The organism is Bradyrhizobium sp. NC92, assembly GCF_025200865.1.
GTDB lineage: Bacteria > Pseudomonadota > Alphaproteobacteria > Rhizobiales > Xanthobacteraceae > Bradyrhizobium.
Genome location: NZ_CP104171.1, coordinates 4,306,130 through 4,362,181 on the forward strand (window position 1 = coordinate 4,306,130; position 56,052 = coordinate 4,362,181).

General features: G+C 65.1%; 51 protein-coding genes and 1 tRNA gene (2 of these 52 only partly in view). 25 read left to right on the forward strand and 27 right to left on the reverse strand.

The window, feature by feature from the left end:
• Together N2602_RS20115 and N2602_RS20120 are read left to right on the forward strand one after the other, a co-directional pair.
• Positions 1-255 carry the final stretch of a biotin-dependent carboxyltransferase family protein gene (locus tag N2602_RS20115; protein WP_260379195.1) on the forward strand. 783 nt of this gene lie to the left of the window's left edge, so only the last 255 of its 1,038 coding nucleotides appear in the window; its start codon lies beyond the left edge, outside the window; it ends in the stop codon at positions 253-255.
• A 32-nt stretch (positions 256-287) separates the two neighbouring features.
• Positions 288-1,058, forward strand: coding sequence for a LamB/YcsF family protein (locus tag N2602_RS20120; protein WP_260379197.1), 771 nt, complete (start codon positions 288-290; stop codon positions 1,056-1,058).
• Between the two features lie 119 nt (positions 1,059-1,177).
• Here N2602_RS20120 and N2602_RS20125 read toward each other — a convergent pair whose 3' ends face one another.
• From N2602_RS20125 to N2602_RS20150, 6 genes are all read right to left on the reverse strand, one after another.
• Entirely contained in the window at positions 1,178-1,330 is a 153-nt protein-coding gene (locus N2602_RS20125; protein WP_260379198.1) for a hypothetical protein, read from the reverse strand.
• Positions 1,331-1,665: 335 nt separating this feature from the next.
• On the reverse strand, positions 1,666-3,270 hold the full coding sequence (locus N2602_RS20130; RefSeq protein WP_260379199.1) for a sulfite reductase subunit alpha: 1,605 nt from the start codon (positions 3,268-3,270) through the stop codon (positions 1,666-1,668).
• Positions 3,267-5,048, reverse strand: coding sequence for a NirA family protein (locus N2602_RS20135; protein ID WP_260379200.1), 1,782 nt, complete (start codon positions 5,046-5,048; stop codon positions 3,267-3,269). The genes N2602_RS20130 and N2602_RS20135 overlap by 4 nt, the downstream gene beginning before the upstream one ends.
• A gap of 333 nt (positions 5,049-5,381) precedes the next feature.
• Positions 5,382-6,545: a CmpA/NrtA family ABC transporter substrate-binding protein gene (locus tag N2602_RS20140; RefSeq protein ID WP_260379201.1), complete on the reverse strand. Its 1,164-nt coding sequence runs from the start codon at positions 6,543-6,545 to the stop codon at positions 5,382-5,384.
• Positions 6,542-7,132: an ANTAR domain-containing response regulator gene (locus tag N2602_RS20145; protein ID WP_036012463.1), complete on the reverse strand. Its 591-nt coding sequence runs from the start codon at positions 7,130-7,132 to the stop codon at positions 6,542-6,544. Before N2602_RS20145 ends, N2602_RS20140 begins: the two co-directional genes overlap by 4 nt.
• A gap of 232 nt (positions 7,133-7,364) precedes the next feature.
• Positions 7,365-7,928 (reverse strand): hypothetical protein, encoded by a 564-nt coding sequence (locus tag N2602_RS20150; protein ID WP_260383688.1) that lies wholly within the window; start codon positions 7,926-7,928, stop codon positions 7,365-7,367.
• Positions 7,929-8,210: 282 nt separating this feature from the next.
• Between N2602_RS20150 and rimO the strand changes: the two genes are divergently transcribed.
• Positions 8,211-9,530, forward strand: coding sequence for a 30S ribosomal protein S12 methylthiotransferase RimO (gene rimO, locus N2602_RS20155; protein WP_260379202.1), 1,320 nt, complete (start codon positions 8,211-8,213; stop codon positions 9,528-9,530).
• 98 nt (positions 9,531-9,628) lie between these two features.
• Here rimO and N2602_RS20160 read toward each other — a convergent pair whose 3' ends face one another.
• The 3 genes from N2602_RS20160 to N2602_RS20170 form a co-directional block, all read right to left on the reverse strand.
• On the reverse strand, positions 9,629-10,024 hold the full coding sequence (locus N2602_RS20160) for a carboxymuconolactone decarboxylase family protein (protein ID WP_260379203.1): 396 nt from the start codon (positions 10,022-10,024) through the stop codon (positions 9,629-9,631).
• Positions 9,957-10,388: a MerR family transcriptional regulator gene (locus tag N2602_RS20165; RefSeq protein ID WP_260379204.1), complete on the reverse strand. Its 432-nt coding sequence runs from the start codon at positions 10,386-10,388 to the stop codon at positions 9,957-9,959. The genes N2602_RS20160 and N2602_RS20165 overlap by 68 nt, the downstream gene beginning before the upstream one ends.
• 169 nt (positions 10,389-10,557) lie before the next feature.
• On the reverse strand, positions 10,558-11,505 hold the full coding sequence (locus tag N2602_RS20170) for a hypothetical protein (protein ID WP_260379205.1): 948 nt from the start codon (positions 11,503-11,505) through the stop codon (positions 10,558-10,560).
• 123 nt (positions 11,506-11,628) lie between these two features.
• Here N2602_RS20170 and N2602_RS20175 point away from each other — a divergent pair, with 123 nt between their 5' ends.
• Entirely contained in the window at positions 11,629-12,786 is a 1,158-nt protein-coding gene (locus N2602_RS20175; protein ID WP_260379206.1) for a tetratricopeptide repeat protein, read from the forward strand.
• 377 nt (positions 12,787-13,163) lie between these two features.
• The gene (locus N2602_RS20180) at positions 13,164-14,354 is read left to right on the forward strand and encodes an acetylornithine transaminase (RefSeq protein WP_260379207.1); all 1,191 of its coding nucleotides are present in this window, start codon (positions 13,164-13,166) and stop codon (positions 14,352-14,354) included.
• A gap of 114 nt (positions 14,355-14,468) precedes the next feature.
• Here the strand turns inward: N2602_RS20180 and N2602_RS20185 are convergent, their stop codons facing one another.
• The 3 genes from N2602_RS20185 to pcsA form a co-directional block, all read right to left on the reverse strand.
• Positions 14,469-15,443, reverse strand: a complete 975-nt coding sequence (locus N2602_RS20185) for a quinone oxidoreductase (RefSeq protein ID WP_172783768.1) — start codon at positions 15,441-15,443, stop codon at positions 14,469-14,471.
• A 75-nt stretch (positions 15,444-15,518) separates the two neighbouring features.
• On the reverse strand, positions 15,519-16,253 hold the full coding sequence (locus tag N2602_RS20190; RefSeq protein WP_260379208.1) for a TerC family protein: 735 nt from the start codon (positions 16,251-16,253) through the stop codon (positions 15,519-15,521).
• Complete coding sequence (gene pcsA / locus N2602_RS20195; RefSeq protein WP_409241837.1) at positions 16,250-17,029, reverse strand: phosphatidylcholine synthase; 780 nt, start codon at positions 17,027-17,029, stop codon at positions 16,250-16,252. The genes N2602_RS20190 and pcsA overlap by 4 nt, the downstream gene beginning before the upstream one ends.
• Positions 17,030-17,116: 87 nt before the next feature.
• On the opposite strand from pcsA, the gene N2602_RS20200 reads away from it, so the two are divergent.
• Entirely contained in the window at positions 17,117-18,301 is a 1,185-nt protein-coding gene (locus N2602_RS20200) for a UbiH/UbiF family hydroxylase (protein WP_260379209.1), read from the forward strand.
• Between the two features lie 22 nt (positions 18,302-18,323).
• Here N2602_RS20200 and N2602_RS20205 read toward each other — a convergent pair whose 3' ends face one another.
• Positions 18,324-19,277, reverse strand: a complete 954-nt coding sequence (locus tag N2602_RS20205) for an AEC family transporter (RefSeq protein ID WP_172783764.1) — start codon at positions 19,275-19,277, stop codon at positions 18,324-18,326.
• Between the two features lie 106 nt (positions 19,278-19,383).
• On the opposite strand from N2602_RS20205, the gene hspQ reads away from it, so the two are divergent.
• Positions 19,384-19,716, forward strand: a complete 333-nt coding sequence (gene hspQ / locus N2602_RS20210) for a heat shock protein HspQ (protein WP_008564941.1) — start codon at positions 19,384-19,386, stop codon at positions 19,714-19,716.
• Positions 19,717-19,789: 73 nt separating this feature from the next.
• Here hspQ and N2602_RS20215 read toward each other — a convergent pair whose 3' ends face one another.
• Positions 19,790-20,617, reverse strand: coding sequence for an invasion associated locus B family protein (locus N2602_RS20215; RefSeq protein ID WP_172783763.1), 828 nt, complete (start codon positions 20,615-20,617; stop codon positions 19,790-19,792).
• A 260-nt stretch (positions 20,618-20,877) separates the two neighbouring features.
• Here N2602_RS20215 and N2602_RS20220 point away from each other — a divergent pair, with 260 nt between their 5' ends.
• From N2602_RS20220 to N2602_RS20230, 3 genes are all read left to right on the forward strand, one after another.
• Positions 20,878-22,722 (forward strand): extracellular solute-binding protein, encoded by a 1,845-nt coding sequence (locus N2602_RS20220; RefSeq protein WP_260383689.1) that lies wholly within the window; start codon positions 20,878-20,880, stop codon positions 22,720-22,722.
• A 4-nt stretch (positions 22,723-22,726) separates the two neighbouring features.
• Positions 22,727-24,229, forward strand: coding sequence for a class I adenylate-forming enzyme family protein (locus N2602_RS20225; RefSeq protein ID WP_260379210.1), 1,503 nt, complete (start codon positions 22,727-22,729; stop codon positions 24,227-24,229).
• A gap of 86 nt (positions 24,230-24,315) precedes the next feature.
• Positions 24,316-25,539, forward strand: a complete 1,224-nt coding sequence (locus N2602_RS20230; protein ID WP_260379211.1) for a GGDEF domain-containing protein — start codon at positions 24,316-24,318, stop codon at positions 25,537-25,539.
• Positions 25,540-25,669: 130 nt separating this feature from the next.
• Here the strand turns inward: N2602_RS20230 and mfd are convergent, their stop codons facing one another.
• A complete protein-coding gene (gene mfd, locus N2602_RS20235) occupies positions 25,670-29,188 on the reverse strand; it encodes a transcription-repair coupling factor (RefSeq protein ID WP_260379212.1) in 3,519 nt (1,172 codons plus the stop codon).
• Entirely contained in the window at positions 29,185-29,475 is a 291-nt protein-coding gene (locus tag N2602_RS20240; RefSeq protein WP_260379213.1) for a succinate dehydrogenase assembly factor 2, read from the reverse strand. The genes mfd and N2602_RS20240 overlap by 4 nt, the downstream gene beginning before the upstream one ends.
• A 396-nt stretch (positions 29,476-29,871) precedes the next feature.
• Here N2602_RS20240 and N2602_RS20245 point away from each other — a divergent pair, with 396 nt between their 5' ends.
• From N2602_RS20245 to recG, 3 genes are all read left to right on the forward strand, one after another.
• Positions 29,872-31,062 (forward strand): RNA ligase RtcB family protein, encoded by a 1,191-nt coding sequence (locus N2602_RS20245; protein WP_260379214.1) that lies wholly within the window; start codon positions 29,872-29,874, stop codon positions 31,060-31,062.
• Complete coding sequence (gene prfH, locus N2602_RS20250; RefSeq protein WP_260379215.1) at positions 31,059-31,682, forward strand: peptide chain release factor H; 624 nt, start codon at positions 31,059-31,061, stop codon at positions 31,680-31,682. Before N2602_RS20245 ends, prfH begins: the two co-directional genes overlap by 4 nt.
• A gap of 129 nt (positions 31,683-31,811) precedes the next feature.
• Positions 31,812-33,920: an ATP-dependent DNA helicase RecG gene (gene recG, locus N2602_RS20255; RefSeq protein WP_260379216.1), complete on the forward strand. Its 2,109-nt coding sequence runs from the start codon at positions 31,812-31,814 to the stop codon at positions 33,918-33,920.
• 70 nt (positions 33,921-33,990) lie between these two features.
• Here the strand turns inward: recG and N2602_RS20260 are convergent, their stop codons facing one another.
• The 5 genes from N2602_RS20260 to glmS all read right to left on the reverse strand — a co-directional run bounded on the left by N2602_RS20260 (position 33,991) and on the right by glmS (position 38,857).
• Positions 33,991-34,362 carry a VOC family protein gene (locus N2602_RS20260; RefSeq protein ID WP_260379217.1) on the reverse strand — a complete coding sequence of 124 codons (372 nt, stop codon included), beginning with the start codon at positions 34,360-34,362 and terminating at the stop codon, positions 33,991-33,993.
• Between the two features lie 95 nt (positions 34,363-34,457).
• Positions 34,458-35,147, reverse strand: a complete 690-nt coding sequence (locus N2602_RS20265; RefSeq protein WP_260379218.1) for a YafY family protein — start codon at positions 35,145-35,147, stop codon at positions 34,458-34,460.
• 64 nt (positions 35,148-35,211) lie between these two features.
• Positions 35,212-36,069 carry an NAD(P)-dependent oxidoreductase gene (locus tag N2602_RS20270; protein WP_260379219.1) on the reverse strand — a complete coding sequence of 286 codons (858 nt, stop codon included), beginning with the start codon at positions 36,067-36,069 and terminating at the stop codon, positions 35,212-35,214.
• Between the two features lie 103 nt (positions 36,070-36,172).
• Entirely contained in the window at positions 36,173-36,946 is a 774-nt protein-coding gene (locus N2602_RS20275) for a DUF502 domain-containing protein (RefSeq protein WP_260379220.1), read from the reverse strand.
• Between the two features lie 84 nt (positions 36,947-37,030).
• Positions 37,031-38,857: a glutamine--fructose-6-phosphate transaminase (isomerizing) gene (gene glmS, locus N2602_RS20280; RefSeq protein WP_172783753.1), complete on the reverse strand. Its 1,827-nt coding sequence runs from the start codon at positions 38,855-38,857 to the stop codon at positions 37,031-37,033.
• 224 nt (positions 38,858-39,081) lie between these two features.
• On the opposite strand from glmS, the gene N2602_RS20285 reads away from it, so the two are divergent.
• Complete coding sequence (locus tag N2602_RS20285; protein ID WP_212257132.1) at positions 39,082-39,300, forward strand: hypothetical protein; 219 nt, start codon at positions 39,082-39,084, stop codon at positions 39,298-39,300.
• A 33-nt stretch (positions 39,301-39,333) separates the two neighbouring features.
• On the opposite strand, the gene N2602_RS20290 is transcribed toward N2602_RS20285, so the two are convergent.
• Positions 39,334-40,347: an NAD(P)-dependent alcohol dehydrogenase gene (locus N2602_RS20290; RefSeq protein ID WP_260379221.1), complete on the reverse strand. Its 1,014-nt coding sequence runs from the start codon at positions 40,345-40,347 to the stop codon at positions 39,334-39,336.
• A gap of 112 nt (positions 40,348-40,459) precedes the next feature.
• Between N2602_RS20290 and N2602_RS20295 the strand changes: the two genes are divergently transcribed.
• The gene (locus N2602_RS20295; protein WP_260379222.1) at positions 40,460-41,383 is read left to right on the forward strand and encodes a LysR family transcriptional regulator; all 924 of its coding nucleotides are present in this window, start codon (positions 40,460-40,462) and stop codon (positions 41,381-41,383) included.
• A 73-nt stretch (positions 41,384-41,456) separates the two neighbouring features.
• Here the strand turns inward: N2602_RS20295 and glmU are convergent, their stop codons facing one another.
• The gene (gene glmU, locus N2602_RS20300) at positions 41,457-42,812 is read right to left on the reverse strand and encodes a bifunctional UDP-N-acetylglucosamine diphosphorylase/glucosamine-1-phosphate N-acetyltransferase GlmU (RefSeq protein WP_260379223.1); all 1,356 of its coding nucleotides are present in this window, start codon (positions 42,810-42,812) and stop codon (positions 41,457-41,459) included.
• A 176-nt stretch (positions 42,813-42,988) separates the two neighbouring features.
• Here glmU and N2602_RS20305 point away from each other — a divergent pair, with 176 nt between their 5' ends.
• The 3 genes from N2602_RS20305 to N2602_RS20315 all read left to right on the forward strand — a co-directional run bounded on the left by N2602_RS20305 (position 42,989) and on the right by N2602_RS20315 (position 45,153).
• Positions 42,989-44,353 carry a hypothetical protein gene (locus tag N2602_RS20305; protein WP_260379224.1) on the forward strand — a complete coding sequence of 455 codons (1,365 nt, stop codon included), beginning with the start codon at positions 42,989-42,991 and terminating at the stop codon, positions 44,351-44,353.
• 112 nt (positions 44,354-44,465) lie between these two features.
• Positions 44,466-44,906: an MgtC/SapB family protein gene (locus N2602_RS20310; RefSeq protein WP_172783747.1), complete on the forward strand. Its 441-nt coding sequence runs from the start codon at positions 44,466-44,468 to the stop codon at positions 44,904-44,906.
• 91 nt (positions 44,907-44,997) lie between these two features.
• On the forward strand, positions 44,998-45,153 hold the full coding sequence (locus N2602_RS20315; protein ID WP_172783746.1) for a hypothetical protein: 156 nt from the start codon (positions 44,998-45,000) through the stop codon (positions 45,151-45,153).
• Between the two features lie 42 nt (positions 45,154-45,195).
• Here N2602_RS20315 and N2602_RS20320 read toward each other — a convergent pair whose 3' ends face one another.
• The gene (locus N2602_RS20320) at positions 45,196-45,342 is read right to left on the reverse strand and encodes a hypothetical protein (protein ID WP_172783745.1); all 147 of its coding nucleotides are present in this window, start codon (positions 45,340-45,342) and stop codon (positions 45,196-45,198) included.
• Between the two features lie 153 nt (positions 45,343-45,495).
• On the opposite strand from N2602_RS20320, the gene N2602_RS20325 reads away from it, so the two are divergent.
• Entirely contained in the window at positions 45,496-45,876 is a 381-nt protein-coding gene (locus tag N2602_RS20325) for a hypothetical protein (protein WP_260379225.1), read from the forward strand.
• Here the strand turns inward: N2602_RS20325 and N2602_RS20330 are convergent.
• The gene (locus N2602_RS20330; RefSeq protein WP_260379226.1) at positions 45,836-47,395 is read right to left on the reverse strand and encodes a beta-(1-6) glucans synthase; all 1,560 of its coding nucleotides are present in this window, start codon (positions 47,393-47,395) and stop codon (positions 45,836-45,838) included. The two genes, N2602_RS20325 and N2602_RS20330, sit on opposite strands and share 41 nt — an antisense overlap.
• Before the next feature lie 330 nt (positions 47,396-47,725).
• Here N2602_RS20330 and N2602_RS20335 point away from each other — a divergent pair, with 330 nt between their 5' ends.
• The 4 genes from N2602_RS20335 to N2602_RS20350 all read left to right on the forward strand — a co-directional run bounded on the left by N2602_RS20335 (position 47,726) and on the right by N2602_RS20350 (position 52,090).
• Positions 47,726-48,313, forward strand: coding sequence for a beta-1-3, beta-1-6-glucan biosynthesis protein (locus tag N2602_RS20335; RefSeq protein WP_260379227.1), 588 nt, complete (start codon positions 47,726-47,728; stop codon positions 48,311-48,313).
• Between the two features lie 232 nt (positions 48,314-48,545).
• A complete protein-coding gene (locus tag N2602_RS20340) occupies positions 48,546-51,215 on the forward strand; it encodes a glycosyltransferase (RefSeq protein ID WP_260379228.1) in 2,670 nt (889 codons plus the stop codon).
• Between the two features lie 319 nt (positions 51,216-51,534).
• A tRNA-Lys gene (locus N2602_RS20345) sits at positions 51,535-51,610 on the forward strand.
• A 324-nt stretch (positions 51,611-51,934) separates the two neighbouring features.
• Complete coding sequence (locus N2602_RS20350; protein WP_172783740.1) at positions 51,935-52,090, forward strand: hypothetical protein; 156 nt, start codon at positions 51,935-51,937, stop codon at positions 52,088-52,090.
• Positions 52,091-53,090: 1,000 nt separating this feature from the next.
• Here the strand turns inward: N2602_RS20350 and N2602_RS20355 are convergent.
• The gene (locus N2602_RS20355; protein ID WP_172783739.1) at positions 53,091-53,303 is read right to left on the reverse strand and encodes a hypothetical protein; all 213 of its coding nucleotides are present in this window, start codon (positions 53,301-53,303) and stop codon (positions 53,091-53,093) included.
• A gap of 357 nt (positions 53,304-53,660) precedes the next feature.
• On the opposite strand from N2602_RS20355, the gene N2602_RS20360 reads away from it, so the two are divergent.
• Positions 53,661-53,855, forward strand: a complete 195-nt coding sequence (locus N2602_RS20360; RefSeq protein ID WP_260379229.1) for a hypothetical protein — start codon at positions 53,661-53,663, stop codon at positions 53,853-53,855.
• A 240-nt stretch (positions 53,856-54,095) separates the two neighbouring features.
• The gene (locus N2602_RS20365; protein ID WP_164936882.1) at positions 54,096-54,254 is read left to right on the forward strand and encodes a hypothetical protein; all 159 of its coding nucleotides are present in this window, start codon (positions 54,096-54,098) and stop codon (positions 54,252-54,254) included.
• A 569-nt stretch (positions 54,255-54,823) separates the two neighbouring features.
• Here N2602_RS20365 and N2602_RS20370 read toward each other — a convergent pair.
• A protein-coding gene (locus tag N2602_RS20370) for a DUF6056 family protein (RefSeq protein WP_260379230.1) crosses the window boundary here: on the reverse strand, positions 54,824-56,052 show its 3' portion. 148 nt of this gene lie beyond the right edge of the window; only the last 1,229 of its 1,377 coding nucleotides appear in the window; the start codon falls outside the window, past its right edge; the stop codon is at positions 54,824-54,826.

The window sequence follows — 56,052 nt, forward strand, 5'->3', positions numbered from 1 at the left end:
ACCGTGATCACGGCCGACATCGGCCGCCTCGCCCAGACCTCGGCAGGAACCGCGTTCCGCTTCAAGGCGGTCAGCATGGCCGAAGCGCAGGACGAGGCGCGCAAATTCGTGCAAGCGATCCGCAGCCTGCCCGATCGCCTGCGCTCCTCCGACACCGTTGCGCTCAACATCGAGGCGCTCAGCGATGCTAACGTGGCCGGCTATGCGGTCAGCGCGGTCGATGCAGGGACGTGGCAGGTCACGGCGGAGCCGTAAGCGACAACAAGACCAGAGGCGGAGAGCAACCCATGAAGACAGTCGATCTGAATTGCGACCTCGGCGAAGGTTTTGGCGCGTGGGAGATGGGCAACGACGCCGCCATGATCGAGCTTGCAAGCTCGGTCAACGTCGCCTGCGGCTTCCACGCCGGCGACCCCGACATCATGCGCCGGACGGTGGAACTGGCGAAGGCGCGCGGCGTCTCGGTCGGCGCGCATCCCGGCTATCGCGACCTGCACGGCTTCGGCCGGCATCCGATCGCAGGGCTCAAGGCCTCCGAGATCGAGAACCTCGTCGCCTACCAGATCGGCGCGCTGCAGGCGATCGCGACCGTGGCCGGCCACAAGGTCACCCACGTGAAGGCGCACGGCGCGCTCTCCAACGTCGCCTGCGAGGACGACATGACGGCGAAGGCGATCGCCGCCGGCATCAAGGCGGTGGATCCCAGCCTGATCTTCGTCGTGCTCGCCAATTCGAAGCTGGTGAAGGCCGGCGAAGAGGCCAACCTGCCGATGGTGCACGAGGTGTTCGCCGATCGCGCCTATGAGGACGACGGCAACCTGGTCTCTCGCAAGAAGCCCGGCGCGGTGCTGCACGACGCCAAGGCGATCGCCGAGCGCGTGGTGCGCATGGTGCAGGACGGCGCGGTGGTGTCGGTGTCCGGCAAGGTCATCAAGATGCGCACGGACACGGTCTGCATCCACGGCGATACGCCCGGCGCGGTCGAGATCGCGCGCGGTGTGCGTCAGGCGTTGAAGGCTGCGGGGATCGAGGTGGCGCCGTTCAAGCGTGGCGCGTGAGGCACGAAAGGTGCCGTAGGTACTGTAGGGTGGGCAAAGCGAAGCGTGCCCACCACCTATCACGATAGGAAGAGATGGTGGGCACGGCGCTACGCGCCTTTGCCCACCCTACGAGACCTTCAAAACGGATGCACCGAGAGCGTCCCGAACACGATCGCCGCGATCACCGCAAACGCGCTGTACATCGCAAGGTGGTGCATGCTCGCCCCGGTCCGGCGCGAGAGCGAGCGCGCGTAGAAGTGCAGCCTGGCTTCCGCCGATAGTTCGCGCATGGTCGATCTCCAACGCCCCATTTGCGGGAGTATGAAGGATCAACCAGGGCGGGAGGCAAGATGGCGGCGGAAATAGCGATGCGGGTCCTCTGGAGGCCCCCCGTCGCAGTTGCAAATTCTGTTCACCGCCGGGTTCGGAGAATCTTATTCGTTAAGATCCGAGCCAGTTGGAACCGGCTGGGTGACGCTGGGATGACAGCTCTCGTAGGGTGGGCAAAGCGAAGCGTGCCCACCACTTAGGGACGGTGGGCACGGCGCGCGAAGGGCGCGCCTTTGCCCACCCTACAGAACCGAGCAAATCGAAACGAATTTCCTCGTCCCGGTCTAGCTGAAGCTCAGTACACGTCGGCCTGGAAGCGGCCGCTCTTCTTGAGCTCGGCGACGAAACTGACGGCCTCATCGGTCGAACGTGCCCCGAACTGGGCGACGATGTCGACCAGCGCGCGCTCGACATCCTTGGCCATGCGCTTGGCATCGCCGCAGATATAGAGATGTGCGCCCTCGGCGAGCCAGGTCCACAATTCGCGACCGACTTCGCGCATGCGGTCCTGGACGTAGAACTTCTTCTCGCCGTCGCGCGACCAGGCCAGCGACAGTCGCGTCAGCAGACCCGAGGTCTTCATGGCGTTGAGCTCGTCCTGGTAGAAGAAGTCGCAATCGCTGCGCTGATGGCCGAAGAACAGCCAGTTCTTGCCGGGCGCGCCGGTCGCCTTGCGGTCGAACAGGAAGGCGCGGAACGGCGCGATGCCGGTGCCGGGACCGACCATGATGATCGGCGTCTTCGGATCCTGCGGCAGGCCGAAATTGTGCGCCTTCTGCACATAGACCTTGAGCTTCTCGCCCTCGTTGATCCGCTCGCCGAGGAAGGTCGAGGCGACGCCGAGCCGCTTGCGCTTGCCGATGACGTAGCGCACCGAGTCCACCGTGAGTGACAGCTTTCCCGGCGTCGCATTGTGCGAGGACGAGATCGAGTAGAGCCGCGGCTGCAGCGGCTCCAGCGCCTCGACGAAGGCCTCGGGATGCGGCCGCGTGCCGGAAAACTTCTGCAGCGCCGCCATCACGTCGAGGGTCGCGGAATCGCCATCGGGATCCTCGCCTTGCGCCAGCGCCCGCGCCTTCTCGCGGGCCGCGCCGCCGGTGATGAAGGAGATCAGCTCGAACAGCGTGTCGGGCGCCGGCGACAGCGAGACGTCGTCGATCAGCACCTCGCGCAGCGTCTTGCCATTGACTTTGGTCGTGTGGGAGGCACCGAGCAGCGCGATGACCTGGTCGACGAGGCCGACGTCGTTGCGCGGGAACACGCCGAAGGAATCACCGACCACATAGTCGAGCTTGCTCTCGGAGAGATCGAACTCGATGTGATAGGTCTCCTTCTCCGACTTGCCCTTGTTGAGAAGACGGCGCGACAGGAAGGTCGCCTGGATCGGATTGTCGCGCGAGCGGCCGGGCTCTGCGATCGTCACGGTCACGGCCGGCGCCGGAGCATCGGGCTTGTCGGCGGTTTTGGCGGCAGGCGCCTTGTCGAGCTCCTCGTACAGCGACTTCAGCATCCGCGCGGTTTCCTTGCCGCCGGGGACGCAGAGATTGAGCCGCGCTTCGCTGCGGCTCGCGATCGCCTCGGAATAATCGTGGCAATTGTAGCCGCACTGGCCGCAATCCTGCTGTGCCATCGCCGCCATCATCTTGCGGCGCAGGGGACGGCCTTCGGCAAGCTTCATCCGCTCGGCGATCGGCATGGTCTGGTCGTGCCACGGCGCTTCGCCGTCGTCGCCGTCGCCGGCCGGCATGACCGCGGCGCCCTGCTCTGCCGACAGCGGCGTCGCGACATCAGGCGAGAGCAGTCCGGCAAAGAAGCCGTTGAGCCAGGAGCGCTGCGCGTCGGAGAACGGCGCGCTGGCGGGAATGATGTCCAGTTTCGGCGGAGGCGTGATCTGGTTCATGCGGACACCTGTGCATCGGCAAGCTTGCGCAGCGTTTCGCCGTCGTGGCGGCGCGCGAAGGCGAGGAAGGTTTCATCGGGCGAGGCGCGATGGGCGAGATAGGCCTTGAGCAACGCCTCGACCGTCTTCGGCGCGTCCTCGGCCTTGAGGTCGTGATAGACCTCCTGCCCGACATCTGCGTCAGGGCCGAACCCGCCGCCGGTGAAGAGGTGATAGCCCTCGACCGTGTCCTCCTCGTTCACGGGCACGCGTGCGCCGATCAGGCCGATGTCGCTGATGTAATGCTGCGCGCAGGAATGATGGCAGCCGGTCAAATGGATGTTGACCGGCTTGTCCATGGCGACCCGCGGCTCGCACCAGTCACCGATCTCGGCGGCATTGCGCTTGGTGTTGGAGGCCGCGAAACGGCAGCCGGCATTGCCGGTGCACGCAATCAGGCCGGCGCGGATGTGCGAGGCCTCGACCGCGAGCCCGATCTGCTTGATGGCGGCAATGGCGAGCTCGACATTTCCGTCGCGCACGCCTGATATCAAGAGGTTCTGCCAGACCGTGAGCCGGATCTCGCCGTCACCGAGATCCTGCGCGACCTTGGCGAGGCCCCGCATCTGATCGGAGGTGAGCTTGCCGAGCGTCAGCGATACGCCGATCCAGTTGAGGCCGTCCTGCTTCTGCTTGTGCACGCCGATATGGGCCATGCGGTCCGCGGCAGGGCGCGGCGCGAAAGCCTCTTCCGGCACGCGCGTGAATGGCGTCTTCAACCGCTCCTCGACCAGTTTGAGGAAGCCGTCATGGCCCATGACGTCGAGCACATATTTCAGCCGTGCCTTGTTGCGGTTGGTGCGGTCGCCATGCTCGATGAACACGCGCACGATGGCGTCGGCAATTGCGGTCGCCTGCTCCGGCCTGACGATGATGCCGGAATATTTCGCAAAATCCTTGTGGCCGGTGATGCCGCCGAGGCCGAGCCGAAACCAGACGCCCGGCTCGACGCCGAAGCCGTCCTTCACCTCATAGGCCGTGAAGGCGATATCGTTGGTCTCTTCCAGCACCGCGATCCTGCCGGCGCCGTCGAAGGCGACGTTGAACTTGCGCGGCAGGCCGTAGAGCGAGCGATCGTTGAGGATGTGGTAGTGCCACTCGCGGGCATAGGACCGCGTGTCGATGATCTCCTGCGGATCGATGCCGGCGGTCGGCGTTCCCGTCACGTTGCGGATGTTGTCGGCGCCGGAGCCGCGCGAGCACAGGCCGAGCTCCTGGATGCCCTCGATCATTCTGATCGCGTGCTTCGGCGGAATCTCGCGCAGCTGGAGATTGGCGCGCGTCGTGACGTGGCTGTAGGGGCCGCAGAGCTCGTCGGCGAGATCGGCAAGGCCCGACAGCTGCCAATGCTTCATGATCCCGTTCGGGATGCGCAGGCGGCACATGTAGGAGTCCTGCGTCGGGGCAACGTAGAAGATGCCGTAATAGCGCCAGCGGAAATTGTCCGCCGGGCTCGGCGGGGTGTTGTCGAGGGCCTGCTGGCGCAGCCGCGGATAGGCATCGAAGGGATGCTCGTCGCGCTTGAACTTCTCCTGGTCGGCGAGCTTCTTGCCCGACGCGATGACCTTGTCCTGCGCCTTGAGGGGCGCGGCATCCGGACCAACAGGCTCGGCATTCGCCTTGCCGCTGCCGCCGCCCAGGCCGCGGCCGACGCGGCTGATTTGCAGGCCGGTCGTGAAGCCTTCGAGATAGCGTTTCTGCTCGTCGGTAAAGTCGACTGAGAGCGTATCGATTTTCATGGTCGGTAACGAAGCTCCTGCGGCCACCCTCGGTGGCTTCGACGGATTGCGCGACCCGCGAGGAACGTCAGGCTGGCTCAGGAGCCGGCTTCGTCACCCACGGTCCGATCAGCTTCGTTGCTGCGGGACTTGGCTCAGCAGGCGCCTATGACAAGCTGGCCGCAGTGCAACATTCAAGTTGCGTGCCAGCTTGGCGGAAATCGAAAATCATGAATTTTCAGATGGTTATAACGAGGGACGGCAAATGCCGGCGCGGGAACTCACCCGAAATTCGAGCACTCAGCTCAAACATTAGCCAACCAACTCACATGCTCAAAACCGAAGCAATTCGAATCAGGCTTTCCAGCGTCCGACCCCGAAGGCCTCGAGATGTCCGCGGATATCGGCCGGGTCGAAAGTCGGCCCGGCGAAGGCGCCGAACGCTGCGGGAGCCTCGGCCGGCGCCTTGTTGCCGAGCGCCGCGTCGTAGAGATCGGGCCTGAACACCGCCATCGCCGTCTTGACGCCGTCGGGGGTGAGCGCCGTCTGGCCCCAGCGCACCATCTGCGCATAGAGCCAGGCGGCCTGGACCGGATCGGGCCGCCCTGCGCCTTCGCGTCCGACAAGCAGGTAGCGGCTGCTTTCGCGGAAGGTGCCATCGGGCGAGATCTTCAGGCGCCCGGTGAGAGTGCGCTGGATGACCTCGGCGTCGACGCCGATCCGTTCCGGCTGCGCCAGGATTTGCGCGGTCTCGGTCCGGTTCTCGGGATGCTCGATGAACTCGGCGGCCTTCACGGCGGCCCGCACCAAGGCTGCAACCACCTCCGGGTTCTTGTCGGCCCAGGTCTGGCGGACCGCCAGCACCTTCTCCGCTGCCCGGACCAGGATGTCGGAGACGAAGTGCAGGATGTGGCCGATGCCGAGATCGACCGCGACCGAGTTCCAGGGCGCGCCGACGCAGAACGCATCGACATGGCCGTTCTTGAGACTGTCGACCATATAGGGCGGCGGCAGCACCACGAGGCGCACATCCTCGTCGGGATCGACGCCCGCCGCAGCCATCCAGAACCGCAATTGATAATTGTGGGTGGAGAACGGGAAGGTCATGCCGAAGGTCAGCGGCTCCGCACCGGCCTTGCGGCGCTTGGCAACGACCTTCGCCAGCGCTTTCGCCGTCGCCATCGGGTCGAAGCGATCGCCGTCGATCTCTTCCATCAGCGCGGCATGAAGCGCAGGCGACACCGTGATGGCGTTGCCGTTGATGCCGAGATTGAAGGGTGCGGCGATCGGCACCTTGACGTGACCGAGCCCGAGCGAGGACGCGATCGCGACCGGCGCCAGCAGATGCGCCGCATCGAACAGGCCGATATTGAGCTTGTCGCGGACGTTCGACCAGGAGACCTCGCGCACCAGCTCGACATCAAGCCCTTCAGTGGCGGCAAAGCCCTTGTCGACGGCGACGATCAGCGCGGCAGCATCGACCAGCGGAATGAACCCGATGCGGAGGGTAGCAGTCATTTCAGCATCTCCGACGCGGTGATGATCGACTGCGCGATCTCGCCGATTTTCTTCTTCTCGCGCATCGCGGTGGAACGCAGCAGCACATAGGCCTCGTCCTCGGTCAGGCCCTTCACCTTCATCAGGATGCCCTTGGCGCGTTCAATGATCTTGCGGTCCTCGAGTTGCGATTTGGTGCGCTCCAGCTCCTCCTGGAGCTTGGCGAAGGCGTTGAAGCGGGACACGCAGAGGTCGAGGATCGGCTTGATGCGCTCCTTCTTCAGCCCGTCGACGATATAGGCCGACACCCCCGCCTCGACCGAGGCCTGGATCGAGGCTGAATCGCTCTGGTCGACGAACATCGCGACCGGCCGCTTCACCGCGCGGCTGACCTGGAACATCGCCTCCAGCACGTCGCGGCTGGGGTTTTCGAGATCGATCACGATGATGTCGGGGTCCGCCGCATAAATACGGGCCAAGAGGCTCTGCATCTCGCTGATATGGACGACCTGGGTGAATCCGGCTTCGCGCAACCCCTCCTCCAGGATCGCGGCGCGGATCGGGCTTTCGTCGACGATCACGATTTTGGGCGACTGTTCGGCGCTCATGGCTCACTCACGGCAGGTGATTCATCCATAGCACGCCCGCGAACCATGCAAAGGGTTGTAATTATGGGCAATTGGAACTAGCACAGGCCGGTCAATCAGGCAGATCAGATAGGATCAGACGGCTGCGCCCAAGGTCAGCTTCGTGTCACTCGGGTGCGCGTGAGGCAACGAATGCAAACTTTCGAGGCCGCCGACTCCCGCCCGACGGCAGCTGCCATCTCCGCTTACGCTCTCACGGAATCTTCGCGCCAGCGATCATCTTTTCGATAAGTGGCACGGCGGCCAGCACCGCCGTCTCGTTGCGGCCGGAGACCGCTAGCCGCACGACGTAGGAATTGCCGTCCTGGTCGAGATCGGCGTAATGCGCGATCACTTCAACCGGCTGGTCCTTCAGGGACGGATTGTCGTAGCGGTTGATGATGACCTTGGGGTTGACCGAGGGAAGCGTGGCGATCTTGGCATTCTTGCCGGATGTCGTCGCCCAATCCTTATCGCTCGTTGCGACCCATTGAACCAATTCGGTCTGCTCCTTGTTGTAGCGGCCTTCGGCATAGATGATCACTTCGGCCTTGCCGAAAGTCTTCCCGTTGGGCACGAACATCGAGGCGCCGTACTTGAGGCTCGCGGCCTCGTCCCTCCTCCACCCATCGGGGACCTTCACGCGTGGCCTGAATTCCGGGCAAAATCGTTCTTGCCGATCGCAGACATGGATGATCTTGTCGACTTCAGCTCGCGCCGGGAACATCGCACAATAGGAAACGGTAACGAATGCCATGCCGAGGATGAAACGACGCATCGCGGTTAAGCTCCGTGAAATCAAGCAAGAAACAGAATAACAACCAAAACGGGCGCGTTCGAGCAATTCACCTCGGATCTACCACTCGCTCGATCCGAATGAGCTTCCAGCCTAGGAACCCTTGGTCAGTCCATACCTTCCCTGGTGACTGGCCGATCACGCCAAATACGCGCGAGGACCTGCTTTAGCAGCGCGCCGCATACGTTAGTTATTGAATTTCGCCATCGGTTCAATTACTTGGATCGCAAATCCAGACAATTCAGATAGGCTCCAGGCGATTACATGGACAGAGCGCCGCGCATTTCATTCACGTCACTCGGCTGCCCCAAGGCCTTGGTGGATTCCGAGCGCATCATTACGCGCCTGCGCGCGGAGGGCTACGAGCTCGCCCGCAAGCATGACGGGGCGGACATCGTCATCGTCAACACCTGCGGCTTCCTCGACAGCGCCAAGCACGAATCCCTCTCGGCGATCGGCGAGGCCATGGCCGAGAACGGCAGGGTGATCGTGACAGGTTGCATGGGCGCGGAACCGGAAGCGATCGAGCAGGCCTATCCGGGGGTGCTCTCCATCACCGGCCCGCAGCAATATGAGAGCGTGCTCGATGCCGTGCACCGCGCGCTGCCGCCGGCGCACAATCCGCATCTGGACCTGGTGCCGCCGCAGGGCATCAAGCTGACGCCGCGCCACTACGCGTACCTGAAGATCTCCGAGGGCTGCAACAACCGCTGCACCTTCTGCATCATCCCGAAGCTGCGCGGCGACCTGGTCTCGCGCCCCGCCAACGACGTGCTGCGCGAGGCCGAGCGGCTGGTCGGCGCCGGCGTCAAGGAGCTGCTGGTGATCTCGCAGGACACCTCGGCCTACGGCGTCGATCTGAAATACGCCGAGAGCCCATGGAAGGACCGCCAGGTCCGCGCCAAATTTCTCGACCTCGCGCGCGAGCTCGGCGAGTTGGGAGCCTGGGTCCGGCTGCAATATGTTTATCCCTACCCGCATGTCGACGAGGTCATCGCGCTGATGAACGAGGGCAAGGTGCTGCCCTATCTCGACATCCCGTTCCAGCATGCGAGCCCCGAGGTGCTGAAGGCGATGAAGCGTCCGGCCGCGCAGGACAAGACGCTGGCGCGGATCAAGCGCTGGCGCGAGGAATGTCCCGATCTCGCCTTGCGCTCGACCTTCATCGTCGGCTTCCCCGGCGAGACCGATGCCGACTTCACCTATCTGCTGGACTGGCTCGATGAGGCCGAGATCGACCGCGTTGGCTGCTTCAAATACGAGCCGGTCGCCGGCGCCACCTCGAACGCGATCGAGAACCCGGTACCGGAAGAGGTCAAGCAGGAGCGCTACAACGCGCTGATGGCCCGGCAGCAGAAGATCTCGGCGCGCCGGCTGAAGCGCAAGGTCGGCACGCGCCAGCAGATCATCATCGACGAGGTTGGTCCGACCGTAGCGAAGGGCCGCTCCAAGGCCGATGCGCCCGAGATCGACGGTGCCGTCTATCTCTCCAGCCGCCGCCCGCTCCGTGTCGGCGAGATCGTCACCGCGAAAATCGAGCGGGCGGATCAGTACGACCTGCACGGCAGCGTCGCGGGGTTCTGACTCTTCCGTCATTGCGAGCGCAGCGAAGCAATCCTGAATCCCTCCGCGGAGACAGTCTGGATTGCTTCGCTACGCTCGCAATGACGATAGGGATGCAGTCAGGCCTCACGCGCGGAAAACACCTCCTTGGCTGCGAACAGCCCGTTCACAGCCGCCGGGAAGCCCGCATAGACGGCCATCTGCATGATGATCTCCACGATCTCGTCGCGAGACAGCCCGACGTTCAGGCCCGCCTCGATGTGCACTTTGAGCTGAGGCGCGGCATTTCCGAGCGTCGTCAGCGCGGCGATCGTTGCGATCTCCCGATCGCGCAGTCCGAGGTCCGGGCGGCTGTAAATGTCGCCGAAGGGAAACTCGATCACGTATCGTGCGAAATCCGGAGCGATGTCGGCGAGTGAGGCGACCACCTTCTCGCCGGCTCTGCCGTCAATGCGCGACAGGGCCCGCTGGCCTCGATCGAAGCGGCTTTCGGCCTGTGTTTGGGCGTGCGTCATTTTGCTTCGTCCTCTGTTCATCGCTGGCATAGCCGGCGATCTTGGTATCAAGGACGAGCAGGCATTCCCTGAGTTCGGCAAGCTGCGTGCGAACCCGTTCCCGGTGGATTTCCAGCATCTGCCGTCGGGCTGCCCCGGTGGCTTCGCCTTCATCACGAAGCGCCGCATAGCGCAACATGTCCCGGATCGGCATTCCCGTGGTCTTGAGCCGACCGATGAATGTGATCCATGTGAGGATCGATGCGTCAAAGTCACGCTGGCCGGAACGATCCCGGTCTGCGTATGGCAGCAGCCCGATGCGCTCGTAATAGCGCAACGTGTGAGCCGACAGGCCGGTTCGCTTTGCGAGATCGCCGATCTTCATGTGTGCCCGTTCTCGTACTGACGCACGTACAAATACCCCTTCGAGCGCACTCTAAGTCAAGGGGATCGCAATCGAGATCGAAAGGTGCCATTCCTGCGAGGTCGGCATGGCACGACAGGAGAAGATTTCGGGGCGCCGGCTGGGCACAATAACACTCGGATCCCGAGCTTCAGGATTCCGTCAGCCATTTCGGCACCCAGCGCTCCGGGCGCGGAGCGCGGGCGAGATCGGCCTGAGCCTCGGACAATTTCGCAGGTTCGCCGGCGACTGTCGGGCGTGCATCGTATTCGAAGCTCGGCATGACGCGACCATCGGCGTAGAGTCCGAACCTCATCGCATACCATAACCCGAGCTCAGGCTGAGCCTTCCACATCTGTTCGCGCAGCTCGCGCAGCAGAGATTCGATCGATGTGGCTTCCTCGAACGGCTGCGCCCCCTGCTTGAGGATTCGCGCCTGGTATTGCTTGCCGACGATCGCGACCTCGAAACGCGTATTATCCCAGGCATTCTTGCCCTTGGGCAGATGGGCAGCCAGCCGCCAGCCGAGTTCGGCCATCATGCGATGGTTAGCCCAATAGTCCTCGCGGTCCCGGCTCCATTTTTCCATGAAGCCGCGGAAGTCGGGCAGCTCCGATGCATCCTCGTCCGGCGCAGCCGCCTCGCCCGTCGGCCGTTCGGCGAGCCATTGCGCCAGCTCGACGGTCTGGCACTCGACCTCGTCGTGCGGCTTGAGATCGCGCCAGGCCTTGTCGAAAGCTTGCGACGTCAGCTTGGCAAGCAGCCCGTCGAGGCTTGGCGCCAGCAATTCGTAATCGCCCTCGGATCCCAGTCCGACGATCGGCGGGTTGTCACGGTCAAGGCCGGCGCCGTACCAGCCGCCGACGGCCGAGCCGTCCGGCAGCCGCATGAACAGCGAAAACCTTTCGCGCAAGGGACTGCCGTCGACGATCGGCGCGGAATCCGAGAATTGGCCCTGCAGCGAGAAGCAGCCGACGCTGCCCCAGGGACGCCCCTTGAGCCAGGCCGCAAAGTCGACCAGCAGCGGCGGCGCCTCGATGCCAGGCGGAAACGCGCCGCGGATGCTGTCGAGGTCGATCGGATAGGGCGTATCGGACAAGGCTTTGAGCTATCTGGTTGGTCCCGCCTTCTTGGTCTGGGCCGTGGTGCATTCGGTTCGAACCAAGTCGCGTCCTTCGATCACAAACACGCTAGAGGCGCAATGGTTTCGACGCAGGAAACAATGAAACACGATGAAACGTCGGGGATTTTCCTCAAGCTGTCCGCAATCGTCCTGACGATGGCCCTGCTCGCGCTGCCGGCCCCCGCCAACGCGCGATCGCCATCGCCCGCGCAGGCCCGCCAGTGGTGCTTCGCCGACGATGGCGGAGGCAGCGACGAGCGGCGCTTCGCCGGCTGCTCGGCCCTGCTCAAGGCCAATCCAGACGATGTGCATGCGCTCGCCAATCGCGGCGAAATGTTTCGGCGACGTGGCGAGGCCGAGCGCGCCGTGGCCGACTTCAGCCGCGCCATCGACCTCGATGCCAGGGATCCCGACCTCCTGTACAATCGCGGCATCGCCTATGACGATCTCGGCGACGCCGACCGCGCCATCGCCGACTATACGCGCGCCATTCGGCTGAACGCCCGCGACCCGCTCTATTTCAACAACCGCGGCAACTCCCACATTCACAAGAAGGCCTACGAGCTCGCGATGGCCGACTACGATCAGGCTATCAAGCTCGATCCGAAATTCGCGCTCGCCTATTTCAATCGCGGCACCGCCTTCAGCAACCACGGCGACGATGCGAGAGCACTTGCGGACTTCGATCTGTCGATCAAGTTCGACCCGAACTACGGGCCAGCCTACGGCAACCGCGCCCGCATCTATCGCGACCGCGGCGACCGCCCCCGAGCGCTGGCCGATTTCGCCAGATCGATCGATCTCAGTCCGAACAACGACCGCGACTTCTATGCGCGCGCGAACATGTATTTCGATACGCACGATTATGCGCTGGCGCTCGACGATTACGACCGCTCCATCAGAGCGAATGCGAACCGTGCGGACGTGTTCAATTCGCGCTGCTTCACCCGCGCGATCGTCGGCCGCCTGCAGGAGGCGCTGGCCGATTGCGAACAGTCGCTGAAGATGGCTCCCAACGATGCCGAGACGCTGGACAGCCGCGCCCTCGCCCATCTCAAGCTCGGCAACATCGACGCGGCGATTGCCGACTACGACGCCGCGCTGAGCATCAAGCCGCGACTCGATGGCTCGCTCTACGGCCGCGGACTGGCGAAGCGCAAGAAGGGTGACAGTGAGGGCGCCGAGCGCGACATCGCGGCCGCAAGGGCAATCAACGCCGGCATCGCCGATGTGTTCTCGCATTACGGCGTCGAGTAAGCGTCACGCAGGAATGTGACACTATAATGCATTCACGCAGGGGCACCGCGATTGCGGACGCGCATTGGGGCGACGACGAGGCCGAGGAAGCCGCGCACCCGACCTGACCGATGCACGCTCGGCGTGCATCCTGCAAAAAGCCTGCTTGACAAGTCCTGCCGTTAGGCTGTACGGACGCGCCCCATGATCAACGCCCGGACCAGCCAGCGCACCGAAATGCTCCGCCGTCGCTCCCGCGACGACGAGAGGGTGCGCCATGTCCGAGGACGCCGCTGAACCACTGAATTCAGCCAGTTTTCGAGAAAGGCCGCACCCGCAAGGTGCGGCCTTTCTGCTTTTTGCGCCCCTTTTTCCACCCGCCTCCAGAGGAGTACGACATGACCACGCATCCGTATGACGCGCTGATGGACATCACCGCACGGCTCAAGGCCGTGTTCGTCCGCGGCGCCGGCTCCTACCTCTGGGACGACGGCCGCAAGCGCTATCTCGATTTCGTGCAGGGCTGGGCCGTGAACTGCCTCGGCCACTCCCCGCCCACGATCGCCGATGCGCTCGCCGCTCAAGCCAAGCGGCTGCTGACGCCGAGCCCGGCCTTCTACAACGAGCCGAGCCTCAAGCTTGCGCAGGCGCTGGTCGAGAACAGTGCCTTCGATCAAGTGTTCTTCGCCAATTCCGGCGCGGAAGCCAATGAGGGTGCGATCAAGCTCGCGCGCAAATATGGCAGCCTGCACAAAGGCGGCGCGTTCGAGATCATCAGCTTCGAAGGCGGCTTCCACGGAAGGACGCTGGCGACGATGTCGGCCTCGGGCAAGAAGGCGTTCGAGCCGCTGTTCGAGCCGAAGGTCGCAGGCTTCAAGAAGGCGAAGCTGAACGACATCGCCTCGGTCGAGAAGCTGATCAACGCCAACACCGTCGCCGTGATGCTCGAGCCGATCCAGGGGGAATCCGGCGTATGGCCCGCGACCGATCGGTTCCTGCAGCAGCTGCGCGCGCTGACCGAGGCGCATGGCCTCTTGCTCATTTTCGACGAGATCCAGACCGGCATGGGCCGGACCGGAAAGCTCTTCCACTACGAGCATACAGGCATCGCGCCCGACATCATGACGCTCGGCAAGGGCATCGGCGGCGGCGTGCCGCTCGCCGCCCTGCTCGCGACCGAACGCGCGTCATGCTTCGAGCATGGCGACCAGGGCGGCACGTTCAACGGCAATCCGATCATGTGCGCGGCGGGGCTTGCAGTGCTCGAGGAGGTCAATAAGCCCCACTTCCTGAAGGCGGTCACCGAGGCCGGCCTCCTGCTCGAAAGCGAGCTGCAGAAGGTCTCGGCCCGGCATGGGCTCGGCGGCGTCCGGGGACGCGGCCTGTTGCTCGCGCTCGATCTCAAGCTGCCGATCGCACCGGGCATCGTCGCGCAGGCGTTCGAGGCCGGCGTGCTGCTCAACGCCCCGCAAGTCGACAGCTTGCGCTTCATGCCGGCGCTGAACGTCACGAGGAGCGAGATCGCCGAGATGATCGAATGTCTCGACGCGATCTTGAACAAGGCCGGCGCGGCAAGACGGGTGGCGTAGGTGCCGTAGGGTGGGCAAAGCGAAGCGTGCCCACCATTTCTCACCGCAAAGAAAAATGGTGGGCACGGCGCTCCGCGCCTTTGCCCACCCTACGAACCGTCGATTCCGAAAGAGCTACGGCTTCAAGATCGACGCGCCCGTGGTCTTGCGGCTTTCGAGATCGACATGCGCCTTGGCGGCGTCCTTGAGCGCGTAGGCGTGGTTGATCGGCACGTGCAGCTTGCCGTTGATGACCGCGGCGAACAGCGTGTCGGCACCTTCGAGCAGTTCCTTGCGCGTGCCGACATAATCGTTGAGCTTCGGCCGCGTCGCGAACAGCGAGCCGTGATTGTTGAGCTCGGCGATCGCGAACGGCGGCACGGGGCCCGAGGCATTGCCGAACGAGACGAACATGCCGCGCGGCTTCAGGCAGGACAGCGAGCCCGGGAACGTCGCCTTGCCAACGCCGTCATAGACGACGTCGCAACCCTCGTTGCGGCTGATCTGCTTCACGCGCGCGACGAAATCCTCCTCGTTGTAGAGGATGACGTGATCGCAGCCATTGGCCTCCGCAAGCTCGGCCTTCTCGCGCGAGCCGACGGTGCCGATGACATGCGCGCCGAGCGCCCTCGCCCATTGGCAGGCGAGCAGGCCGATGCCGCCGGCCGCGGCATGGACCAGCACGCGATGATGCGGCTCGACCTTGAAGGTCTTGTGCAGCAGGTACCAGACCGTCAGCCCCTTCAACATCAGCACGGCGCCCTGCTCGTAGGTGATGTGATCGGGCAGCTTGACCAGCTTCTCCCAGGGCAGGTTGCGCTCGCCGGTATAGGCCCCGAGATTGTGGTAGTAGGCAACGCGGTCGCCGGGATGAAAATGCGTAACGCCAGGCCCGACCGCGACAACCTCGCCCGAAGCCTCGTTGCCGGCGATGAAGGGCAATCCCGGCGCCTTGTAGAGGCCGGTGCGGTAATAGACGTCGATGAAGTTGAGGCCCACCGCATGCTGGCGGATGCGCACCTCGCCCGGCCCGGGCGCCGGCACATCGACGCTCTCATAGACCAGGGCTTCGGGGCCTCCGACCTTGTGCACACGGATGGCTTTGGTCATCACCTGACCTCCTCTTCTTGCGGCTGAGCGAAAGCCATCGCGCCCGCCTTGTCAACTCGACGCCCGCAGGACCCGCTAGACCGACGGCTTGCTCGCCTTCTTGCGGTTGCGCTTGGCCAGCACGTTGAAGAACTCCACCGCCGCCGAGAACGCAATTGCGAAATAGATGTAGCCGCGCGGAATGTGGAAGTGGAATCCGTCCGCGACCAGCGCGACGCCGATCAGCACCAGGAAGGCCAGTGCCAGCATCTTGGTGGTCGGATGCTCCGCGACGAATCGCGACACCGGCCCCGACGAAATGTACATGATCAGGCAGGCGATCACGACTGCCGCGACCATGATCTCGATGTCCTGGGCCATGCCGATCGCGGTGATGATCGAGTCCAGCGAGAACACGATGTCGATGATCACGATCTGGACGATCACCCAGAAGAAGGCGTTGCCCGCGGACTTCTCCTCGCCCTCGCCCTCATCGGCTTCGACCTCGCCGTGAATCTCGTGCGTCGCCTTGGCGATCAGGAACAGTCCACCGCCGATCAGGATCAGGTCGCGCCAGGAGAAGTCGAACCCCGCAAACGAAAACACCGGTGCGGTCAGGCCGATCAGCCAGACCAGCACGCTGAGCAGGATGATGCGGAAGACCAGCGCCAGCGCCAGCCCGATCTGGCGGGCGCGATGCGCCTGCTGCTTGGGGATGCGTGCGACGATCACCGAGATGAAGATGACGTTGTCGATCCCGAGCACGATCTCGAGCGCCGTCAAGGTGAGCAGCGCGGCCCAGGCTTCCGGGCTGGTCAACAGGTGCATCACACCAAGGATCTCGCCAGGGATCTTGCCAGGCGGATCAAGGCGTCGCTGAAGCTGATCCAGAGCGCGATGGCGCAGAGCACGAGGGTCACCCCGGCGCCGACGCGAAAATCCATCTGCAGCGTGTAGAAGGCGAGCACCGCCCAGATCGCGATCAGCGACATCGTCAGCCAGCGCAGCCGTACGACGCGGACCGGATGCAGCACATGGAACGGCACGAACGTCAGCACGACCAGCGCGGCGACCAGCAGCGTCGCCCACAGCGGCGGCCAATGCAGCAGGAACAGATAGAACGCGGCCGCATTCCACAGCGCCGGGAAGCCGCGGAAATGATTGTCGTCGGCCTTCATGCGCTGGTCGGCGAAATACAACGCGCTGGTGACGATGATGGCAATGCCCAGCAAGGGAGCCGCGACCGGCAGCAACATGCCGCTGGCGACGATCGCATAGGCCGGCACGAACACATAGGTGACGAAGTCGACCACGAGATCGAGCACGTCACCCGACCAGTTGGGCTGCACGTTCTTGACGTCGAGCCGGCGCGCGATCGGCCCGTCGACCGCATCGATGATCAGCGCGACGCCCAGCCATTGAAACATCGCCGCCCAGTGCTCGCGCACGGCCTCCAGCATCGCCAGGAGCGCGATCGCCGCGCCGAACGCGGTGAAGATGTGCACGGAGAAGGCCGCGGCGCGGATCGCCGGTCTCGGCTTCAGGGAATCCTGCTGAATATCCATGGCTTCTGCTACCAGAATGCGACCGGTTTGCACATCCGCCATTGCGGCGCACGATCGCACAATTCGCCATAAAATCAGGGAAATATAGGTGGGCTTGAATTTGCCGCCCGGCGTGTCAAATGTCGCTCCATGACAGATGCATCGACACTCCATGACGCGGCCGTGGTCGGCGGCGGACCGGCCGGACTTGCCGCGGCGATCGCCCTGGCGCAGGCGGGTGCCCGGACCGCACTGGTGGCGCGCCGCGTTCCCTATGCCGACAATCGCACCACCGCATTGCTCGGTGCCTCCATCGATCTATTGGAAAGCCTCGACGTCTGGTCGCGCTGCCGGGACAAGGCTGCTGCGCTGGAAGTCATGCGCCTCGTCGACGACACCGGCCGGCTGTTCCGCGCGCCGGAGGTGCGCTTCTCCTGTCATGAAATCGGCCTCGACGCGTTCGGCTACAACATCGACAACCGCGCGCTGATGCTGGCGCTGGAAGCGCGCGCAGCCGAGCTGCCCAATCTGGTCCGCTTCGACGACGAGGCCGAAAGCGTGGTCATCGAAGCCGACGACGTCGCATTGCGCACGGCGTCCGGACAGTTTCTCTCGGCTCGCCTCGTGGTCGGCGCCGACGGCCGGCACTCGCTGTGCCGCGAGGCCGCCGGCATCGAGGTGACGCGGCGCGAGCTGAGCCAGACCGCGCTGACCTTCAACGTCGGTCATAGCAGGCCCCACCGCAACGTCTCGACCGAGTTCCACACGCCGCACGGGCCTTGCGTGTTCGTGCCTCTGCCCGGCGACCGTTCGAGCATCGTCTGGGTCTCGGCGCCAGCAGAGGCCGAACGGCTGCGCGGCCTGAGCGACGAGGAGCTGTCGGCGGCGATCGAGAAGCAGTCGCATTCGATCCTGGGACGCATGAATGTCGAGGCCGGGCGCAACCTGTTCCCGCTCGCGATCGAGCGTCCGAAATCCTTCGGTCGCGACCGTATCGGGCTGGTCGGCGAAGCCGCCCATGTGGTGCCGCCGATCGGCGCGCAGGGCCTCAATCTCGGCCTGCGCGATTCCGCGGACATCGCCCGGCTCGCGGGCGATGCCATCGCCGCGGGACGGGATCCCGGCGCGGACGACGTGCTCAAGCGCTATGATCGCGCCCGCCGGCCGGACATCTTGAGCCGCACCTTTGCGATCGACATCGCCAACCGCTCCTTGCTCAACGACTTCCTGCCGCTCCAGCCCGTCCGCGCAGTCGGCATGCACCTCCTCGGTGCCATCGGCCCGCTCCGGCGCTTTGCGATGCGCGAAGGCCTGACGCCGACCTGGCGGCGGTAGGATTGGCGGCGGCCAAGCCCGCTTACGGAAACGCCAGCCGTCCCGTCTGGATCGCCCACATCACGCTGGTCAGCGTGACCACCGACGCGAAGGTGCCAAGCAGCACTGCGACGGAGGCGGATTCGATCCAGGCATCGTTCTGCCGGGCGATGACGAACACGTTGAGCGCCGGCGGCAGCGAGGCCATCAGCACGGCGGTGGCGGCCCAGGGCTGCGCGAACGGGCCGAACGCCAGCATCAGGGCGAACGCCGCGAGCGGATGGATCAGCAGCTTGACCGCGATCACGCCCGGCACCTCCCACGGCACCCGATCGAACGGACGGAGCGCCACGGTCACGCCGAGCACGAACAGCGCGGTCGGCGCGGCCGCGTTCTGCAGGAATGTGATGGTGCGGTCGAGCGCGACCGGCAGCTCGATATGCAATGCGGCCACCGCCGCGCCGAAGCACGCTGACATGATCAGCGGATTGAGCACGATCTGCTTGAGCACGACGCCGAAGGCGTGGACGAACGAGGGATGGTCGCGGTCGGACAGCTCGATCAAGAGCGGCACGATCGTGAACAGGAAGATGCTGTCGCAGCAGAAGATCAGCGCGGTCGGCGCGGCCGCCTTCGGCCCGAGCACCGCGAGCGCGAGGCCCGGGCCCATATAGCCGATATTGCCGTAGCCGCCGGAGAGGCCCGCAAGCGTCGCTTCGCGCAGCGTCAGCCGTCCGAAGAGCTTGCCGACAACCAGCGCCAGCGTGAATGCCGCAACCGTCGACAGCGTCGTCGCCACCAGGAACGGCGGATTGTTCAATTCCGAAAACGGCGTCTTCGACATGATCGCAAACAGCAGCGCCGGCAGCGACACGTAGAGCAGGAAGAAGTTCATCCAGGCGAGCCCCGATTCCGGGATGGACTTGACCTTGCCGCAGGCGAAACCGACGAAGATCAAGCCGAAATAAGGTAGCGCCAGATTGAGGATATCGACCATTGCTGAAGTTTTTTCTGAAGGCTTGGGGGCTATCCGTCCCGGAAACGAAGGTTAATTCCGGCTAAGGGCACTAGCATCGGCCACAATCCTGGTCTATCGACGGGGAATGATTAAAGCGCGGACCGCCAAATTCCAGATCGGACAGGTCGTTCGCCACCGGATCTTCTCGTTCCGGGGGGTGATCTTCGACATCGATCCGGAATTCAACAACACCGAGGAGTGGTGGCTGTCGATTCCCGAGGAGGTGCGGCCCCACAAGGACCAGCCGTTCTACCATCTGCTCGCGGAGAACGCTGAATCCGAATACGTCGCCTATGTCTCTGAGCAGAACCTGTTGCCGGATGATTCCGGCGAGCCGGTCCGGCATTCCCAGGTTGCGGAGATCTTCATCAAGGACAAGGCCGGCGGCTATCGCCCGCGCAATCCCTCGCTGAACTGATCGTCGCCGATCGGCGGCCAGCAAAAAAGGCGCTCGAACCGAGCGCCTTTTTCACGTCCGGATTTGCTCCCGATTACTTCTGACCAGTCGGAGCCGCGCCGGGCGCGCCACCACCCTGCTGCTCGAGCTTCTTGCGCTGCTCGTCGGCCTTCTTCTGAAGCTCTTCCTGGAGCTTCTTCTGGGTTTCCTCGAACACCTTCGGATCGGTCGGCGGACCGTCATAGGCCTTCTGGAATTCGCCGGTGAGCGGCAGCGGCAAGGTCAGCGGCGCGCCGTTGGCGTTGATCGCCTGGACAACGAGATTCTGGCCCTTCTTCATGTTGTTGATGAGCTCGGGCGTGGCCTCGTAGTCGGACATGCAGCCGTTCTGGAAGCAGATCACATAGGGCTGCTGCAGCGGCGCGTTGCTGTCGACGATGATGCGGGTGCCGTGGACGAGCTGCATGCCGAGCGGCAGCGTCACGCGCAGGATCTTCTTCGGCTCGCCTTCCGGCTCGATGATCACGGCCGCGATGACCGGCTGGCCCGATTCGATGCGGCCGTCCTTGCCGGTGAAGCAGACCTGCTTGGCATTGGCGTCCTGGCCCTTGAGGCAGAACTTGGTCCAGGGCGCATAGATCAGCTGGATCTGCTGATCGGCGGGCTGGGCTGCGCCCTGCTGCGGGGCGCCTTGCTGCGCGGGAGCCTGCGGCGATGCTGCGGGCGCCGGAGCCTTGGGAGCTGCCTTGGGAGCCGCCTTCGGAGCCGGGGCCGGGGAGGCCTTGGGCGCAGCGGGTGCGCCGGGGGCCGGCGCAGGGGTCTGGGCCTCGGCGGCAAACGGAACGGCCAACGCCGTCGCCGTCAACAGGGCGAGAAGTCGCCCGCGCGGCCGGACGGACGCGGCCAAGTAACGGAAATTCATTGCGGAAAACCCTTTCTGAACGGGAAGTGCCCGAACCGCTCCGAAGCGCCGAACCTGGCCGCCTTGGGCGCGGCTCTCTTCCCGTCAATTGAGGCGGATAAGTGACGGGCTCGACGCTCTTGCGCGATTGGGTGCCTTCTTAACGTGGCCGACGAAAAGATCAATGCCGACAAGCGTCTTTGGCCGGTCTGGTGCAAAAGCCCCATCAAATTCCCTGTGATAAGATTCGGGCCCGCCGGTCCTCGAATCACCGTGTGCCGATGTTCATGTTCCAGCGCCTCTTCGAGGGCCCCGGCCTCCGCCTCTGTGCGCTTGCCCTTGCGCTTGGCGGGGTGCTGTCGGCCGGCGCCGCCGCGGCCGAGGAGGCCCATGCGATCGCCATGCACGGCAAGCCGGCGAAGCCTGCCGATTTCAGCCACATGCCCTATGCCAACCCCGATGCCCCCAGGGGCGGCCGCCTGACCTGGGGTATTCTCGGCACCTTCGACAGCCTCAATCCCTTCATCGTTAGGGGATTGGCGGTGCAGCCGGTCCGCAACTACGTGGTCGAGAGCCTGCTGGCGCGCGGGCAGGACGAGCCGTTCACGCTTTACGGCCTGCTCGCCAGAACGGTCGAAACCAATGACGAGCGAAGCTTCGTCACCTTCCGTCTCGATCCCCGCGCCCGCTTCTCCGACGGCAAGCCGGTCACGGCCGAGGACGTGCTGTTCTCGTGGCTGCTGCTGCGCGACCGCGGCCGTCCCAATCACCGGCAGTATTACAGCAAGGTTGCGAAGGCCGAAGCGCCCGATCCTCTCACCGTCCGATTCGACTTAACCGGCGCCAACGACCGCGAGCTGCCGCTGATTCTCGGCCTGATGCCGATCCTGCCCAAGCACGCGATCGACGTTGCGACCTTCGAGGAAACGACGCTGACGGCGCCGCTCGGCTCGGGCCCCTATCGGGTCACGGCGGTGAAGCCGGGCGCCAGCGTGACGCTCACGCGCAATCCCGATTATTGGGGCCGCGACCTCGCCATCAATCGCGGGCTCTACAATTTCGACGAGATCAGGCTCGACTATTTTCGCGAGGCGAACGGCCAGTTCGAGGCATTCAAGCGCGGCCTCTACGATTTCCGCGTCGAGCACGAGCCCTTGCGCTGGCACGACGGCTATGACTTTCCGGCCGCCAGAAGCGGCGAGGTGATCCGCGACACCGTCAAGCCCGGCATGCCGCAGCCGTCCGAATTCCTGGTGTTCAACACCCGCCGTCCGATCTTCGCCGACATCCGCGTGCGGCAGGCCCTGACGCTGCTGTTCGATTTCGAGCTGGTCAACCGCAGCTATTTCTTCGGGCTCTATTCGCGCGTGGCCGGCTATTTCGCCGGCTCGGAGCTGTCGGCCTATGGCAGGCCTGCCGATGCGCGCGAGCGCGAGCTGCTCAAACCGTTCGCCGCGCAGATCCCGCCCGACATCCTCGAGGGCAGCTACCGCCTGCCGGTCACCGACGGATCAGGCCGCGACCGCACCACGCTGCGCGCCGCGCTGAAGCTGCTGTCTGAGGCCGGCTACGATCTCGACGGCACCGCGCTGCGCAACCGCGCGACCAAGGCCCCCTTCACCTTCGAGATCATGGTCACGACGCGCGACCAGGAGCGCATCGCGCTCGCCTTCCAGCGCGACCTCAGGCGCGCCGGCATCGAGGCCAGCGTGCGCTCGGTCGATCCCGTGCAATTTGACCAGCGCCGGCTCGCCTTTGAGTTCGACATGATCCAGAACCGCTGGGACCAGTCGCTGTCGCCCGGCAACGAGCAGTATTTCTATTGGGGCAGCGCGGCCGCGGACAATCCGGGCACGCGCAACTACATGGGCGCCAGGGATCCCGCCGTCGATGCCATGATCGCCGCCCTGCTCGAGGCCCGTGAACATACGGACTTCGTTTCGGCGGTGCGCGCGCTCGACCGCGTCCTGATCGCGGGCGTCTACACAATCCCGCTGTTTAACGTATCGGAGCAATGGATCGCGCGCTGGAATCGGATAGAACGGCCCAAGACCACCTCGCTCTCGGGCTATTTGCCGGAGACTTGGTGGTCGAAGGGGCAGCCGCAAGCTCATCAAGCGAAGTGACGCCGTGAACCAGCCAGCCGTATCGCCGACGCTCGACACATTGTTTCAGCGCACGCTGACGCGGCAGCCGCGGGCGACCGCCCTGCTCGATCCGCTCAACAAGGCGCGCGTCACGGGGCACCAGCCGCGGCGGATGACCTATGCCGAGGCCGATACCGCCATCGAGGCGCTGTCGGCGCATTTCGTCGAATCGGGCCTGCCGGCCAATTCGGTCATCGCGATCCAGTTGCCCAACACGGTCGAGTTCGTGCTGACCGTGCTCGCCGCCCATCGCGCCGGCCTCGTCGTCGCGGTGCTGCCGCTGCTGTGGCGCCATGCGGAACTGACCGCCGCGCTCAACCGCACCGCCGCGCGGGCCATCGTCACCATGAGCACGGTCGATGGCGTCAGCTATGCCGAGCTCGCCATGCACGCCGCGGCCGAGGCGTTCTCGATCCGGCACGTCTACGGCTTCGGAACCGACCTGCCCGAAGGCATGGCTTCGCTCGACGACGTCCTGGCGCGCCCGCCCGGCACCACGCGCGCCGTGATCCAGGACGGCCGCAAGGCGGCCATGATCTCCTTCGATGTCACGGCTGAGGGCTTCCGGCCGGTGCCGCGCCCGCATTTCAGCCTGATCGCGGGCGGCCTTGCGATGTCGCTCGAAGCCGACATCAAGCAGGGCGCGACGGTGATGGCGGCATTCACGCCGATGTCGTTCGCAGGGCTCGCCTCCTCGCTCGCGGTGTGGTTGCTCTCGGGCGGCACCCTGGCGCTGCATCATCCGTTCGAGAACGATGTGCTGGAGCAGCAGATCAACGAGCACGAATGCGAGGTGCTGATCGCGCCGGCGCAGCTCGCGCTGCGGCTCGGCGATGCCGACCTCGCGGCGCGGATGCCCACTTTGCGCAACGTCATCGGCCTGTGGCGCGCGCCCGAGCAGGTGGCGGCGAGCGATGCCTGGATCGCGCCGCACGCGCCGCTGACCGACGTCTATCTGTTCGGCGAGGCCGGTTTGTTCGGCGCCCGCCGCGGCGAGGACGGCATGCCGGTGCCGGTGATGCCGGGGCCGCACGGCGCCCCGCGCGAGCAGTCCGGCTCCTCCATCGCCGGCGAGATCCTGCTGACGCCGAAGGGCACGCTCGGCCTGCGCGGCGCGATGGTGCCGATTGCAGCCTACGCCCCGCCGCAGCCGGTCGGCGAGACGCTGACGGCGCAGCCGCCGCGCGACTATGTCGACACCGGCTATGCCGCGCGGCTCGACCGCCCGAGCGGCGCGATCTGCATCACCGCGCCGCCCTCCGGCATCATGGCCGTCGGCGGCTATCGCTTCCTGTCCAACGACCTGCAGGAATGGGCGCGCCGGCTCGGCCAGGGTGCCCTGCTCACGGCGCTGCCCGACCGGCTCTCGGGCCACCGGCTCGCCGGGCGCGCCCAGGACAATGCCCGTGCCCGCGAGGCGCTCAGCGAGCTCGGGCTTAACCCCCTGATGGTCGAGGCTTTTCGGGACCGCTCCGGGGCGGCCTAGGCGCGGTTTCAGCGCTTGCGTTGACGCAGCATTAAGGCGGCCAAACTAGATTGCGCGGCATCTGTTGCGTGATCTTGAGTGACTCGATGTCCCAGGCGGGCCCGATCCTGTTTGTGTCCGATGCCGAACGTCCCGCCTTCGTGGCGGCGCTGGACGAGGCCCGGCTCTTTCCCGTCGTCGACACCGACTGGACCAGCGCATCGCGCGCGGTCGACGAGGTGCAGCCGGCCGCGGTTCTCGCTGCGGTCCATGCCGGACACGAGCCGCATGTAACGCGGCTTGCTAAGAAGATCGCCGATCAATCGCCTTACCTGCCCTTCGTGGCCCTGGATGCGGCGGGCACGCTGCCGCTCAACGCCCTGCCCTTCTCCTCGCGCGGCGGCAATCCTGACCGGCTGATCGCGCGGCTCCGGGCTGCGCTGCGCGTGCGTACATTGCACGCAACGGTTCTGCGCCGGCTGCCCGAAGTGAAGTTCGCGCTGCCGCAAGGCGATCCCGCACGCGACGCCACCGTGCTCCTGATCGGCCGCGGCGCGGCCTATCCCGCGCTCTCCGTCGCGCTCGGCGAACGCATCGGCGTGGTCGGCGCGCTCTCGATCGAGGCCGCCGCAAAACACCTCAACACCCGCGATCTCGACGGCGTCGTGCTCGCCGAAGGTTTTACCGCGCGCGTGACCGATGCCTTCCTCACGGTGCTTACGGAGGACGCTCGATTTCGCAACCTGCCTGTGGTCGTCACCGCCCACCAGCTCACCCAAAGCTACGACTTGCCCAATCTCGAGCTGATCGCGGGCGAGCCGGCGAGGATCGCGGCTAACGCGCTGCCCCTGATCCACCAGCACGCCATGGAAGCGCAGCTGAGCCGCACCTTGCGCTCGATCGATGCCGGCGGCTGGCTCGATCCGCGCAGCGGCCTGCTCACGGTGGAAGCCTTCGCCCGTGATTTCGCCAAGGCAGTGGAGCAGACGCTCGCCCGCGGCGGCGGCCTCTCCGTCGCCCGCTTCGCCTTCGACCCCAACAATTCCCGCGCCCAGCTCGACGCCGCGCGCATTTTGAGCCGCCTGATGCGGCAGATGGATTTTGGCGCGGCGCAGAAGGACGGCTCGGTGATCGTGGTGTTCGCCGAGACCGACTTCCGCACCGCGCATATGATCGCCCGCCGCCTGTCGGCGGTGATGCGGCACACCTCGAACGGCAAGCACGAGATGCGCAGCGATCCCGTGGTCAGCGTGGACTCGCTGTCGCCGTCCGATACGGCAAGGTCCTTGCTGGCGCGGCTGTCGGCGGACGCGTCACGGGCGGCGTCGTAGTTTTTCGCGAGCTGCCAGCAACAACCACCGTCATTGCGAGCGCAGCGAAGCAATCCAGACTCTCTCCGCGGAGAGACTCTGGATTGCTTCGTCGCAAGGGCTCCTCGCAATGACGTGGTGAGAGCCGGGCCTACGCCGCTTTCTTGCTTTCCGCGAGCTGCGCCAGCTGCCGCATGATCTCCGTCGTGCCGGCGAGGCGCTCTTCCGGCGTTTCCCAGTCCTGCAGGAACACCACCTTCATGTCGGGCCGCACCTTGGCGGCCTGGCCGTGGCTGCGGATGAAGGTGACGAGGCGATCGGGATGGGCGAAGGAATTGTCGCGGAAGACGATGACGGCGCCCTTCGGGCCGGCGTCGATCTTCTCGACATTGGCCCGGCGGCAGAACGCCTTGATCGCGGCGACCTTGAACAGGTAGCGGACTTCGTCCGGCAGCACGCCGAAGCGGTCGCGCATCTCGGCGCCGAAATTCTCGATCTCCTCCTCGGTGTCGAGATCGGCGAGGCGCCGGTACAGCGACAACCGCACCGAGAGGTCGCTGACATAGTCCTCCGGGATGAGCACGGGCATGCCGATGGTGATCGACGGCGACCAGCGGTCGGCGGCGGGCTCGGACACGCCGGCCTTGAGATTGACGATCGCCTCCTCCAGCATCGATTGATAGAGCTCGAAGCCGACCTCCTTGATGTGGCCGGACTGCTCCTCGCCCAAGAGATTGCCGGCGCCGCGAATGTCGAGGTCGTGCGAGGCGAGCTGGAAGCCGGCGCCGAGCGTCTCCAGCGATTGCAGCACGGTGAGCCGGCGCTCGGCCTGCGCCGTGATCTTCTGCTGCGCCGGCAGCGTGAACAGCGCGTAGGCCCTCAGCTTGGAGCGGCCGACGCGGCCGCGCAGCTGGTAGAGCTGGGCAAGGCCGAACATGTCGGCGCGATGCACGATCAGCGTGTTGGCGTTGGGAATGTCGAGGCCGGACTCGACGATCGTGGTCGACAACAGAATGTCGAACTTGCCGTCGTAGAACGCGGTCATGATGTCCTCGATCACGGCGGGCGGCATCTGGCCGTGCGCGACCGCGACCTTCATCTCGGGCACGTTCTTGTCGAGGAAGTCCTTGACCTCGGCGAGATCGTCGATGCGCGGCACCACGTAGAACGCCTGGCCGCCGCGATAACGCTCGCGCAAGAGCGCCTCGCGGATCATCAAGGGATCGTGCGGGGCGACGAAGGTGCGCACCGCCAGGCGATCCACCGGGGGCGAGGCAATGATCGAGAGCTCGCGGACGCCGGTGAGCGCCAATTGCAGCGTGCGCGGGATCGGGGTTGCCGACAGCGTCAGCACGTGGACCTCGGCACGGAGCGCCTTCAACCGCTCCTTGTGGCTGACGCCGAAATGCTGCTCTTCGTCGACGATGAGCAGGCCAAGGTCGCGGAACTTGATCGTCTTGCCGAGCAGCGCATGGGTGCCGACGACGATGTCGACCGAGCCGTCGGCGATACCCTTCTTGACCTCGTTGAGCTGCTTGGTCGGGATCAGGCGCGAGGCTTGCGCGACGTTGACAGGGAAGCCTTTGAAGCGCTCGGTGAAGGTCCGATAGTGCTGGCGCGCCAAGAGCGTGGTCGGCACCACGACCGCGACCTGCTTGCCGTCGAGCGCGACGGCAAAGGCGGCGCGTAGCGCTACCTCGGTCTTGCCGAAGCCGACGTCGCCGCAGATCAGGCGATCCATCGGGCGGCCCTTTTCGAGATCCTTCAGCGTGGACTCGATGGCGCCGAGCTGGTCCTCGGTCTCGTCATAGGGGAAGCGCGCGCAGAACTCGTCGTAGACGCCCTGCTGCACCGGCAGCTTTGGCGCCTCGTGCAGCATGCGTTCGGCCGCGATCTTGATCAGCTCGCCCGCGATCTCGCGGATGCGGTTCTTGAGCTTCGCCTTGCGTGTCTGCCACCCCGAGCCGCCGAGCTTATCCAGCTCGACCGTGGTTTGATCGGAGCCGTAACGCGACAGCAGCTCGATGTTCTCGACCGGAAGGAACAGCTTGGTCTCGGCCGCATAGTGCAGCTCGAGACAGTCATGCGGCGCGCCGGCAACGTCCAGCGTCTGCAGGCCGATGAACCGGCCGATGCCGTGATCGACGTGGACGACGATGTCCCCGGCGGTGAGGCTCGTCACCTCCGAGATGAAATTGTCGAGCTTGCGGCTGGCCTTGCGCGGCCGCACCAGGCGGTCGCCGAGAATATCCTGCTCGCTGATGACGGCGATCTCGTCGGTCTCGAAGCCGCTTTCGAGGCCGAGCACGGCGAGCATGGTCTCGTTGCGCGGCGTCGCCTGCACCGTCCGCCAGGAGTTGACGCTGGTGGTGTGGGTGAGCTTGTGGTCGCGCAGCATCGAATTCATGCGGTCGCGCGAGCCCTCCGTCCACAGCGCGATCACGACCTTCTTGCGCTGCGCCTGCAGCGCCATGACGTGGCTGACCACGGTTTCGAACACGTTGACATTGCTGTCGTTGCGCTCCGGCGCAAAGTCGCGGCCCTTGCGCGCGCCGGCATCGACGACTCCGGTGCCGTCGGTCGGCACCGAGAACGGCGTCAGCCGCGCCAGCGGGATCTCGCCGAGGCGCTTGCCCCATTCCTCCTCGGTCAGATACAGCCGGTCGGGCGGCAGCGGCTTGTAGATGGCGCCGCCGCCGGGATGCTCCATCGCCTCGCGCCTGGCCTCGTAATAATCGAGGATCTGCTTGAAGCGCTCGCGCACGGCGTCCTCGGCCTGCGGCTCGATTGCGACGGATGCGCCTTGCAGGTAGTCGAACAGCGTATCCATCCGGTCCTGGAACAGCGGCAGCCAGTGCTCCATGCCGGGATGGCGACGGCCCTCGCTGACCGCTTCATACAGCGCATCGTCGCGCTCGGGCGCGCCGAACTCGGCGACATAGCCCATGCGGAATCTGCGGATGGTGTCGGTGACGAGCTGGAACTCCGAGACCGGCACGAGGTCGAGCGAGCGCATGTCGAGCAGCGTGCGCTGGGTCTCGGCGTCGAAAGAGCGGATCGATTCCAGGCTGTCGCCGAAAAAGTCGAAACGCACCGGCTGCTCGAGGCCGGCCGGAAACAGATCCAGAATGCCGCCGCGCACGGCGTATTCGCCGGGCTCGCGCACGGTGGAGGAACGGTTGTAGCCGTTGTGCTCGAGCCAGGCCACGACGGTGTCCATCGGCACGACGTTGCCCGGCGCGACCGAGAGCGCCTGCGCCGCGACGAGCTCGCGCGCGGGCACGCGCTGCACCACCGCGTTCACCGTGGTCAGCACGATCAGCGGCTTGTCGCTACCGGTGAGCGAGGCCAGCCGCGCCAGCGTGGTCAGGCGCTGCGCGAGAATGCCGCCATGTGGCGAGACACGGTCATAGGGTTGGCAATCCCAGGCGGGGAAGGTCAGCACCGGCAGATCGGGCGCGAAGAACCGCAGGGCCCGCTCGAGCGACTGCATGCGCCCGCCGTCGCGGCAGATGACCGCAAGGCTGACGGCCGGCTTCTTCGGCCGCGCCGCGATGGCACGGGCGAGATCGGAGACGACGAGGCCTTCGGCGCCCTCGGCGACATTGGCAAGCGTCAGCGCGCGGCCGGGCGCGAGCAGCTCGGCCGGAGATTTCATCCCCTGCTTCATGCGTTGCCGTCCGCGATCGGAAACCCCTTGATGCGGGCAAACAGCGCGCCGGTGACGTCGGTCGGCAGCACCTTGTCGCCGGTGATGGCGGCGTAGAGATCGGGATCGTTGACCTCGAGCAGGCGCTCGAGCTCGCCGAGCTCGGCGTCGGACAAATTGCCGATCTCGGCATCCGCGAAGCGGCCGAGGATCAGGTCCATCTCGCGCGTGCCGCGATGCCAGCAGCGGAACAGAAGCCGCTTGCGGCGGTCATCCAGCCCGCTGCTCGATCGTGTCGTTCCCGTCATGTCTCAAATCCAGTCAAACGCAGAAAGCCCGGACGTGCCGGGCGGGGGTGATATAGGCCCTGCCCCCTGGAAAGTCAGCAGTCTTCCCCGCGAGGATCCGTGCAAAAATGCCGGGTGTGGCCTGCAGGTCCGATCGCCGGACCCACCCGCAACGGGAAGAGCCGCGCCACCGCCACCCAGCAACTGTGACTTGCGGCCTTGCAATTTCGCCGCTATGTCTGTCGCCCGATCCGGCGCCCTTCTGGCGCGATCATCTCTGGGAGAAGGCTCGATGACGATCATGTCTCGCCGCCCCGTCGAGGGCATCGCCTAAACCGCGCGAGCGTTGGCCGCGCCGTTAGGGAAACCACGCGCGCCTCGCGCGTGTCGACGATCCCTATCTCCTGAAAGCTTTCAATGGGCACTTTTCCCAACGTGGACGGCCGCGCGCCGATCCACCTCTTCGCCTCGTCCAAATCGTGGATCGAAGGCAACGCAACACTGCAACTGGAACAGGTCGCGGGTCTCGCCGGAGTGCGCGCGGTCGCGGCTATGCCCGATCTGCATCCCGGCAAGTATGGCCCCGTCGGCTGCGCCATTCTGTCCGAGCGTATCCACCCGCAACTGGTCGGCTCCGACATCGGCTGCGGCATGGGCCTGTTCGAGCTCGACGTCGCAGCGCGCAAACTGCGGCTCGATCATCTTGCCGAGCGCATGCACGCGCTCGACCAGCCCTGGGACGGCGGCGTCGAGACCGCGCTTGCCGACGCTGAGCTCGGCGCCACCGCCTTCGATGCCGCGCTCGGCAGCATCGGCGGCGGCAATCATTTCTGCGAGCTCCAGGCCCTCGATGAGATCCTGGCGCCGGACGCAGCTGCACGCGCCGGCCTCGACCGGAACCTGGCCTATGTCCTGGTTCACTCGGGCTCGCGGGGTCTCGGTTTCTCGATCCTGGAGCGGGCCTTGCAGGGCGGACAGGGGTCGCTGTCCATTGGCAGCGACGCGGCAAATGCCTATCTGGCGGACCACGATCACGCGGTGCGATGGGCGAAGCTCAATCGCCGCATCATTGCAGAGCGGACCGGAGTTGCCGCGCGCGCCGGTCTGCGTCCGGTGAGCGACCTCGCGCACAACATGGTCGAGTGCCGGCATGACGCCGCCGGTGACGTCCTGGCGCTGCATCGCAAGGGAGCGGCGGCCGCCGATCGCGGACTGGTGCCGGTGCCGGGGTCGCGCGGAACGCTGTCGTATCTGGTCGAGCCTTTGGCGGACATGCAGGCCGAGGCGCTTGCATCGCTCGCGCACGGGGCGGGGCGCAAATACGACCGCGCGTCCATGCATGGCCGCGTCCGGGTCAAGAAGTCGGACGTCGCAAAGTTGGAACGCAACCCGTTCGGCGGCATCGTCGTCTGCGGCGATCGCGGCCTGCTCGCGGAGGAAGCGCCGGACGCCTACAAGAGCATCGAGCGCGTCATCGCCGATCTCGTGGAGTTCGGTCTCGTGCGCGTGGTGGCCACGTTCCGGCCGCTGCTGACCTTCAAGAAGAGCCAGTCCACCGCCGCGGCGAGCGGCAAGCGCGACAGGAGCTGGAAGGAGGATCGCCGATGATCCGGCTCCTGTTCACCAGCGGACGCGGTCCGGCGGAATGCCGGATCGCGGTCGCGAACGCCGTTGCAGCGCTCATCACCGAAGCGACCGCGCTCGGCTTCGATACCGACCATCTCGAAGGCCCCCGCCCCGACAAGCACGGTCCGGCATCGGCGGTCGTTGTCGTCCATGGCGATGGCGCGGCTGCCTTTGCGCGGCCGTGGATCGGCGCGATCCAATGGACGGCGCAGAGCCCGCTTAGGCCGCATCACAAGCGCAAGAACTGGTTCATCGGAATTGTCGAGCTTCCCGCGCTGCCGGACGCGCCGAAGGCGATCAGCGCCGGGGACGTTCGCTTTGAAGCTTTCCGTGCCGGCGGCCCGGGCGGCCAGCACCAGAACAAGACCGAAAGCGCCGTGCGGGCCGTCCACCTTCTGAGCGGGCTTGCGGTCGTGGCGCGCGAAGAACGTTCGCAGCATCGGAACAAGGCGCTGGCACTGGACCGGGTGGCGGCCTTGCTCAGGCTGCAAGGCGAGCTGGCCGCGATCGCCGCCCGGACCGAGGCGCACGCGGCACACGACCAGCTCGAGCGCGGCCGGCCGGTCAAGCGGTTCAAAGGCGCGGCGTTTCACGCCGCGTAGCATGATCGCGCCTGGACCGGCAGCATTCCGCCGGTCCAGGCAGGCCCGTCATGGCTAGGCCGGAATAAAGCCGTGGACGTCCCGCACAAAACTGGCCATCACGACAGCGAACGGTTCTGGATTCCACGAATGCGCCCCAGCCTGCTCAATCCGCTGTTTGCTCCCGTGACCAGCCTGCCCGGCGTCGGTCCGAAGCAGGACAAGCTGCTGCAGTACCTGCTCAGCCGCAGCGAGACGCCGCGGCTGGTCGATCTGCTTTTGCATCTGCCGAGCCAGGTCATCGACCGCCGCGCCCGGCCGAAGATCCGAGACGCGGCCGTTGGAACCATGGTGACGCTGGAGGTCACCGTCGATCGCCACCGCCCGCCACCGCCGCGCAACGCGCGCGCGCCGTATCTGGTCTATGCCAGCGACGATACCGGCGACGTGGTGCTGACCTTCTTTCGCGCCAAGCCGGGCTATGTCGAGAAGCTGCTGCCGATGGGCGCGAAGCGCTACGTCTCCGGCACGCTGCAGATGTATGACGGCATCCCGCAGATCGTGCATCCCGACCGCGTGCTCGACGAGGAGGCGATCTCGAAGTTGTCGGGGATCGACCCGGTCTATCCGCTGACGGAAGGGCTCGCGCTGGGCTCGCTCCGCCGCGCGATCGCGCAGGCGCTGCAAAAGCTTCCCGCTTTGCCGGAATGGATCAGCCCGGAGGTGCTGCGCCGCTGCGACTTCCCGCCGATCGCGGAAGCGCTCAATCGCGTGCACCAGCCGGTCGAGCTGACCGACATCTTGCCCGACCGGCCGTTCTGGTCGCGCCTCGCCTTCGACGAGCTGCTGGCCGGCCAGCTCGCGCTTGCCCTGATCCGCGCGCAGCTGCGCCGCCCCGCCGGCGTGCGCAATGCCGGCGACGGGCATCTGCGCAACAAGATCATCGACGCCCTGCCTTACGCGCTGACACCATCCCAGCGCAGCGCTGCGGCGGCGATCGCCGAAGACCTGAAGCAGCCGGTGCGCATGCTGCGCCTGCTGCAGGGTGACGTCGGCTCCGGCAAGACCGTGGTGGCGCTGCTCGCTGCCGCCGCGGTCGCCGAGGTCGGCAAGCAGGCCGCGCTGATGGCCCCGACCGAAATCCTGGCGCGCCAGCACATCAAGACCATCGCCCCGCTTGCGGAGCGCGCGGGATTGCGCGTTGCCATTCTCACCGGCCGCGAGAAGGGCAAGGAACGGCGCGAGATCATCACTGAGCTCGCCGCGGGCGAGATCGACCTGCTCGTCGGCACCCATGCGCTGATCCAGGACGATGTCATCTTCAGGGATCTCGCGCTCGCCATCGTCGACGAGCAGCACCGTTTCGGCGTGCGCGAGCGCCTCGCGCTGACGTCCAAGGGCGAGGCCGTCGACGTGCTGGTGCTGAGCGCCACCCCGATCCCGCGCACGCTGGTGCTGACCTATTTCGGCGACATGGACATCTCCGAGCTGCGTGAAAAGCCGGCCGGCCGCCAGCCGATCGACACCCGCGCCGTGCCGATGAGCCGGATCAGCGAGGTCATGGAGGGTATCGGCCGCGCGCTCGAAGCCGGCAAGCTGGTCTACTGGATCTGCCCGCTGGTCGAGGAATCCGAGGCCGAGGGCACCGAGCATCTCACCAACGCGACCAAGCGGTTCGAGACCTTGCAAAAACGTTTCGGCGACCGCGTCGGCCTCGTCCACGGCCAGATGAAGGGCACCGAGAAGGACCGCGTCATGAGCCAGTTCGCCGCCCACGAGATCGGCCTCCTGGTCGCCACCACCGTGGTCGAGGTCGGCGTCGACGTTCCGGCCGCGACCATCATGGTGATCGAGAACGCCGAACGCTTCGGTCTTGCCCAGCTGCACCAGCTCCGCGGCCGCATCGGACGCGGCTCGGAGGCGTCAACTTGCATCCTGCTCTATGGCGAGCCGCTCGGCGAGATGTCGAAGGCGCGCCTGAAAGTGATCCGCGAGACCACCGACGGCTTCCGCATCGCCGAGGAAGATTTGAAGCTGCGCGGCGAAGGCGACGTGCTGGGCGTGCGCCAGAGCGGCCTGCCCGGCTACCGCATCGCGCGCCCGGAGGTGCACGGCCAGCTGATCGCCCAAGCCAGAGACGAGGCGCTTCGGATCCTCAAAGAGGATCCGAAGCTGAAGGGCGAGCGCGGCGAGGCGCTGCGCTGCCTGTTGTATCTGTACGAACGGGACGAAGCGATCCCGTTGATCGGGGCGGGATAGGCGATGAAGCCTTGAGCCCGGCCGATGCGCACATGCTCGGCCGAGGCGACGGCGATCCAGCTCCGCGGGCTCACGCGGCCTCCGGCGCGAATACGCGCAAGCGGTGACCATCCGGATCGAGCGCGACGAAGGTCGTGCCGAAGTCCATCCGGGTCGGCGCGTGGGCGATCGCAAGTCCGCCCCTTTTCCAGGCCGTGTGTGTTTCCTCCACGGCGGCCGCGTCGCTGACCGTAAACGCCACCTCGCTGCTGCCGGGCTGCCCGGCGGTCTTCGGTTCGACGGTGGCGCGCGACCACAATCCGAGCATCACGCCGTCACGCAACGGCAGCATGGCAAATGTCGGCGACTGCTCGATGATCGGGATACCCAATAGCTCGTTGTAGAACTTGGCGCTTGCCGCCGGGCTTTCGACATGGAGCAGCAGGAAGCTGAAGTCTGGCATGTGAGGTCTCCTCGTTCGGCGCTCGGTGACGTGAGCGCGACGCAGAGACCTATAGCTCGGCATGCTGTCAGTTTATGTCAGCAGCGTCGAGGCCATCACTGCTCCGGCACGCCCTCCAGAGCGCGCCATTCCTTCAACAGCGCGGCGCGCCGTCGTGGATAGCGTTTGGCCGTCGATTTCAGTGCCGTGATGCGGTCCGTTCGGAAGTGCCGGTAGCCGTCACGAAGCTCGCACCAGGCGACGACGACGCGCACGCGATCGAAAAAGGCCAGAGCGAACGGCCAGATCGTGCGCCGCGATGGACTTCCCTTGCCGTCGGCATAGGCGATCTGCATCTTGCGCTCGGCACGGATCGCGTCGCGGATCGATGCGAGTTCGATATCCCCGGCCGCGAGCGCTTCACCCGGGCCGATCAGCAAGCTCGACGCATCGAGGCCAGCGCGCAAGTCGTCCGGAAGCACCGCTCCGATCTTGGCGAGCGCGTTGCGGGCGGCGTCGCCGAGTGGCTGATCGGCGCGTTCCGCCACCCACCGTGAGCCGAGCACCAGCGCCTCGATCTCCTCCTCGCTGAACATCAGTGGCGGCAGCATGAAGCCGGGCCGCAGCACGTAGCCGACCCCGGCCTCGCCGTCGATGTGCGCGCCTTGCGCCTTCAAGGTCTCGATGTCGCGGTAGAGCGTGCGGAGCGACACGCCGACCTCGTCGGCGAGCGCGGCGCCCGCGACCGGCCGTCGATGCCGGCGCAGCACCTGAATCAGATCGAGCAGTCGTTGCGAGCGGGACATGGGCGAGCCTCATGCGAGGCATATTACGTCATGCTGCCAAGACATGGCAGCATGAGAACGCGGCCTAGGTCTTCTTCCGCGCGATGCTCGCCGCGAAGGCCTTCATCAACGCGGCGTCCGCCGCCTCCCCCTTCGCATCCTCGGCGAGATGCTCGAACCATCTCGCAAAACCCTCGTAGATCTGGCTGGCCGGATGATCGGGCCCGAGGAATCCGGAAATCTCCCGCATCTCGGCAACCCAGCGGTAGGCCTTCGGGATCATGTCGGGCAGTGCGACTTCGAGCCGGGCCAAAATGGCGGGCTGGCTCAGCGCGAGTTCGTCGCGCAGCGCATCGGCCGCGCCCGCCTTCGTGGCCGCGATCACCATCGCCGAGCCGATGCCGGCAAGACCCTTGACGATGCCGGCATAGGACATTTTCAACGCCGACGCCGCGCCGACCGGGCCTTCGACGATCCGCACGTCGAGGCCAAGATCCCCAAGCGCGGCGACGTCCTTGGCGTGCTCGCCGGACATGTAGAAGGCCGGGCTCTTGCCCCCTCGCTGCGGCGGAAAGCCGATGATGCCGGCATCGACGAACGGCGCCTGCGCCGAGCCGATGATCTCCTCGATTCTTTGCACGGTATCGACATTGACGGCGTTGCAATCGACCACGATCGGCTTCTTCTCGCGCCTGACGATCAGCGCGGCCAGCCGTTCGGCCAGCGCGACGGCTTCGCCCGGCGGCACGATCGAGAGGATGATGTCGGCGTCCGCGATCGCGTCGTCCTCGGCGCCGATCATGCCGGCATCCGCCGCGCGTTTCAGCGTCGCCTCGCTCCGCCCCTTCAAGGACGTCAGCACGCGCGCACCGTTTTCGCTGAGACGGCGGGCCACGGCGCTTCCCATGGCGCCGGGGGCGAGGATCGCAATGGTTTTGGACATCATGCACTCCAGCTCGAACGCCGAGCGGCACGCCCGGTCGACCTGAGACTAGCAGAGGACGAATGCGCCGACGTGAACGCGACCATCCCGCGGCGGAATGGCCCTACTCCGCCTTCGCAGGCTCGGGCCGGAGCGTGGAGGAGGCATTGGCGATACGCGCGGCATTCGCCATGCCCGCAAGCGCGGCCGCCTTCTTCGGATCGGGCGCCGAGCCCGGCTGCACCACGCCGGCCGACATGATCAGCGTCGCGGCGTCTTCGGCGGTGAGATCGACCTCGATGATCTTGCTCTTGGGGACATAGAAGAAGAAGCCGGTGGTCGGGTTCGGCGAGCACGGCAGGAATACCGAGACATGCTCCTCCTGCCCCGGCAGGCTGCGCGAGATGTCCTCGTTCGGCGATTGCGAGATCAGCACGATCGACCACATGCCCGGCGAAGGAAACTCGACAAGGCCGACTTTCCGGAAGCTCGAGCCCTTGCCCGAGAACAGCGTCTCGAACACCTGCTTCAGGCCGCGATAGATCGCGCGCACCGCCGGGATCCGGCCGAGAAAGGTCTCGCCGACATCGACCAGCGTGCGGCCGATCAGATTGGCCGCGAGGAAGCCGACCAGCGTCAGCGTGAAGAATGCGACAATCAGTCCCCAGCCGGGAACGACGTAAGGGAGATAGGTTTCCGGGCGATAGGCCAGCGGCACGAACGGCCGCACCACGCCGTCGACCCAGGTGACGAACCACCAGACCAGATAGAGGGTGATCGCAATCGGCCCCGTCACCACGAGGCCGGTCAGGAAATAATTGCGGAAGCGGCCCATCAGGCCGGTATGCGGTTCCGGGAGGGGATCAAGAGGCGCAGGCGCGTCGTCGCGGGGGGTCATTCGGGTTCCAGGTCGGTCGCTACCAACAAGCTAGGGTCTTCTAGCAGGTTTTGGAAGACTGCGGCCGACCGATATCCCGATTGCCTATTCGACAGTCACTGATTTGGCGAGATTGCGCGGCTGATCGACATCGGTCCCCATCACGACGGCCGTGTGATAGGCGAGCAGCTGCACCGGGACGGCATAGACCATCGGCGTGAAGGCTGCCGCCATGTCGGGCATGACGATGGTGACGAGCGATTCGACGGTCGCCTCCGCCGCGCCCTTGGCGTCGGTCATCAGGATGATGTTGCCGCCGCGCGCGGCGACCTCCTGCATGTTGGAGACGGTCTTCTCGAACACGCGGTCGTGGGGTGCGATGACGACGACCGGCATGGTCTCGTCGATCAGCGCGATCGGGCCGTGCTTGAGCTCGCCGGCGGCATAGCCCTCGGCGTGGATGTAGGAGATCTCCTTCAGCTTCAGCGCACCTTCGAGCGCCAGCGGGAAGCTGGTGCCGCGGCCGAGATAGAGCACGTCGCGCGACTTGGCGATCCGGTATGCGAGCTTCTCGATCTGGAGTTCGGTGGTGAGCGCGTCCGCCATCAATCGCGGGACCTCGACGAGCCCGTGGACGAGCTTGGTCTCGTCCTCATCCGACAATTCGCCGCGCGCCTTGCCGGCCGCGATCGCAAGGTTTGCCAGCACCATGAGCTGGCACGTGAAGGCCTTGGTCGACGCGACGCCGATCTCCGGTCCCGCCAGCGTCTGCAGCACGGTCTCGCTCTCGCGCGCGATCGTCGAGGTCGGCACGTTGACGACGGCGATCGTGTGCACACCCTCGGCCTTGGCATAGCGCAGCGCCGCCAGCGTGTCGGCAGTCTCGCCGGACTGCGAGATGAAGATGGCGAGATCGCCCTTGCGCAAGGGTGCCTCGCGGTAGCGGAATTCGGAGGCGACATCGACCTCGACCGGCACGCGCGCAAAGCGCTCGAACCAGTATTTTGCGACGAAGCCGGCATAGCTCGCGGTGCCGCAGGCGGTGATATTGATGCGCTGGATATTCTTGAAATCGAACGGCAGCTTGACCGGCAGCGCGACGCGCTCGGTCGCCATATCGACGTAGCGCGCCAGGGTGTGGCCGACCACCTCCGGCTGCTCGTGGATCTCCTTGGCCATGAAGTGGCGGTAATTGGCCTTGTCGACCAGCGAGGTCGAGGCGGCGTGCCTGATCTTGTCGCGCTGGACGGCATGGCCGTCCTTGTCGAAGATCGTCGCACTCTTGCGGGTCAGCACGGCCCAGTCGCCGTCCTCGAGATAGCTGATCGTGTCGGTGAACGGGCCGAGCGCGATGGCGTCCGAGCCGAGATACATCTCGCCGTCGCCATAGCCGATCGCCAGCGGCGGGCCGTTGCGGGCGCCGATCATGAGGTCGTTGTCGCCGGCGAAGATGAAGCCGAGCGCGAAGGCGCCGCGCAGGCGCGCCAGCGTCAGCTTCACCGCTTCCACGGGTTTGTTGCCGCGCGTGAGCAAATCGTCGACGAGATGCAGCACGATCTCGGTGTCGGTCTCGGTGTGGAACACCGTGCCCTTCGCCTCGAGCTCCTCGCGCAGCTCGCGGAAATTCTCGATGATGCCGTTGTGGACCACGGCGACGCGCTCGGTCGCGTGCGGATGGGCGTTGTTGACGGTCGGCTTGCCGTGGGTAGCCCAGCGGGTGTGACCGATGCCGGTGGTGCCCTTGAGCGGCTCGGCCTCCAGCCGCTTCTCCAGGTTCTTCAGCTTGCCCTCGGCGCGGCGGCGCTCGAGGTGCTTGCCTTCGAGCGTGGCGACGCCCGCGGAATCGTAGCCGCGATATTCGAGACGTTTGAGCGAATCCACCAATTGCTCTGCAACCGGCTCGCGCCCGAGAATGCCGACAATCCCGCACATGCGGACCACTATCCCCCAAATCGTCGAAAAATCGCCTAAACGACGCGCTCGGTTTTTAGCGAAAATCCCAGGGAACCAGATACTCAATAATTATTGCTGATTGAGACAGCACTGGCCCGCGACCTCTGCTTTCGCCTGCGTCGAATTGGCCGGCCTTAAACCGCGCAGATTAACCTCTTGTCAACGAATTTGGCCAACGATTTCCGTCCAGGAGAGTAAAAGTCATGAAGGGCTCGTCCGACCGCAAAGGTTTGTCGTCGACGTATCTGCGCGCCAGCGAGACCACGGGCACGCACCTTGCGCATTGGCCGCCGCCGCTGCGCGGCAAAGAGAACAAGCCCCTTTTCATCAAACATCCCGAAGGCGAGCCGGCGAAGCGCGCCAAGCCGCGCGGCTGGCGCCTGACCCGCGCGATCTTCTCCGAATTCGCCGACGACGAATAGCCTCTCGCAGCGTCCCGTGCATCGCCTGCTTGATCACCGTCCAACGGTGATGACGACTTTGCCAAACGGGCCCTGGGCGAAAACATCGAGGGCTGAGAGGAAGTCGGCGAACTCGAACTCGGCTTCGATCACCGGCTTCAGGCCGATCCGGTCAACCGCGCGCACCAAGTCCTGGAGCCCGCGCCGATGTCCCACGTAAATGGCCTGGATCGTCGCCTGCGCCAAGATGGCGGGCACTGAGGGAAAGCTGGAGTTGAAGCTGTCAATCACGCCAATCAAGGAGATGCGGCCTCCCGGCGCGATGGCCCTCACCGAATTTGCGAGGTTGTCGCCGCCAGCCATCTCCAGAATATGGTCGGCGCCCCGTCCGCCTGTGAGCTCCAACACTGCCGCGGCCCAGTCCGGACTCGTGGTTCGGTTTATTCCGTGCCGCGCCCCAAGTGCCTTGGCCCGCGCGAGCTTGGCGTCGCTGCTCGAAGTGACGATCACCTCTGCACCGGCGGCTGCGGCGAGTTGGATCGCGAAGATCGACATGCCACCCGTACCCTGAACCACCACGATCTCGCCAGGCCGTATTCGCCCAAGCTCCACAAGGCTGGTCCATGCGGTGAGCCCGCAGCACGGCAGGGTGCTCGCCTCTGCGTACGACAAGCTCTCGGGCGCCTTGACCAGCCAAGCCTCGGGGACGACCACGTACTCAGCCAGCACACCCGGCACCGGTCCCCCGAAGCTCGCCACCACGCCGGCGATGCGCGGGGGCGGACCGTCCATCCAGTCCGTGTTGAAATTGTTGATCACCCGCTCGCCCATGGTGAAGCGCGACACGCCAGCGCCCAAGGCCTCGATTTCTCCGGCAAGATCGGAGCAAGGCGTGAACGGCAGGCCGTAGCTCGCATAGCCGTTGTTGTCGATCGAGAGGCGATCTCGATAATTGAGTGACACAGCGTGCACGCGCACCAACACCTCGCCAGTACCGGGCGACGGCCGGGGGATCTCTGCAAGCTTCAGACAATCGCGTCCAGGCCCTCGAACCTGCCAAGTCTTCATCGCGCTCTCCAACCTGTCGCACGCTCCGAAGGTGATCTATATTGGGGTTCAGACGTCCGCATTGGCGGTCATTTGTCCGTTCAATGGCGATAGATCTTCTCCTGAGGCAGCCATGGTCGATCGTTTGAGCGGAATTTCCGTTTTCGTGCAGGTCGCGGATTCCGGCAGTTTCGCGCGCGCCTCTGAACAACTCGGTCTCACCAGATCAGCGGTCGGCAAGACGATCGCCCGCCTGGAGGAGCGGCTGGGCGTCCGCCTCTTCAACCGTACAACCCGCGCGCAAAGCCTGACCGACGAGGGCCAGAGCTTCTATGAGCGCTGCCAACGCATTCTGGCCGATATCCAAGCGGCCGAAGCGGCGTTGGGTGGCAGTGATCGCTCGCCAACAGGGGTGCTCCGCGTTAGCGCTCCAGTCTTGCTGGGTCGGCTCTGCGTCGCGCCCATCCTGGTCGGGCTGACCCGTCGGCACCCCTCCATGGAGCTTGATCTCCGGTTCGCCGACCATCTTGTCGATCTCGTCGAAGAACGGATCGATTTGGCCGTGCGGATCGGGCCTTTGCCCGACCGTGCCGGACTGATCGCGCGCAGCCTCGACGCATTCGACATGGCGGTGTGCGCAGCGCCGACCTACCTCGCGACGCGGGGCTGCCCATCCGATCTAAGCGAGCTCCCAAGCCACGATTGTCTACCCTATGCCCGTCGTGGCGGGCGCGCCGAGCCCTGGCGGTTCGCGACGAAGGACGGTGCCGTGATCGAATTTGCCGTCGGCGGCCGTATTCGGCTGGACGACCTGGAGGCCGTGGCCGAGGCTGCGGTGGATGGCGCTGGGATCGCTTGCCTTCCGACCTGGTTGGTCGACAGCCGGCTCCAATCAGGTCAACTCGTGAGGGTTCTCAATGGCCACCGAGCTCTCGGCAACTCTGTCTACGCCGTGTGGTCCCAGACGGCACATGCGCCTTCAAGAGTCCGCTTGGCGGTGAACGAGCTGAGACAGTGCATGCCGGCCAGGCTAGCTCGGCCGGATGCAGCGCACTGAGCAGATCAAGCGCTCCTTGCAGTTCCGTGATCCAGCCCGCATTCCCTTAGTTAGGGCTACGCCTTGACGAGGATCACTTCTCCGGCTTCTTGCCGCCGGTCTTCAGCTCGCGATAGCGCGCCGCGCCGCCTTCGCGGATGGTCTGCTGGTTGCGCTCCAGCGCCATCGCGTCGTCGGGTACGTCCTTCGTGATCACCGAGCCCGAGCCGATATAGGCGCCCTTGCCGATCGTCACCGGAGCGACCAGCGAGGAGTTGGTGCCGACGAAGGCGCCCTGCCCGATCACCGTCTTGTGCTTCTTGAAGCCGTCGTAGTTGCAGGTGATGGTGCCGGCACCGATGTTGGAATTGGCGCCGACGGTGGCGTCGCCGATATAGGAGAGATGGTTGACCTTGACGCCGGCCTCCAGCGTCGCCGCCTTGGTCTCCACGAAATTGCCGATGCGCGCGCCGTCGCCGAGCGAGGTGCCGGGCCGCAATCGTGCATAGGGACCGATCGAGACCTTCTTGCCGAGCGTGGTCTCGACGATATGCGAGAACGAATGGATCACCGTGCCGTCCGCGATCGACACGCCGGGGCCGATCACCACGAACGGCTCGATGGTAACGTCCTTGCCGAACACGGTGTCAGTGGACAGATACACCGTCTCCGGCGCGATCAGCGTGACGCCGGCCTCCATCGCCGCCTTGCGCAAGCGCGCCTGCATCACGCTTTCCGCTTCCGCGAGCTGCGCCTTGGTGTTGATGCCGCGCACTTCGTCCTCGCTGGTCTCGATCACCACGGCCTCCCATCCCTGCCTGCGGACGATTTCGACCGCATCCGTCAGATAATATTCGCCCTTGGAATTCGCATTGCCGATCTGCCCGAGAATGTCGAGCGCACGGCGGCCGTCGATCGCCATCACGCCGGCATTGCACAAATCGATCTTGCGCTCGTCCGCGCTGGCGTCGGCCTGCTCGCGGATCGCAACCAGGCGGTCGCCCTCGACGATGAAGCGGCCGTAGCCGGCCGGATCGGCGGCGCGAAAGCCGAGCGCGGCAATCGCGGCGCCGCGGGCGAGCGGCGCGCGCAGCCGCGCAAAGGTCTCGGCCGAGATCAGCGGCGTGTCGCCGAACGCGATCAGGAGATCGTCGACGCCGCGCCCGATCGCCTCGCGCGCCGCCAGCACCGCATGCGCGGTGCCGAGCCGTTCGGCCTGCACGAAGGTCAGCGCGTCGGGGCGGATACGCTTGGCCTCGTCGGCGACTGCCTGATGATCGGGGCCGATCACGACCGCGAGCGAGGTGCCGGTTCCCTTGGGTGCGGCGGCGAGCACATGGGCGAGCAAACTCTGGTGAGCGACCGGATGCAGCACCTTCGGCAGGCTCGATCGCATGCGCGTGCCTTCGCCGGCGGCGAGCACGATCGTAAGGCTGGAACGGGCGGTCATTGAAATCCTGACAGCTATTGGCCGAATCAAAATTGGTGCGGACGGGCGGCGAGGCCCTCGGAAGCTATCGCCTAGCTACCCCCGCAAACGCCCGGAATTCAAGTGCGGCGCGCTTTTCCTGTTAATGTTCCCTGATTGATTCGGGGAAGCCGGACAGGGCTGGGCGCTTAACATTCATGGCAAAGGATTCCGACCCACTGGCGGATGCCTTCTCCACCAAGGAGACCGGCGGGCTGTTCTCCGGACTTTTGGCCGAGGAAAGCGCCTTCGACCGGCGCCTGATGTGGCGGCTGGGCTCGTGGGGCGTGGCGGCCGTCGGCGCCGTCGTCGTTGCCGTGATGGCCAACCAGGCCCAGCTCGGCTGGCGGCGCGACCAGGTTGCATCCGCCGATCTCGTGCGCCAGGCCGACCGGCTGCAGCTGCTGACCAAGGAAAGCCAGAACGAAGCGCGCCGGCTCGCCGCCGCCATCGAGACGCTGAACAGCGACCGCGACCGGCTGTATTCGCGCGTCACGGTGCTGGAGCAAGGGCTCGATTCCGTCACCGGCGCCATTGCCAAACAGGCCGCCACACCGCCGGGCGCGAAGCCGCAGGACGCAGCACCAGCGCCCAGCATCGCGCCGGTCGCCTCGACGCCGGCGCCGGCGGGCGAGAAGCCGCGCACCGAAGCCGCCAAGGATGCTCAGAAGGACACGCCGAAGGAAGCGCTGAAGGAGCCGCCGAGCATGCCGCCGCAGACCGCGGCCGCTGCCTCGCTCGTGCAGCAGAATCCAGTCACGAATTCGGCGCTGCCGACCATTCCGCTGGTGCCCGCCAAGTCGCTCATGGCCCCGCCGGATCCGGCCGCATCGAAACTGATTCAACCCGAGCCGGCTGAGAAGGCCGCCGAGAAGAAGACCGAGCCGGCACCCGCCGCGGCCGAAATCGTCGTGGCAACAACGAAAGCGCCGGACGCAGCCGAGACCGAAGCCCCTGCCATCGCGGTTCAGCAGACGCGCTTTGCGATCGATCTCGGCGGCGCCAATTCGATCGACGGCCTGCGCGCGCTCTGGCGCGGCGTGACCAAGTCCAACCCGGAAATCGCAGCGCTGCGGCCGATCATCATGATCAAGGAAGGCACCACCGGCCTCGGCATGCAGCTCCGCCTCGGTGCCGGCCCTCTGGTCAACGCCGCCGCCGCCGCAAAATTCTGCGCGAGCCTCGCCGAGAGCAGCGACCGTCACTGCGAGACCACCGTGTTCGACGGCCAGCGCCTGTCGATGCGCGGCTCGGAGAAGACGCCGGACAAGGGACCAGAGAAGTCCCAAGACAGGGTTCAGGACAAGAACTCCGAGAAGAACCAGGACGCCGCTCCGCAAGCCGAAACCGCGCCGGCGCCGAGTGCAAAGCCCGAGAAGCCGGACAAGCGCCGCCGCAGCTATTCGTCAAAGCGCTCCTCGAAGCGCGAGGAGCCCGCGCCCCCACCCGCGGCGCAGCCGGCGCCGGCCAAGCCGGAGACCGCGTCGGCGACATCGACGCTGTCGTCGTTCTTCAGGCGCTAGAACGCCCCGTCCGCGACGGAAGCCGCTTGCATGCGGCGATCGGACGCTGGCCTTTTGCAACGGGTTTGCGTTCTTTCACGGCGCCCCGCCTTTCCTAGCTTTGCGGAATTCGATGAACGAACTTGATGATGTGCTGAGGCTGCTCGTCGCCGCAGGTACGGGCCTCCTGATCGGCATCGACCGTGACATGAACGACAAGCCGGTGGGAATGCGAACCCTCGCGCTGGTCGCTCTCGGCTCCGCCCTGGTGTCGATCTCCGTGATCGAGTTCCAGAATTTGCGCGACCACCCGGATGCGATCTCCAGGGTCATCCAGGGCGTCGTTGCCGGCGTATTGACCGGTGTCGGCTTCATCGGCGCAGGCGTCATCCTGCACGACAGCAAGGCGAAGACGGTTCACGGCCTCACCACGGCCGCAACCGTGTGGATTGCGGCCGGCCTCGGCATCGCCTGCGCACTCGGCGCGTGGCTGCTGGTCGGCGCCGCGATCGCGGTGACGCTGCTCGTGCTGTTCGCTCTCGGCTGGGTCGAGCGCCGGCTGGGCTTGAAATAGGGCGCCAGGGACATGCCGGAACATACCAAATGATACGGAGGAGGTTCGCGTAAGAAGGCACTATCCGCGGCGAATTCGATTCGGAGCGGAGATGACGGACGCGAACTTTCTGCGGGAGCAACTCGCGTTGATCCGCGAACTGGCCGACCGCGCCGACCCCCACATCAGGAAGCGACTGCTCGCATTGGCTGAAAAATACGAGCGCCGGCTGGCGGAGCAGAGCCGGAACACGCAAGGTCGCAGCTGATTGCCCTTGATCGCGCTTGATCGCTTTGGCGCAGGCGATGACTTATTCCATCCGCGCCTTTTCCTTCAGATCGCGGATGCGCATCTCCGCCTCGTCCTTGGACTGGACGATTTCCGACCAATCCTCCACCCGCGCCTCCTTGCTGAGCCTCTTCAGCTCGCTCAGCTGCTGCTGCGTCGGCTTGTCCATGCCTCACTCCTCGACGGCAATTGCGTTGGGCGACACCATGTTCAGAACCGGCGGGATGCTCGCGTGTTCCTGGACGATGCGCGGGCCCGCCGGATCAACAGAAACATCGCCTGCCCTGTTGCCTGCCCGCGCCTTCCCGACCATATTGCCGCCATGACAAAGAAGCCCTTCCGCCTCACGCCCTACCAGGTGCAGTTCCTGCTCGTGGTCGGATTCGTCACCGTCGGCTGCGCGCTCTACGTGCGCTATCTCGCGATCGAGCTTTCGCAGGTCGCGCTCGCCTGCGACGCCGGGCTTCAGACGCTGGTCTGCAAGTCGCGGTCGGTCGCGACCGTTCTGTTCAAGAATTCGGTGTTCGGCATCGTCGCGCTCGTGGTCGCAACGCTGAACCTGATGCGGCCCTCGATCGTGCTGCTCACGGTCGGCCTCATCGCGGCCGGCCTTGGCATCGTGCTTTACAATGTCGTGCTGTCGGGCCTTGCGATCGGCCTGCTCATTCTTGGCTTTGCTCGGCCCGCGCCCGCCACAGCGTGAGGGCGAACAACAGATAGATCGCGCAGGTCCACAGCGACTGCCAATTGTCGCGGCCTTCGTTGAACAGCACGTACACGGCCGACAGCGCCAGCACCCCCGCGAACACCGCTTCGGCGATCGGACGCTGGCCGATCTGCGGCCGGTTCAACATCAAAAGCGCGAACGGCACCACCGCCATCGTCAGCGCGGCGTAGGGAAAATCCTTGTAGCGCGGGTCGAACACGAAGCCGAGCGCGGTCGCGGCCGCGATCACCGCCGTCACCGCCAGCGTCAGGCCGAGCACGGCGGTGAGCTTCGACCATTTCCGGCCCTCGCGCGGGCCGAGCAGGTCGAGGAAGGTCGGCAGGCTGCGGCCGATCACCATCGCCTGCGCGCAGAAGATCGGTGACAGGATGCCGGCCAGCAGCAATGCGCCCCAGAGCAGCCAGCCGCCGATCCCGTAGCTCTCGTAATACATCTTGTCGACGCCGATCCCGAGCAGGCTCCCCGCCGTCGTCGCCGAGATGCCGACGCCGAGCCAGGCCGGGAAGCGCGGCGTCCACGGCCGCCGGCGCAGCGTGATCACCGCGACCGCGAACACCAGCACGGAAAGGCCCATGCCCGCGCCCATGTACCATTTCCAGTACGGGAAATTGCTGATCGGGTCGCCCGGCGGATATTTCAGGCTGCGGCGCACCGAGTCATACAGCCCCCAATAGCCGCCGACGGTGCCTTCCAGCCTGCGCTTCCACGGCTGGTCGTAGGACTCGATCAGGTTGACGCGGAACTTCTGTGCCTTCGCAAGGCTCAGGATTTCCGAGACGACACGCGCCTGGTTGGCGCGCGAGGGCAGCGCGCCGTCGCGCATGCGCCCCGCGCTCGGCCAGCCGGTTTCGCCGATCAGGATCTCCTTGCCGGGAAACGCCACCGCCATGCGCTCGCGGATCGCCTCGACATGGGCGGAGGCGAACTTCGCCTTGATGGGGAAGTCTTCCCAATAAGGCAGGATGTGGATCGTGACGAAATCGACCGCGTCATAGACCTCGCGGTTCTTCAGCCAATATTCCCAGACATCGGCATAGGTGACGGGCACGCTGACCTGGGTCTTGACCAGGCGGATGAGGGAGACGAGGTCTGCCGTCGTCATCTCACCGCGCAGCAGCACCTCGTTGCCGACGATGACGGCGGTGATGATTTCGGGGAATTGCTTGATGAGGCGGATGGCGAGCCCGGCCTGCTCGAAATTCTTGGTGCGGTTGCTGGAGAGCCAGATGCCCTGCAGCACTTTCAGCCCGCCGACCCTGGCGGCGATCGCCGGCACCTGGTCGAGCCCGTTCTCCATCGAATAGGTGCGGACGCAGTCGGTGATCTCTTTGAGCTGGCGCAGGTCCTGCTCGATCTGGTCAGCCTCGATATGGGTCCATGCGTCCAGCGGCGACTGCTCGCCGCGGAACGGCGCGTAGGAGACGCATTGAACCTTGTCGGCGGGGTCGATCGGGGCGCGCGCGAGCGTGATCGGCGTGGCAAGCCACCACCACACGGCAGCGATCGCACCCAGTGAGACGAGCAGAAGCGCCAGTGGCGTACGAAGAGAAATCGGTTCCGTCCTCCGCGAAGGGCCGTCGATTACCTTCTCGCACGCCGTCTGCCAAGGGGGCACCCCCAGTGGACCCCTTCGCGCCCCCAAAGGAATTTACCTGCGGCCGTTCGACCGTGATCTAGGATCGTGACTTTGCTGGACAAAATTCGAAATACAGGTCATGGACTCCGAAAGACTTTTCCGCCGCATTGGAGACCCATTTGGACGCCATCAGCTGGCGCGTCCGCGGGGCTCCTGACGCGGACGGCCAGCGGATACATTGGGGAATTCATGCGGCAACGGGTGTTCGAGTCACGAAATGCGGTCCTGCGGCAGTTCGCCGCCACCTTGGCCGTATCCTGCCTGCTCGTTCTGATCGGTGTTGGCGGCGCCTCCGCCCAGAGCGGCACGCCGGCCCCCGACCAGGGCAAGGCGGCCGCCCAGCCCGCCGACGCCGCCAAGGACGCCGCCCAGAATCAGCGCCGCACCGACGAGTTCGCGGAAGCCGCCCAGGTCATCAACGGCCCGGCCGGCAATCCCGAATGCGTCTGGCTCGGCCGGCGCGTGGTGCGGCTGATGTGGCGGGATGACCTCGATACCGCGTTTCGCCATCTCGACCTCTACGACCGCTTCGGCTGTCCCGGCGGCCACATCCAGGCCGCGTTCCGCTGCCTGACCCGCTTCGGCGGCCAGATCGATCCCAAGGTGGCCGAGACCCTGGACAGCCGCGTGCACGCCTGCTGGATCAACCCGGCCGCCCAGCCGCAGCAGGCGGCGGCCGCGGCCTCCCAGCCGGCAGCGCCAGCCGCCAATGCGCAGCCGCAGCAGGCGGCGAGCCCCTCGCCTGCGGCCAGCCCGTCCCCGGCGCCGGCGAAATAGCCCGAGCTCTTAAATAGCTCTGGTCGTTTCAGCTGCCGTTCAGGAACGATCGGCCATAGACACGGTTGGCACTGCCGCGCGTCGTTCGAAAAGGCATGCCCTCATAAGGACATGAGGCCATGACAGTTGTGAAACCGCGCGGCAGAGGTATGCTTCCTTTGCCGCGGACACGGTCGGATCTCGGGGTCAGATCCGCTTCCCTGCCACCTCAGCCCCTATTGGTTTAGCCGCGATGCGCGTTGTCGCCGCCGTTCTGTTGCTCGTGTCTGCGCTCCATGCAGGCGTGTGGGGAGCCCTGCGCGACAGGGAACCTGCGCCGGACTTCAAAGGCCTGTTGCCCAGCGTCTCCTACGCGCCGTTCGAAGGCTCGGCCCACCCCGACATCGACAACATCCCGACGGTCGAGAAAATCCGTGCCGACCTGAAGACGCTGTCGACCATGACGCGCGCGATCCGCCTCTATTCGTCCACGGGCGGCGTCGAGCTGGTGCCGCCGATCGCGGCCGAGTTCGGCCTCAAGGTCACCGTCGGCGCCTGGATCGACAAGGACAAGGATCGCAACGAGCGCGAGATCAAGGCCGCCATCGAGCTCGCCCGCAAGAACAGCAACGTCGCCGGCGTCGTCGTCGGCAACGAGGTGATCTACCGCGGCGAGCAGAAGGTCGAAGACCTCATCGACATGATCAAGAAGGTGAAGGGCTCGGTCCGCGTGCCCGTCACCACCGGCGAGATCTGGAACATCTGGCGCGACAATCCCGAGCTCGCCTCCAGTGTCGATTTCATCGCCGCGCACGTGCTGCCCTATTGGGAAAACTTCCGCTCGGACCAGGCGGTCGACCAGGCCGTCGACCGCTACAACCTGCTGCGCAACCTGTTCCCCGGCAAGCGCATCGTGATCGCCGAGTTCGGCTGGCCGAGCCAGGGCTACAATCTGCGCAACGCCGATCCCGGCCCGTTCCAGCAGGCGCTGGTGCTGCGCAACTTCGTCAGCCGCGCCGAAGCCATCGGCATGGAATACAACATCGTCGAAGCCATCGATCAGCCCTGGAAATTCTTCGAAGGCGGCGTCGGTCCGTATTGGGGCGTCCTCAATGCCAGCCGCGAGCCGAAATTCGCCTGGACCGGCCCAGTGGAGAATCCCGACTATTGGAAGCTGATGGGCATCGCGCTGTTGGTCGGCGTGCTGCTGTCGCTGCCGATCCTGCGGATCGAGAAAGCGACCGCCAGGCAGGCCTTCCTGCTGTCGGCGACCGCCAATGGCGTCGGCGCCTGGGCCGCGACCGTGTTCGCGTTCTGGAACAGCCACTACTTCATCTTCGGTTCGGCCTTCGCGCTGACGCTCGGCATGATCCTCCTTGTTCCGCTCGTCCTCATCGCGATGGCGCGCATCGACGAGATCGCCGCGGTCGCCTTCGGCCGGCCGCCGCAGCGGCTGATCACGAAGGACAAGCCGGTCGAGAACGTGCCCGAGAATTACTGCCCCAAGGTCTCGATCCATATCCCGGCCTATTTCGAGCCGGTCGAGATGCTGAAGCAGACGCTGGATGCGCTGTCGCGGCTGAACTATCCGAACTACGAATGCGTGGTCATCATCAACAACACGCCGGACCCCGCCTTCTGGCAGCCGATCCAGGACCATTGCCGCGCGCTCGGTGAACGCTTCAAGTTCATCAACGCCGAGAAGGTGCAAGGCTTCAAGGCCGGCGCACTGCGCATCGCGATGGACCGCACCGCGGCCGATGCCGAGATCATCGGCATCCTCGATGCCGATTACGTCGTCGAGCCCGACTGGCTGAAGGACCTCGTGCCCGCCTTCGCCGACCCGCGCGTCGGCCTCGTGCAGGCGCCGCAGGAGCATCGCGACGGCGATCTGTCGATCATGCACTACATCATGAACGGCGAATATGCCGGCTTCTTCGACATCGGCATGGTCCAGCGCAACGAGCTCAACGCCGTCATCGTGCACGGCACGATGTGCCTGATCCGCCGCGCCGCGATGGACATGGCCGGCGGCTGGTCGAGCGACACGATCTGCGAGGATAGCGATCTCGGCCTTGCGATCCAGGAGCTCGGCTGGACCACCCACTACACCAACACCCGCTACGGCGCGGGCCTCTTGCCCGACACCTACGAGGCCTTCAAGAAGCAGCGGCACCGCTGGGCCTATGGCGGCCTGCAGATCGTCAAGAAGCACTGGCGCCGCTTCCTGCCCGGTGCGAGCCGGCTGACGCCCGACCAGAAGCGCGAATATGGCCTGGGTTGGCTGAACTGGCTGGGCGCCGAAAGCCTCGGCGTGGTCGTGGCGCTGCTCAACCTCGTCTGGGTGCCGATCGTCGCCTTCGCCGACATCGCCATCCCCGACAAGATCCTGACGCTGCCGATCATCGGCGCCTTCGTCGTCTCGCTGGTGCATTTCCTGTCGATGTACCGCGCCCGCGTCGCCATCAAGCCCGGCCAGATGCTGGGTGCCATGATCGCGGCGATGAGCGTGCAATGGACGGTGTCGCGCGCGGTGGCGCAGGGCCTGATCACCGAGCACATCGCCTTCGCCCGCACCTCGAAGGGCGGCCTTAGCAGGATGTCGATCGAGTTCCAGGCCTTCTGGGAGGCCGTGATCGGCATCCTGCTCATCGTTGGCGCCGGCGTCCTGGTCGCTTCCAACAGCTTCCGCCAGATCACCGAGATCTACATCTTCGCCGGCGTCCTGGTGCTGCAGAGCCTGCCGTTCCTGGCCGCCGTCGCGATCGCCATCCTCGAGCTCAGCCGCATCAACTCGTTCCAGTTCTGGCGCGATAGCGCGATCCGCACCGCCGAGCTGATCGGCCTGCGCCCGGTCGCGCTGCCCCACCCGACCGGCACGCCGCAGCCTGTGCCGAGCGAGGTGCGGCGGGAGACGAACTGATCCGGCTCCACGCCGGTCTTCGGACCTCGTGCTTAGAAGTCACGTGGTCTTCGGCGTGGATGACCGGCCGCCAATTGAGGTGAGAATTTTGGCCTAAGCGACGGATAGCCCAATCAAATCCCAGCTCCTGCCGCGATCTTCGGCAGCCACCCGCACTATTGACCTCCGCTGCCACTCCCCCTACACAGCCCGTGCCGAAGGCATGATCCGGAAACAACCGGTTTTCCCCGCAACGCGATTTTCAGCGAAGCGGCAAGACATGCTTCTCGAATGTCCGAACACGATGGCGATCTCTTATCTTAGCCATCAGCGGCCATGGGAGCGCGTAGCTCAGCCGGTAGAGCACGTGACTTTTAATCACGGGGTCCTGGGTTCGAGCCCCAGCGCGCTCACCAAACTTAGCCGCAATTTAAAGCTTGTCGCGTTCGCTGGTCAGGTCGCCGTCGCCGCCGTGTTGTTCATTGTCATCTGCTGGAGCGCGCGCGTGAAGCGACGCCGTTCGCAATCAAATGAAGAAGGGCCGTCGTCGTGACGGCACTTCTTCACAGCCACGACAGCAAGTAGCGCGAGGTGGGGATTGCGCCGTGTGCTGGTCTACCGGCTTCTGGTTCAGCGCATTCACGGCCGCGTGTACGAAGCCATTTTAGGCGCCCAACGAAGCGAAACTGAAACAATGCAGTCCGATGCTGTGATTGTAACGCCCGTTCAGGGAGAGTGGAATGCGTAGCCTGATTATCGGTGCGGCACTCCTCGCGCTGGCAACCATCGGATGTTCCACGTTTATCTCGGCCGCCCTTTCCGCAGCACGGGATGCAAAGGCCGCAACATTCTCGGAACGGTTCGCGCCGGCAGTGACGGTTCTCCCGAGCGGCTAGCCGCCAGCGTGAACCGGCGAGCCGATGGCGACGGCCTCAATGGGGAGCTTTGCCTTCGCGGTTAAGGAGCTGTAGTCGTCGTTCTAGCTCTTGCTTCTTCGCCGCAAGCCTCTCCGCCAGAACATCGTTGACCAGGGTGTGCAGTCGCCACAGCTCTTCGAGACACATGCTCTCAATGGGCTTCCGATCCATGAATCCCCCGACTCACGTATCGCGCAAGGTTAGCGCCAAGAAAGAGACGGTGCCACTTTTTCCCGAAACGATTCACATATGCGATTGAAGCTACAAAGATGAATGCCGCTCCTGTGAGTGCTGAGCAAACCGGGAGCATGCTTCATTGACTGACGAGGTTCCGTCGCAAAGCCGATTTTTCATTCGAATGGGAGGCAAAGGTTGGATGGTCTACGATCGAGAACGCAAGGGCCCAGCACTGATCGGGACCGACATGGCGGCTAATCTGACCAAGGAGCGAGCTGAGCAATTGCTACGTCTGCTGATGCCCTCGCGCGTCGAGAGGCCACCTGCGACGAATGACAGTGGCCCGCCAGCGTGAACCGGCGGTCCCAATCGTTGCGGTCTCCTTTCTCGCCAGCCGCAATCGAACGTGTTCACCGGCCGTCGTTCGCGTTGCCGCACCTGAGGCCCTCCTGGATCCATCCCGTTCTTCGCATTCGAGTTGGGGCTGGTTCTGCACCCCTAGGAAATTTAATTTCTGGTCGGTATCTTTTGAGACACCCCGCTCGAATGTTTGAGCAGACGATATCCCCCGGCGTGCCAGACTGAATGGTGCGTCGGGCGGCCCCGGTGTGTCCGCAGCCAGCCCCGCGACGCTCGGGGCCGTTCCTTTGGATTCACATTTGTTGATGCAGGAACATCCTCCAGGACGAACCATGTCGTTACCGGGGCTGGCAAATTTTATCTCGGATCTATTGTAACCCGGTAGGGCCGCTGTTCCAGAGCAGCGGCCCTTGTTCTTGAAGCGTGAACCGGGGGGCCGCGCCTAGCGCCTCTTCGGTCGATCGGTTTCTGCTGATCGCGATTTAGGTTTGGCACTCTTGCGAATCGTCGGGGGCGGCTTGCCCTCGGGACTTTGCCTCTCTTGCTTTTGCTCGGCCGCGAATACGCGCGAGCGCAGATCTTGCAATTCGGAAAGCCCGGAAGCGAGCTCGTCGAAACGCTGTTTCAGAACAGCGGTGCGATCGTAAGTGCTCATAGTACGCCCCCTCCGTCACCCCGAGCCGACCGAGATAACAGGGAAAACCATGCAATCGAAAAATGCACTCGCGAGCAGCCAGTTCCAGTGGAAAGTGTTGCGCGGTTGTCGCAGGTCGCGCGATGCGAATTGCTTGGAGACACGGGCTTTGCGCGTGGGATCTAGATCGGGCGTAGCGCCCCATGACGGCCCCGACCGTGGGGGCTTTTGGGGTGTGGAGGCCGGGGCCGCTGGAGGTGCTTGACCTTTTTAGGGAAGGCCAAAGCCAGCGAAGACTAGGAAAGTTTGGCAATCACGTCTGTTCGCTTTCGAACATTGGCTGTACGTTCCGTTTGCGCAGAACGGAGCGAATTGCCGATGAAGGATTATCTGGCGCAGATCGAGAAACTCCGCAAAGATGCGGCCGAATGCGCCCTGATTCGCGACTTGGCTACCGATCCAGCCAAGCGCGAAGTGTTCGACCGGCTTGCGCGCCACCTCACGGTCCTTGCTGACCAGGTTGAAATGGCGCTGCTTGAGCGGAAGACCGGGACTAACCCGTCTTCACCTTAGAGGCGCGCGCCGCTGATCCCGTGCCAGACTGGCGCAGTCATGGCCAAGTGATTCATGGCCAAGAGATTTATGGCCAAGTGATTTGGTGCCTCCAGCCTTCGGAGTTGCAGTTGCAGTCGGCATGCTGAGCTAAGCTCCAAACGTTGCCATTGCACCGCTGATCCAGCTGAGCATAGGAACGTTTCGACCGGCGGTGAGTCCTACAAGCGCAATCCATCCCGCTTCCTCGTGGATCGAACGATGGAAAAAGCACTCGCCTATGCCATCTCGGCGGCCCTCGTGGGCTTCGGTCTCTTGATCTTTTTCGCCGGTCTATCTTCCAGTTCGCCCGCTTTATGGACAATCGTCGCGCTGGTCCCGATCACGATCGGGATCGTGAGCGCCTTTGGTCCTGTGTGACTGGATGTGGAAATCGGTCGTTTAGGTCAGCGCGTCTGTATTTTCCGAATCGGCAACTCGTGTTCGCTCTCTCGTAGTTCCCAACCGCTGGTGACGCGCGTGAGCCATTTCGTCTCGATGCTTCTGCTTGCGACGGCCCTGATCTTGACGTTGTGCTTCGGAGTGGCAGCCTGGCGCCTCTCGGCAGACAAAGAGGCCGACATCACCGCCACGATTTCGCATCAGGAATACGGCTGGAGGCCAAGGCCCAGCAACTGAAACTTCGATTGCGACGACAGTCCACCAATCCAATCGCGCTCACCGTTGTTACCTGGCTGCGCGCGTCCACCTCGGCGCTATAAGCCCGTCAGCGTGAACTTCGGATCAAGTTACCGCGCTACCTCCCAACTGCTTTGCTTGACGTGCCTTCAGCTTTCCGGCGCCGCCACCACGGCCGGCATGCTCAACGGCACCCCTCCGACCGAAACCGGCCCCAGAGACTTCAGCTCCCGCATCTAGGGATTCATCCAAACCTCATCGCGCTTTAGGCTGCTGCAGAGCCACGAATCCGGCCGTCGCCGTGGCAGCACTCATTCCGAGGGTGCTTCAACGACGATAAAATCGGTCTTCCCAAAATATCTGGCGACGCATCCCTTGTTCACCATCACGTCGGCTATCAGCAAGAGGGTCGGTTTCCATCTGTGCTGAGCCACGATCACGACCGAGTCAGGTGTCGTGGAGAGGCGTTTGTGGCGCGCGACCGTCTCACGCCAGTAGGGATAGAGGCTCGATGCCTCGGCATATACCAGACGGCCCGTCCTGCCGAGCAGGAGCGAGGCCGCCACGACGACGGCCAGGGTAAGCGGCAACGCCGTCGAATTGAGCGGTAGAAGCACGCCCCTCTTGGAAAGCAATTGCTCGAGCTCTTGGCGATAGGTCCGGACCAACAGTGAAACGCTCAGTCCCGAACCGAAGAGCAGCAGAATCAGCGCCTGATTTTGCGCTCGCTCGACCAGGCGAATACCTGTCGAGTAGTAGTGAACAAAATACTCGAAATAGCAGCATCCAAGACAGAGGATCATCAGGCCGGGCGCCAGCACCCGCGCGCGGGGATGATCGGGCCGGTCCGGTAGGGGGGCAGCAAGCGTCAATGCGCCGACGGCAACCAGCCAGGCGATCACCCCGGGGTCGCGCAGGAATCGCCCCAGCTGCGCAAGACCAAAGCGGAACGCCTCGAGCAGCGAATGGCCGAACAGGCCGGCATTTGTCATCTGCGACATGCGGGAGCCATTGCCGCTTGCCGTCACGACAATTGTCCAACCTGCCAAGGCGGCGACAGCGATGAGCAGATGGCAACCGATCTGCATTCTCCGCTCCAACATGCGACGCGCGAACGCGGAGCCGATGAGAATGGCGACGATCCACGGGGTCGTAAACTCGTTGCACAATCCCGCAATGAAGGCCCCGGCAGCCATCCAGATGGTCGCAGTCGCCGAAAAATCGGCCTCGTTGTCCAGTGCGCGAACGCATTCCCCGAGGATCAGGATGCAGATGATCGCCGGCGGAACGTAACACGCGACCCCCGGAAGCCAGTAGAGCAGTTCGCTTACACTCGGCGAAGCACCGATGATTGCGGCGGCGAAGGCGATGCCGAGAAATAGCGAGGGCAACCCGCGAAGTCGCGGCCACGCGCGCCAAATGGCGATCATGCAGCCGATGACGAACAGGATCACGCCTGTCATCATTGTCAGGGAGTATGCAAAAAGGAGGCTTACGCCCGTCGCCTGCGCGATGATCGCGGGCACTTCGATGAGAACAT

What these genes read in the sequence shown, in the direction of transcription:
- N2602_RS20120 (WP_260379197.1), top strand. Translation starts at nt 288, where the DNA reads ATGAAGACAGTCGATCTGAATTGCGACCTCGGCGAAGGTTTTGGCGCG.
- N2602_RS20125 (WP_260379198.1), bottom strand. Translation starts at nt 1,330, where the DNA reads ATGCGCGAACTATCGGCGGAAGCCAGGCTGCACTTCTACGCGCGCTCG.
- N2602_RS20130 (WP_260379199.1), bottom strand. Translation starts at nt 3,270, where the DNA reads ATGAACCAGATCACGCCTCCGCCGAAACTGGACATCATTCCCGCCAGC.
- N2602_RS20135 (WP_260379200.1), bottom strand. Translation starts at nt 5,048, where the DNA reads ATGAAAATCGATACGCTCTCAGTCGACTTTACCGACGAGCAGAAACGC.
- N2602_RS20140 (WP_260379201.1), bottom strand. Translation starts at nt 6,545, where the DNA reads ATGACTGCTACCCTCCGCATCGGGTTCATTCCGCTGGTCGATGCTGCC.
- N2602_RS20145 (WP_036012463.1), bottom strand. Translation starts at nt 7,132, where the DNA reads ATGAGCGCCGAACAGTCGCCCAAAATCGTGATCGTCGACGAAAGCCCG.
- N2602_RS20150 (WP_260383688.1), bottom strand. Translation starts at nt 7,928, where the DNA reads ATGCGTCGTTTCATCCTCGGCATGGCATTCGTTACCGTTTCCTATTGT.
- rimO (WP_260379202.1), top strand. Translation starts at nt 8,211, where the DNA reads ATGGACAGAGCGCCGCGCATTTCATTCACGTCACTCGGCTGCCCCAAG.
- N2602_RS20160 (WP_260379203.1), bottom strand. Translation starts at nt 10,024, where the DNA reads ATGACGCACGCCCAAACACAGGCCGAAAGCCGCTTCGATCGAGGCCAG.
- N2602_RS20165 (WP_260379204.1), bottom strand. Translation starts at nt 10,388, where the DNA reads ATGAAGATCGGCGATCTCGCAAAGCGAACCGGCCTGTCGGCTCACACG.
- N2602_RS20175 (WP_260379206.1), top strand. Translation starts at nt 11,629, where the DNA reads ATGAAACACGATGAAACGTCGGGGATTTTCCTCAAGCTGTCCGCAATC.
- N2602_RS20180 (WP_260379207.1), top strand. Translation starts at nt 13,164, where the DNA reads ATGACCACGCATCCGTATGACGCGCTGATGGACATCACCGCACGGCTC.
- N2602_RS20185 (WP_172783768.1), bottom strand. Translation starts at nt 15,443, where the DNA reads ATGACCAAAGCCATCCGTGTGCACAAGGTCGGAGGCCCCGAAGCCCTG.
- pcsA (WP_409241837.1), bottom strand. Translation starts at nt 17,029, where the DNA reads ATGGCGGATGTGCAAACCGGTCGCATTCTGGTAGCAGAAGCCATGGAT.
- N2602_RS20200 (WP_260379209.1), top strand. Translation starts at nt 17,117, where the DNA reads ATGACAGATGCATCGACACTCCATGACGCGGCCGTGGTCGGCGGCGGA.
- N2602_RS20205 (WP_172783764.1), bottom strand. Translation starts at nt 19,277, where the DNA reads ATGGTCGATATCCTCAATCTGGCGCTACCTTATTTCGGCTTGATCTTC.
- hspQ (WP_008564941.1), top strand. Translation starts at nt 19,384, where the DNA reads ATGATTAAAGCGCGGACCGCCAAATTCCAGATCGGACAGGTCGTTCGC.
- N2602_RS20215 (WP_172783763.1), bottom strand. Translation starts at nt 20,617, where the DNA reads ATGAATTTCCGTTACTTGGCCGCGTCCGTCCGGCCGCGCGGGCGACTT.
- N2602_RS20220 (WP_260383689.1), top strand. Translation starts at nt 20,878, where the DNA reads ATGTTCATGTTCCAGCGCCTCTTCGAGGGCCCCGGCCTCCGCCTCTGT.
- N2602_RS20230 (WP_260379211.1), top strand. Translation starts at nt 24,316, where the DNA reads ATGTCCCAGGCGGGCCCGATCCTGTTTGTGTCCGATGCCGAACGTCCC.
- mfd (WP_260379212.1), bottom strand. Translation starts at nt 29,188, where the DNA reads ATGAAGCAGGGGATGAAATCTCCGGCCGAGCTGCTCGCGCCCGGCCGC.
- N2602_RS20240 (WP_260379213.1), bottom strand. Translation starts at nt 29,475, where the DNA reads ATGACGGGAACGACACGATCGAGCAGCGGGCTGGATGACCGCCGCAAG.
- N2602_RS20245 (WP_260379214.1), top strand. Translation starts at nt 29,872, where the DNA reads ATGGGCACTTTTCCCAACGTGGACGGCCGCGCGCCGATCCACCTCTTC.
- prfH (WP_260379215.1), top strand. Translation starts at nt 31,059, where the DNA reads ATGATCCGGCTCCTGTTCACCAGCGGACGCGGTCCGGCGGAATGCCGG.
- recG (WP_260379216.1), top strand. Translation starts at nt 31,812, where the DNA reads ATGCGCCCCAGCCTGCTCAATCCGCTGTTTGCTCCCGTGACCAGCCTG.
- N2602_RS20260 (WP_260379217.1), bottom strand. Translation starts at nt 34,362, where the DNA reads ATGCCAGACTTCAGCTTCCTGCTGCTCCATGTCGAAAGCCCGGCGGCA.
- N2602_RS20265 (WP_260379218.1), bottom strand. Translation starts at nt 35,147, where the DNA reads ATGTCCCGCTCGCAACGACTGCTCGATCTGATTCAGGTGCTGCGCCGG.
- N2602_RS20270 (WP_260379219.1), bottom strand. Translation starts at nt 36,069, where the DNA reads ATGTCCAAAACCATTGCGATCCTCGCCCCCGGCGCCATGGGAAGCGCC.
- N2602_RS20275 (WP_260379220.1), bottom strand. Translation starts at nt 36,946, where the DNA reads ATGACCCCCCGCGACGACGCGCCTGCGCCTCTTGATCCCCTCCCGGAA.
- glmS (WP_172783753.1), bottom strand. Translation starts at nt 38,857, where the DNA reads ATGTGCGGGATTGTCGGCATTCTCGGGCGCGAGCCGGTTGCAGAGCAA.
- N2602_RS20285 (WP_212257132.1), top strand. Translation starts at nt 39,082, where the DNA reads ATGAAGGGCTCGTCCGACCGCAAAGGTTTGTCGTCGACGTATCTGCGC.
- N2602_RS20290 (WP_260379221.1), bottom strand. Translation starts at nt 40,347, where the DNA reads ATGAAGACTTGGCAGGTTCGAGGGCCTGGACGCGATTGTCTGAAGCTT.
- N2602_RS20295 (WP_260379222.1), top strand. Translation starts at nt 40,460, where the DNA reads ATGGTCGATCGTTTGAGCGGAATTTCCGTTTTCGTGCAGGTCGCGGAT.
- glmU (WP_260379223.1), bottom strand. Translation starts at nt 42,812, where the DNA reads ATGACCGCCCGTTCCAGCCTTACGATCGTGCTCGCCGCCGGCGAAGGC.
- N2602_RS20305 (WP_260379224.1), top strand. Translation starts at nt 42,989, where the DNA reads ATGGCAAAGGATTCCGACCCACTGGCGGATGCCTTCTCCACCAAGGAG.
- N2602_RS20310 (WP_172783747.1), top strand. Translation starts at nt 44,466, where the DNA reads ATGAACGAACTTGATGATGTGCTGAGGCTGCTCGTCGCCGCAGGTACG.
- N2602_RS20315 (WP_172783746.1), top strand. Translation starts at nt 44,998, where the DNA reads ATGACGGACGCGAACTTTCTGCGGGAGCAACTCGCGTTGATCCGCGAA.
- N2602_RS20320 (WP_172783745.1), bottom strand. Translation starts at nt 45,342, where the DNA reads ATGGACAAGCCGACGCAGCAGCAGCTGAGCGAGCTGAAGAGGCTCAGC.
- N2602_RS20325 (WP_260379225.1), top strand. Translation starts at nt 45,496, where the DNA reads ATGACAAAGAAGCCCTTCCGCCTCACGCCCTACCAGGTGCAGTTCCTG.
- N2602_RS20335 (WP_260379227.1), top strand. Translation starts at nt 47,726, where the DNA reads ATGCGGCAACGGGTGTTCGAGTCACGAAATGCGGTCCTGCGGCAGTTC.
- N2602_RS20340 (WP_260379228.1), top strand. Translation starts at nt 48,546, where the DNA reads ATGCGCGTTGTCGCCGCCGTTCTGTTGCTCGTGTCTGCGCTCCATGCA.
- N2602_RS20350 (WP_172783740.1), top strand. Translation starts at nt 51,935, where the DNA reads ATGCGTAGCCTGATTATCGGTGCGGCACTCCTCGCGCTGGCAACCATC.
- N2602_RS20355 (WP_172783739.1), bottom strand. Translation starts at nt 53,303, where the DNA reads ATGAGCACTTACGATCGCACCGCTGTTCTGAAACAGCGTTTCGACGAG.
- N2602_RS20360 (WP_260379229.1), top strand. Translation starts at nt 53,661, where the DNA reads ATGAAGGATTATCTGGCGCAGATCGAGAAACTCCGCAAAGATGCGGCC.
- N2602_RS20365 (WP_164936882.1), top strand. Translation starts at nt 54,096, where the DNA reads ATGGAAAAAGCACTCGCCTATGCCATCTCGGCGGCCCTCGTGGGCTTC.